General features: G+C 33.2%; 44 protein-coding genes and 5 pseudogenes (1 of these 49 running past the window's edge). 33 read left to right on the top strand and 16 right to left on the bottom strand.

Annotation, left to right across the window (positions count from 1 at the left end; all coding sequences use genetic code 11):
* Positions 1-191, bottom strand: a 191-nt coding sequence (locus B5E95_RS03125) for a helix-turn-helix domain-containing protein (protein ID WP_162606869.1), incomplete at its 3' end; no start/stop codon positions are given.
* Positions 192-289: 98 nt separating this feature from the next.
* On the opposite strand from B5E95_RS03125, the gene tnpA reads away from it, so the two are divergent.
* The 19 genes and pseudogenes from tnpA to B5E95_RS03035 all read left to right on the top strand — a co-directional run bounded on the left by tnpA (position 290) and on the right by B5E95_RS03035 (position 12,576).
* On the top strand, positions 290-754 hold the full coding sequence (tnpA, locus tag B5E95_RS03120) for an IS200/IS605 family transposase (RefSeq protein WP_087176332.1): 465 nt from the start codon (positions 290-292) through the stop codon (positions 752-754).
* Between the two features lie 154 nt (positions 755-908).
* Positions 909-1,124: a helix-turn-helix transcriptional regulator gene (locus tag B5E95_RS03115; protein ID WP_087176359.1), complete on the top strand. Its 216-nt coding sequence runs from the start codon at positions 909-911 to the stop codon at positions 1,122-1,124.
* Entirely contained in the window at positions 1,111-1,563 is a 453-nt protein-coding gene (locus B5E95_RS03110) for a hypothetical protein (RefSeq protein ID WP_087176333.1), read from the top strand. Before B5E95_RS03115 ends, B5E95_RS03110 begins: the two co-directional genes overlap by 14 nt.
* A gap of 14 nt (positions 1,564-1,577) precedes the next feature.
* The gene (locus B5E95_RS03105) at positions 1,578-2,441 is read left to right on the top strand and encodes an NAD(P)-dependent oxidoreductase (protein ID WP_087176334.1); all 864 of its coding nucleotides are present in this window, start codon (positions 1,578-1,580) and stop codon (positions 2,439-2,441) included.
* Entirely contained in the window at positions 2,441-3,703 is a 1,263-nt protein-coding gene (locus B5E95_RS03100; protein WP_087176335.1) for a replication-associated recombination protein A, read from the top strand. The genes B5E95_RS03105 and B5E95_RS03100 overlap by 1 nt, the downstream gene beginning before the upstream one ends.
* Positions 3,704-3,800: 97 nt before the next feature.
* The gene (locus tag B5E95_RS03095; protein ID WP_087176336.1) at positions 3,801-4,031 is read left to right on the top strand and encodes a hypothetical protein; all 231 of its coding nucleotides are present in this window, start codon (positions 3,801-3,803) and stop codon (positions 4,029-4,031) included.
* 80 nt (positions 4,032-4,111) lie between these two features.
* Positions 4,112-5,083 (top strand): annotated as a pseudogene (locus tag B5E95_RS03090) (Gfo/Idh/MocA family protein).
* A gap of 14 nt (positions 5,084-5,097) precedes the next feature.
* Positions 5,098-5,958 (top strand): annotated as a pseudogene (locus B5E95_RS03085) (HAD-IC family P-type ATPase); the annotation flags it as partial.
* Positions 5,959-6,034: 76 nt separating this feature from the next.
* A complete protein-coding gene (locus tag B5E95_RS03080) occupies positions 6,035-6,265 on the top strand; it encodes a heavy-metal-associated domain-containing protein (RefSeq protein WP_025006081.1) in 231 nt (76 codons plus the stop codon).
* 45 nt (positions 6,266-6,310) lie between these two features.
* The gene (locus B5E95_RS03075) at positions 6,311-6,817 is read left to right on the top strand and encodes a DNA-binding protein (RefSeq protein ID WP_239442307.1); all 507 of its coding nucleotides are present in this window, start codon (positions 6,311-6,313) and stop codon (positions 6,815-6,817) included.
* Positions 6,818-6,834: 17 nt separating this feature from the next.
* Positions 6,835-7,488, top strand: coding sequence for a Crp/Fnr family transcriptional regulator (locus B5E95_RS03070; protein WP_087176337.1), 654 nt, complete (start codon positions 6,835-6,837; stop codon positions 7,486-7,488).
* 257 nt (positions 7,489-7,745) lie between these two features.
* Complete coding sequence (locus B5E95_RS03065; RefSeq protein WP_087176338.1) at positions 7,746-8,405, top strand: amino acid ABC transporter permease; 660 nt, start codon at positions 7,746-7,748, stop codon at positions 8,403-8,405.
* Positions 8,386-9,060: an amino acid ABC transporter permease gene (locus B5E95_RS03060; protein WP_087176339.1), complete on the top strand. Its 675-nt coding sequence runs from the start codon at positions 8,386-8,388 to the stop codon at positions 9,058-9,060. The genes B5E95_RS03065 and B5E95_RS03060 overlap by 20 nt, the downstream gene beginning before the upstream one ends.
* A gap of 9 nt (positions 9,061-9,069) precedes the next feature.
* A complete protein-coding gene (locus B5E95_RS03055) occupies positions 9,070-9,810 on the top strand; it encodes an amino acid ABC transporter ATP-binding protein (RefSeq protein WP_056945624.1) in 741 nt (246 codons plus the stop codon).
* 11 nt (positions 9,811-9,821) lie between these two features.
* The gene (locus B5E95_RS03050) at positions 9,822-10,682 is read left to right on the top strand and encodes a transporter substrate-binding domain-containing protein (RefSeq protein WP_087176340.1); all 861 of its coding nucleotides are present in this window, start codon (positions 9,822-9,824) and stop codon (positions 10,680-10,682) included.
* A 93-nt stretch (positions 10,683-10,775) separates the two neighbouring features.
* Positions 10,776-10,964 carry a YSIRK-type signal peptide-containing protein gene (locus B5E95_RS03045; protein WP_087235548.1) on the top strand — a complete coding sequence of 63 codons (189 nt, stop codon included), beginning with the start codon at positions 10,776-10,778 and terminating at the stop codon, positions 10,962-10,964.
* Positions 10,945-11,243 (top strand): annotated as a pseudogene (locus B5E95_RS11115) (alpha/beta hydrolase); the annotation flags it as partial. The gene B5E95_RS03045 and the pseudogene B5E95_RS11115, both read left to right, overlap by 20 nt.
* Positions 11,244-11,510: 267 nt before the next feature.
* Positions 11,511-11,681: pseudogene (locus B5E95_RS10845) on the top strand (alpha/beta hydrolase); the annotation flags it as partial.
* A 142-nt stretch (positions 11,682-11,823) separates the two neighbouring features.
* A complete protein-coding gene (locus B5E95_RS03035; RefSeq protein ID WP_087176346.1) occupies positions 11,824-12,576 on the top strand; it encodes an NADPH-dependent oxidoreductase in 753 nt (250 codons plus the stop codon).
* Between the two features lie 230 nt (positions 12,577-12,806).
* On the opposite strand, the gene B5E95_RS03030 is transcribed toward B5E95_RS03035, so the two are convergent.
* The 3 genes from B5E95_RS03030 to B5E95_RS03020 form a co-directional block, all read right to left on the bottom strand.
* Entirely contained in the window at positions 12,807-13,406 is a 600-nt protein-coding gene (locus B5E95_RS03030; protein WP_087235546.1) for a TetR/AcrR family transcriptional regulator, read from the bottom strand.
* Positions 13,407-13,545: 139 nt separating this feature from the next.
* A complete protein-coding gene (locus B5E95_RS10840) occupies positions 13,546-13,830 on the bottom strand; it encodes a cupin domain-containing protein (RefSeq protein WP_233185801.1) in 285 nt (94 codons plus the stop codon).
* A 165-nt stretch (positions 13,831-13,995) separates the two neighbouring features.
* Positions 13,996-14,370, bottom strand: coding sequence for an SIR2 family NAD-dependent protein deacylase (locus B5E95_RS03020; RefSeq protein ID WP_239464567.1), 375 nt, complete (start codon positions 14,368-14,370; stop codon positions 13,996-13,998).
* Positions 14,371-14,594: 224 nt separating this feature from the next.
* On the opposite strand from B5E95_RS03020, the gene B5E95_RS03015 reads away from it, so the two are divergent.
* Complete coding sequence (locus tag B5E95_RS03015; RefSeq protein WP_087235545.1) at positions 14,595-15,113, top strand: GNAT family N-acetyltransferase; 519 nt, start codon at positions 14,595-14,597, stop codon at positions 15,111-15,113.
* Between the two features lie 86 nt (positions 15,114-15,199).
* A complete protein-coding gene (locus B5E95_RS03010) occupies positions 15,200-15,667 on the top strand; it encodes a Dps family protein (protein ID WP_087235544.1) in 468 nt (155 codons plus the stop codon).
* Between the two features lie 723 nt (positions 15,668-16,390).
* Here the strand turns inward: B5E95_RS03010 and B5E95_RS03005 are convergent.
* Complete coding sequence (locus B5E95_RS03005) at positions 16,391-16,681, bottom strand: hypothetical protein (protein WP_233185835.1); 291 nt, start codon at positions 16,679-16,681, stop codon at positions 16,391-16,393.
* Positions 16,682-16,804: 123 nt separating this feature from the next.
* Here B5E95_RS03005 and B5E95_RS03000 point away from each other — a divergent pair, with 123 nt between their 5' ends.
* Positions 16,805-20,332 carry a DEAD/DEAH box helicase gene (locus tag B5E95_RS03000; RefSeq protein WP_087235543.1) on the top strand — a complete coding sequence of 1,176 codons (3,528 nt, stop codon included), beginning with the start codon at positions 16,805-16,807 and terminating at the stop codon, positions 20,330-20,332.
* A gap of 96 nt (positions 20,333-20,428) precedes the next feature.
* Here the strand turns inward: B5E95_RS03000 and plsY are convergent, their stop codons facing one another.
* Positions 20,429-21,055, bottom strand: a complete 627-nt coding sequence (plsY, locus tag B5E95_RS02995; RefSeq protein WP_087235542.1) for a glycerol-3-phosphate 1-O-acyltransferase PlsY — start codon at positions 21,053-21,055, stop codon at positions 20,429-20,431.
* Positions 21,056-21,151: 96 nt separating this feature from the next.
* On the opposite strand from plsY, the gene parE reads away from it, so the two are divergent.
* The 5 genes from parE to B5E95_RS02970 all read left to right on the top strand — a co-directional run bounded on the left by parE (position 21,152) and on the right by B5E95_RS02970 (position 28,317).
* On the top strand, positions 21,152-23,098 hold the full coding sequence (gene parE, locus B5E95_RS02990; protein WP_087235541.1) for a DNA topoisomerase IV subunit B: 1,947 nt from the start codon (positions 21,152-21,154) through the stop codon (positions 23,096-23,098).
* Between the two features lie 16 nt (positions 23,099-23,114).
* On the top strand, positions 23,115-25,571 hold the full coding sequence (parC, locus tag B5E95_RS02985; protein ID WP_087235540.1) for a DNA topoisomerase IV subunit A: 2,457 nt from the start codon (positions 23,115-23,117) through the stop codon (positions 25,569-25,571).
* Between the two features lie 149 nt (positions 25,572-25,720).
* Positions 25,721-26,695, top strand: coding sequence for a LysR family transcriptional regulator (locus B5E95_RS02980; protein ID WP_087235539.1), 975 nt, complete (start codon positions 25,721-25,723; stop codon positions 26,693-26,695).
* 20 nt (positions 26,696-26,715) lie between these two features.
* Positions 26,716-27,651 (top strand): manganese-dependent inorganic pyrophosphatase, encoded by a 936-nt coding sequence (locus B5E95_RS02975; protein WP_087235538.1) that lies wholly within the window; start codon positions 26,716-26,718, stop codon positions 27,649-27,651.
* A gap of 81 nt (positions 27,652-27,732) precedes the next feature.
* Positions 27,733-28,317: a peptidylprolyl isomerase gene (locus B5E95_RS02970; RefSeq protein ID WP_087235537.1), complete on the top strand. Its 585-nt coding sequence runs from the start codon at positions 27,733-27,735 to the stop codon at positions 28,315-28,317.
* 28 nt (positions 28,318-28,345) lie between these two features.
* On the opposite strand, the gene B5E95_RS02965 is transcribed toward B5E95_RS02970, so the two are convergent.
* Entirely contained in the window at positions 28,346-28,699 is a 354-nt protein-coding gene (locus B5E95_RS02965) for a helix-turn-helix domain-containing protein (protein WP_025006107.1), read from the bottom strand.
* Between the two features lie 249 nt (positions 28,700-28,948).
* Here B5E95_RS02965 and B5E95_RS02960 point away from each other — a divergent pair, with 249 nt between their 5' ends.
* Positions 28,949-29,647, top strand: coding sequence for a YoaK family protein (locus tag B5E95_RS02960; RefSeq protein WP_025005685.1), 699 nt, complete (start codon positions 28,949-28,951; stop codon positions 29,645-29,647).
* Positions 29,648-30,810: 1,163 nt separating this feature from the next.
* Here B5E95_RS02960 and B5E95_RS02955 read toward each other — a convergent pair.
* A complete protein-coding gene (locus B5E95_RS02955; protein ID WP_025005684.1) occupies positions 30,811-31,065 on the bottom strand; it encodes a GlsB/YeaQ/YmgE family stress response membrane protein in 255 nt (84 codons plus the stop codon).
* Positions 31,066-31,628: 563 nt separating this feature from the next.
* Here B5E95_RS02955 and B5E95_RS02950 point away from each other — a divergent pair.
* The 3 genes and pseudogenes from B5E95_RS02950 to B5E95_RS02940 all read left to right on the top strand — a co-directional run bounded on the left by B5E95_RS02950 (position 31,629) and on the right by B5E95_RS02940 (position 34,041).
* Positions 31,629-32,786 carry a GH25 family lysozyme gene (locus tag B5E95_RS02950; RefSeq protein ID WP_087235535.1) on the top strand — a complete coding sequence of 386 codons (1,158 nt, stop codon included), beginning with the start codon at positions 31,629-31,631 and terminating at the stop codon, positions 32,784-32,786.
* Positions 32,787-32,923: 137 nt separating this feature from the next.
* Positions 32,924-33,246: pseudogene (locus tag B5E95_RS10835) on the top strand (hypothetical protein).
* A gap of 186 nt (positions 33,247-33,432) precedes the next feature.
* A complete protein-coding gene (locus B5E95_RS02940) occupies positions 33,433-34,041 on the top strand; it encodes a DUF5052 family protein (RefSeq protein ID WP_025005682.1) in 609 nt (202 codons plus the stop codon).
* A gap of 102 nt (positions 34,042-34,143) precedes the next feature.
* On the opposite strand, the gene B5E95_RS02935 is transcribed toward B5E95_RS02940, so the two are convergent.
* Positions 34,144-34,599 carry a hypothetical protein gene (locus B5E95_RS02935; RefSeq protein ID WP_087235534.1) on the bottom strand — a complete coding sequence of 152 codons (456 nt, stop codon included), beginning with the start codon at positions 34,597-34,599 and terminating at the stop codon, positions 34,144-34,146.
* A gap of 515 nt (positions 34,600-35,114) precedes the next feature.
* Between B5E95_RS02935 and xerS the strand changes: the two genes are divergently transcribed.
* A complete protein-coding gene (xerS, locus tag B5E95_RS02930; protein WP_087235533.1) occupies positions 35,115-36,197 on the top strand; it encodes a tyrosine recombinase XerS in 1,083 nt (360 codons plus the stop codon).
* A gap of 193 nt (positions 36,198-36,390) precedes the next feature.
* On the opposite strand, the gene B5E95_RS02920 is transcribed toward xerS, so the two are convergent.
* Together B5E95_RS02920 and B5E95_RS02915 are read right to left on the bottom strand one after the other, a co-directional pair.
* Positions 36,391-37,272: a DegV family protein gene (locus B5E95_RS02920; protein ID WP_087235531.1), complete on the bottom strand. Its 882-nt coding sequence runs from the start codon at positions 37,270-37,272 to the stop codon at positions 36,391-36,393.
* A 73-nt stretch (positions 37,273-37,345) separates the two neighbouring features.
* The gene (locus B5E95_RS02915) at positions 37,346-37,762 is read right to left on the bottom strand and encodes a MarR family winged helix-turn-helix transcriptional regulator (RefSeq protein WP_087235530.1); all 417 of its coding nucleotides are present in this window, start codon (positions 37,760-37,762) and stop codon (positions 37,346-37,348) included.
* A 294-nt stretch (positions 37,763-38,056) separates the two neighbouring features.
* Here B5E95_RS02915 and B5E95_RS02910 point away from each other — a divergent pair, with 294 nt between their 5' ends.
* Entirely contained in the window at positions 38,057-39,751 is a 1,695-nt protein-coding gene (locus B5E95_RS02910; RefSeq protein ID WP_025005678.1) for an Rqc2 family fibronectin-binding protein, read from the top strand.
* Between the two features lie 64 nt (positions 39,752-39,815).
* On the opposite strand, the gene B5E95_RS02905 is transcribed toward B5E95_RS02910, so the two are convergent.
* The 5 genes in view from B5E95_RS02905 to B5E95_RS02885 are tightly spaced (at most 6 nt apart) and all read right to left on the bottom strand, a layout consistent with a single transcriptional unit that may run on beyond the window.
* Positions 39,816-43,007 (bottom strand): carbamoyl phosphate synthase large subunit, encoded by a 3,192-nt coding sequence (locus B5E95_RS02905; protein WP_025005677.1) that lies wholly within the window; start codon positions 43,005-43,007, stop codon positions 39,816-39,818.
* Between the two features lie 3 nt (positions 43,008-43,010).
* On the bottom strand, positions 43,011-44,066 hold the full coding sequence (locus B5E95_RS02900; protein WP_025005676.1) for a carbamoyl phosphate synthase small subunit: 1,056 nt from the start codon (positions 44,064-44,066) through the stop codon (positions 43,011-43,013).
* A 2-nt stretch (positions 44,067-44,068) separates the two neighbouring features.
* A complete protein-coding gene (locus B5E95_RS02895) occupies positions 44,069-44,980 on the bottom strand; it encodes an RluA family pseudouridine synthase (RefSeq protein ID WP_025005675.1) in 912 nt (303 codons plus the stop codon).
* Positions 44,973-45,437, bottom strand: coding sequence for a signal peptidase II (lspA, locus tag B5E95_RS02890; RefSeq protein ID WP_025005674.1), 465 nt, complete (start codon positions 45,435-45,437; stop codon positions 44,973-44,975). The genes B5E95_RS02895 and lspA overlap by 8 nt, the downstream gene beginning before the upstream one ends.
* A 6-nt stretch (positions 45,438-45,443) precedes the next feature.
* Positions 45,444-45,973: the final stretch of a formate--tetrahydrofolate ligase gene (locus B5E95_RS02885; protein WP_025005673.1), read on the bottom strand. It continues 1,147 nt past the right edge of the window; 530 of the gene's 1,677 nt are visible here — the last part of the coding sequence; its start codon lies off the right edge, out of view; the stop codon is at positions 45,444-45,446.

The following is a 45,973-nucleotide window of genomic DNA, read 5'->3' as shown; positions in this document are numbered from 1 at the left end:
GGCATTGCTTGATATTGTCTAACAGCTAAGTAGTGCTTAGCATGATAATTGCTTCGATTGCGTCCTACATAAGAGTTGTAGACAAAGCGTTGCGCATCATAGTTCAACTTAATGATTTTATTTTGCTTAGAACTAGGATAAAAGCAAAGCTTAACACCAAAATGATAGGCTAAGCTGCTCATTCTTTTCATGATTTCACCTCCTCGTATTATTGTAATTTGATTATAGCCTATGTATATCTTATAATCCACAGTAAACAGATATGTAATAGATAAAAGGATATTGGACTATGAATTATAAAAGAGACAAAATAAAAGACGCAGGCTATGAAAAACACTACGTCTATAATGCACACTATCATCTAATTTGGTGTACTAAATACCGCAATCAAATCTTTACTAACCAAGACTTGGCTCAAGAAATGCGAGACTTGCTCAAGCAAATAGCTGAAGATAATCAAATCAAAATTGAAAAAATGGAAATAATGCCTGAACATATTTATTTGCTTATCAGCTTTAGACCATCAAAATCAGGTTCAAGCGTAGTCAAAGCACTCAAAGGAAGAAGTGCTTTTTTATTCTTCAAGAATCATCCTGAAATTAAGCAAAACAAGATGTGGGGCGGACATTTATGGTCACCCAGCTATTACTTTGGCACGGTAGGAAATATGTCTAAAGAAGTAGTAGAAAAATACATTAATGACCAGATCTACAATGCCATTTCTGGCGGCAAGCCCTATCCATCCCCGCATTAAAATACGGGGATTTTCGGGCGTTTTTCATTAAATTAATTTTTTTCATCATAAAACCTCATTTCGTTACTTCTATTTTATTGTAAATTGGGCAAAAATTGTTACAATATGAAGTAAACTACATGAAGTAGATTTCATGTTTTAGGGAGTGATCAAAATTCCAAATCTAGTTAAACAATATCGAAAAGAAAATAAAATGACACAACGGGAGGTTGCCGAAAAGGTGCGCGTGACAGAGCGCACAATTATTTCAGTGGAGAAAGGGAAATATAAGCCTTCCATTGTTTTAGCTTATAAACTGGCTAAATTATTTGGGACAGATATTGAAACTTTATTTTGCTTGAAGGAGTTTGGTGAAAATGAAGAAGAATGATAAAAAGAGAAAAACTAAATACACTATAAGTACAGTATTCTTTCTGATCATAACTATTATAGACATGGTTGATTTATATAATGATATTTTTAATGGGCGAGGTCACACTATCAAAGATTTAGTTTGGTTAGTAATTTTGATTTTGGTAACCTTGGGTAATTACTATCTAATGAAAGATATTGGTACTATTGACGATGATGATGAACGTGATGATTATGTCCAGATGAAGACAGATTCTACATCGTATCATATTCTTGAATGGATCATAATTATTGCTAGTGTGGCTTTTTCAGCTTGGGGAGTTATTCTATATTCCAAAAATGGAAATGAGCAATTGGCCTTTGTTTTAATTATTATTGGAGCAGTTCTATCATCAATTTGGATATTAACGATTATTATTAACTTCATTATTTGGTTAGTTAATTATTATAAAAATTAAAGGAAAATACAGTAATGAAAATTGGATTTATTGGTACTGGCGTAATGGGGACTGGCATTATTAATAATTTGCTAAAGAATAATTATGACGTCACAGTTTACAACAGAACTAAGGCTCACGCTCAACCTGTCTTGGATAATGGAGCCAAGTGGGCAGACAATCCTGCCGAATTAACTAATCAGGTAGATGTTTTATTCACGATGGTAGGCTTTCCACAAGATGTTGAGAACATTTATTTTGGAGAAAATGGGATTTTCGAAACAGCCCAAGCAGGGCAGTACATCATTGACATGACCACCAGTAAACCAAGCTTAGCCCAAAAGATTGGTCAAACTGGTGAAGATAAGAGGATTCATATTTTTGATGCACCTGTTTCTGGTGGTGATATTGGCGCCAAAAAGGGGACATTAACAGTCATGATTGGTGGACATGAAGAAGATCTTGATCAATTACGTGATATCTTCATGACCTTTTCAAGTAAATTGAAATACTTCGGTCCCTACGGTAGCGGTCAACATGCTAAGATGGCTAACCAAATTATGATTGCCGGAACTATGACTGGTATGACGGAGATGCTTGTTTATGCAAAAGCTGCTAGACTTAACTTGGAACAGGTTTGTCAAACACTACAATCTGGTGCTGCAGAAAACTTTAGTCTAGGATCTTATGGTCCACGTATACTAAAAGGTGACTATACCCCTGGCTTTTTTGCCAAACATTTTTTGAAAGACTTACGTATTGCTCTCGAAGAAGCAGAAAAGATGAACTTAGACTTACCTTCAACCAAAGAGGCAAAACATTTATATAAAGTTTTAGTTGATGACAAAAAACTAGGTAATGATGGCACACAAGCTTTAATTAAATTGTGGTGGAAATAATGTCTTTCAGAACACCTCTGGCAGATAAAATGCGACCGCAAACACTGAATGATATGGTAGGCCAACAAGATTTTCTTGGTAAAGGAAAACCTCTTCGTCGAATTATTGAACAAAAAGTCAATATTTCTCTAATTTTATGGGGACCACCAGGTACTGGAAAATCTAGTTTAGCCCAAATCATAGCTAAGCAATTTGATTATCCTTTAGCAAAATTTAATGCCTCAATCGACAATAAAGCTAAATTAGATCAATTTATCAAAACTTATCCTTATCAGCCCTTTGTTTTGCTTATTGACGAGATTCATCGAATGACTAAAAACCTACAGGATTTTCTTTTGCCATATTTAGAAAATGGTCATATTCTGCTTGTCGGCGCTACAACTGAAAATCCGATTATGTCAATAGTTCCAGCTGTACGTTCTCGTTGTCAGATTTTTGAATTTAAAGCATTAAGCGATCAAGATATTGAGATAGTTTTAAAACGTGCCACAACAGAAGTTCTCAAATTGAAAGATGAACAGATTGAAACGGATGCATTGAAATTAATAGCTATTGCAGCAGATGGTGATCTACGTGTTGCGTTAAATATATTAGAAACAGTTCATGCAATTAATCCTGAAGAATTAACTGTTCAAGATGTTAAAAACTTTGCTAAAGGACAGAATTTTAGCTATGACAAAAAGGCAACTAAACATTACGACTATTTAGCTGCCTATTCAGACTCTATGGCTGGTTCAGATACAGATGCTGCACTTTATTATTTAGCAGTTTTATTGAAAAATGGAGACTTGCCATCTGTTGTCCGCCGGTTAAGAGAAATTCCATATACTTATATTGGTTTGGCCAATCCGCAACAGGTTACTCAAATAGTTACGGCTGCTAATCAGGCGGAAAAGGTGGGGATGCCTAAAGCGAAGTATCCTTTGATATTTGCCACTATGTTGATGTGCATTTCACCAAAATCTGGTTCTTTTGATGAAGTTTGGGATAAGTTAGACAAAGACACTGAACATCCTAGTCAACACCCCATGCCTCGAGGGTTACGTGACATGCATTATAAGCATTCTGAAGAAATTACCGGTGGTGGTTTGATTAAAAGCCCATTTGCTGAACCACATCAGATTGCAAAGCAAAATTACATGCCTCAAGGTTTGGAAGGAAAAAGATATTACTATCCTAAAGATAACGCCAATGAAAAAAGACTAAGTGAGCAATATTTAAAATTGCATCGATATATCTATGGTGAAGATTACAAGAACTAATAATATTTAAAATTATGTAAACTAACTTTTAGTAAGCTTGTAAAAGCTAATTTCTTCAGCTAAAATAGCTTTAGTTAAATTATAGGAGTTGAAAGAAATGACAACTAACGAAAAAATCATTACTTTAGTGAAACCTGAATACTTGAAAAAAATTCCTGCTATTTTTCGTAAACATGCAACTAATAATACTTGTAAATTAATCGCTAAAGAATATCCTGATTTATATGCTGCTTTTGAAAAGGATCCTAGTGATGAACAAAAGCAAAAAATGACTAAACTTGTTAACGGCATTTTCGAGGAAAGAATGAAAAAACATAATATGCTTTAAAATAATAGAACTACAGACTTATGCAGATAGGTTCTGTAGTTTTTTGTTTGCTTAATTTTTGAATATTGATCATACTAAAAATGAAACTTTTAATTGCTGGTGCCGGCTTTATTGTACAAGATTGGCTTCAAATAACTAAGGATTTGTCAAAAGTGGAATTAACTGGAATTGCTGGTACAGAAAACGATTTAACTACTATGAAAGAATTAGCTAAACAATATAATATTCAAAATATTTATACTGATTATGCAACTGCTTTAAGGGAAACAAATGCTGATACAGTATATGTAGCCGTACCTAACTTCCTGCACTACTCATTTGTCAAACAAGCATTATTAGCTAATAAAAATGTGATTTGTGAAAAGCCATTCACTGTTAAATACGATGAATTTAAGAAATTAAAACAGTTGGCATTAGAAAAAGATCTAATTCTAGCTGAAGCAATTACCAATCAATATTTAACAAACTATCAAGGATTAAAAGATAGATTGCCTGATTCTAGGTCTAATTAGAATTGTGTCCATGAATTACTCACAATAATTTTCACCGTTACAATGCTTTTAAAGAGGGAAAAATTTTACCAGTATTTGACCCTAAAAAGGGTGGTGGTGCTCTGATGGATCTGAACATTTATAATATTCACTTTATAGTGGGACTTTTCGGGATGCCAAAATCAGTTGAATATTTAGCCAATATTCAACGTGATGTTGATACATCTGGTATTTTGCTACTGGATTATGGTGATTTTATCAATTGCAGCAAAAGATTCAGGAGCACCTGTAACTTCAACTATCGAAGGAGAAAATGAAACAATTGTAGTTAATGGACCAGCTAATGTCATGGATTCATTTGATATTTACCATAACAGTGAAAAACTACAACATATTGATAAGAAAGTATATCCTCATCGAATGTTTGAGGAGTTTAAAGAATTTAACCGGATGATAGAAAAACATGACATGTCCAAATGCAAAAAAATGCTCAACCATAGTGACGAAGTAATGCAAGTTTTACAAAAGGCCGTTGAAAGCGCTGGGCTTAAGCTGGAATAGGAGGAAAACATGAAATTCATATTCTAAATGGTGATAGAAGAGAAATTATTAATTTAGCTGTAAGTATTGAAGCTCGAAGTAACCACCCATTAGCAAAAGCAATTGCTAAATTAGCTGATGAAAAGATAGATCATATTACTACTAATACAATTAAAGGAAAAGGAATTTCTGCTACTTTAGAAAACGATAAATACTATTTAGGTAATTTAGCATTAATTGAAGAGCATACTTTTGTTAATGCAAAACTAACTAAAGTAGTTAATAAATTAAGCAATTTAGGTAACTCTATTGTCATTTTTTCTAACACTGATCAAAGTATGTTAGCAGTCTTTGGCATTAAGGACCGACTTCGACCAGAATCTAAAGCTGCATTGCTTAAATTAAAACAACTTGGGATTAAAAAACTAGTGATGCTCTTAGGCGATAATCAAGAAACAGCAAAACAAATTGCGGCAGAGTTGCCAATTGATGAAGTACATGGACAAATGTTACCTGCAGATAAAGCGCAATTTATTAAAAACGAACAAGCAAATGGTCATCATATAGCTTTTATTGGTGACGGAGTCAATGATAGTCCTGCCCTAGCTAATGCTGACGTTGCTATTGCTATCGGTAGTGGTACCGATGTAGCAATTGACGTGGCAGATATTGTTTTGGTGAAAAATGACTTACGTAAAATTGACTATGCCTTAGCAATTTCTAAGCGAACTGTCTTGAACATGAATGAAAACATTGCAATTGCATTATTAACCGTACTGCTATTGTTCGTTGGATTGTTTGCGGGTTATGTTGAAATGGCTAGTGGCATGTTTATCCATGAATTTAGTATTTTAGTCGTTATCTTAAATGGGATGCGCTTAATTAAAAATTATTAAAAACTTGATGACCGTCAAGTTTCTAAGAAGAAAAAAGATTTAGAATTTAATATGTAATGATGAAAGGAAGATATTTATGCAAAAAGTAATGATGAAGTTAGGTGGCATGACTTGTCCATCTTGTTTAACCAAAATTGAAAAAGCTGTTGAAAACGTTAATGGCACTGATCAAATTAAGGTTTTGTTCAACGCTGGCAAATTAAAGTTTGTAATGGATTCAAACAAGACCAACACAGATGATGTGAAGAATGCTATCGAAAAAATGGGTTATGAAGTTATGGACATTAAAGAAAAGGAGATTAATTAAATGAATTCAGAAGAAGCATACCAATCAGAACTAAAGCAAAGTTAAATAGACCATCACACTCCCACGGTCGGAGCAATGGTTGGTCATATCATTGCTAACTTATTAATTCACTCCTTAAAAATTAGCCAAGCTAAATTCTTTACCAAAGGTAATGCTAGTTTATTTTTATGTCAATATGCTCCTAAATGGATTGAATACGAACAAACAGAGTTCAACAAATTAAACCAAATTTTGGTAAATAATGGCGAAAGTATTCCTACAACCACCGACCAATTTAAAGAATATACTATGCTCGAAGAAAATGGAGCTACAAAATACGAAAAGGGTAACGATCAATTATTTACATTAGTAAAAGACTTTGATACGCAAATTCTTTTTATTACTAAGGCTATTACTCTAGCCCAAAATGAAAATTGGCCAGAATTAAGTGTGAACTTAATAGAATTATTATCATGGATTAAAGAACAAATTCGCCAATCACAAAACTTTTTGAATCACGATTTGCGTGAAGGATTGTATACTGAAGAAGACGATGATGATGACGATTTTTAAATAAAGGAAGTCTTTAAATGGCAGAGTTATGTGTTCAGTTAGTCCCACTATTTAATGCATTGCCTATAGATGAGCAAATGCAAATAGAAGAGCTAGTTCATCACCAAAATTATCGAAAAAATGAGTTAGTCTTGGATCCCACTTCAAATAGTAATTTAATAATTCTTGCTCATGGTAGCGCTCGTCTTTATACCTTGAACAAAGAGGGACATGAGAATGTTATTCAAGTCTTGAAAACTGGAGATTATGCTGGTGAAAATTGGTTATTTGGTGAGGCTAATACCAATACCTACGTTGAAGCCACAGAAGATAGTGAAATTTGTTTACTGAATCGCAATGAATTTTTAGCTTTGATGAAAAAACAACCGGAATTAAGCATAAAGCTCCTAGAACAAAACATCATTAAAGTACGTGCCTTGCAGAAACAAATACAATTATTAAGTCTTCCTAAAGTAGAGGATAGACTACTTAATTATTTGCAGACTTATGCCAAAAAAGTAGGACATAAATCATTTATACTACCATTAAAAATGAAAGATTTAGCACTTTATTTAGGAACTACACCAGAAACTTTATCCCGTAAATTTATTTTACTCGAAAAACGAGGAGTCTTAAAAAGAAAATTGAGACAAATCCAACTATTATTTAAAAAATCAATTGACAATAAATAAGCATGAGTTTACACTAATAGTCAATGGAAGTTACTAAAAGTAAGAAAGGAGTACCAACATGTTGAATTTACAAGCTATATGTCATAACTGTGTATGTTGTCCAAAAGACAATACTTTTTTGCATACGCTAATTCAGCATGACGTACTTCGATATATTTATAGTTAACTTGTTTTTTTAATTTAGCTATTTTAAGGATCTACGAACTGAATTGGTTCGTGGATCCTTTTTTGTTTGGTCTTTGGGAGGGTAAGATCTTATGAATTGGTCAATCATACAACAAGCGTTGCCAGTATTTGTCCATGCATTTGGACTCACAATTTGGCTATCGCTAATTGGAATAATAGGTTCAATTATTGTTGGAATAATTGCTAGCCTAACGCAATATTTTAAAGTACCAGTACTCAGTCAAGTCATGACAGCATATGTTGAACTAGCACGAAACACACCACTTTTAATTCAATTATTTTTCCTGTACTACGCTTTTCCAGTTATCGGAATAAAAATGTCCGCAGAAGTTTGCGGCATTATCGGTTTAATTTTCTTAGGTGGAGCATACATGGCTGAGGGATTTACCGGTGGCTTTAATGGAATTTCTACGAGTCAAATTAATAGCGGAAAAGCATTGGGGATGAGTCGTTTTCAATTAGCTCGCTATGTTGTTTTTCCGCAAGGCTTTGCCTTAAGCATGCCTGCCTTAACAGCTAATATTATCTTTTTAATTAAAGAAACATCAATTTTCTCAGTAATTGCGATTCCTGAATTAACCAACACGGCCTTAGATTTAATTGGAATGTATTACCGTTCTAATGAATATTTATTAATGCTGGTTATTGCATACGCAATTATCTTGATCCCAGTAATTCTTTTATTAACTTGGCTTGAAAGGAGAGTTCGTTATGGTGCATTCGGGAATTAATGTTTTATTTGAAGGAAGTAACTTTGCCCGTTTAATGGCTGGTCTTTGGACCTCAATTTGGATCGCAGCTATTTCATTAATAATCGGTTTAGCAATTGGTATTATTTTCGGTATTCTGCGAACTTTATCTAATAAATTCATTCGTTTTATTCTGCGAGTTTATCTAGAATTCTTCCGAATAGTACCTACGATCGTTTTACTTTACCTGGTTTACTATATTTTGCCGCGAACTTTTCATGTTAATTGGCCAGCAACCTGGATGGCAGTTTTAGCATTTTCACTATGGGTAGCTGCCGAATTTAGCGATATTGTTCGCGGAGCAATTGAATCAGTTCCTAAGAGTCAACGAGAATCTGGTTTAGCACTAGGTTTAAGTAAAATTCAGCTGTTTAGATATGTTCTGCTTCCTCAGGCAATTAAACTTGAACTACCCGCTACGATTAATTTAGCAACGAGAGTAATTAAGACAACTTCACTTTTACTGGTTATCAGCATTATGGAAGTAATCAATGTTGCCCAGCAAATTATCGAAGCAAATAACCAACAATATCCAACTGGTGTTTTCTGGGTTTACGGTTTGATCTTTATTTTATATTTCGTTCTCGATTACCCATTATCAGCTTGGGCTAAGAAATTAACTAATGAAAGAAAATAGGTGACTATTATGACTGAAGAAATTTTAAAAGTTGAGCATTTAAATAAGTTTTATGATGAACGACAAGTTTTACATAACATTAATTTTTCACTGAAAAAGGGTGAAGTATTAACATTACTTGGACCATCTGGTTCTGGTAAAAGTACCTTACTTAGAACTTTGAATGGATTAGAAGATTATAAAAATGGATCAATCTATTTCCACGAGAAGAAGATTGATCCTAGTCCTAAAGAATGGCAAATCTTGCGACAAAAAATCGGTATGGTTTTCCAAAGTTACGATCTCTTTCCAAATCTAACCGTGATAGAAAACGTCTTACTTGCTCCAGTAAAGGTACAAAAACGTGATGAAAATGAAGTTAAAGAAGAAGCAATTAAATTACTAAAGCAAGTTGGATTAGAGCAATATCTAAATGCTTATCCTAGAGAATTATCAGGTGGTCAAAAACAACGAGTAGCCATAGTTCGTGCATTGGCAATGAAACCTGAAATCATGCTTTTGGATGAAATCACCGCATCCCTCGATCCCGAAATGGTACGCGGAATTGAGGAAATCGTTGAGCTCCTTTCTAAACGTGATCACATGACAATGATTATCGTTACTCACCAAATGAATTTTGCTTCCCGAATTGCAGATGAAGTACTCTTTTTGGAAGATGGCCATATTTTAGAAGATACACCAGGAAAAGAATTCTTTAATCATCCTCAAACGCAAAGAGCAAAAGATTTCCTAGACAGTATGGATTATTAAGGATAAAGCCAATGAAAAAGAAAAATATTTTTAATATTATTATGGGCATCGTTGCTCTGATAGTGGTAGTGAGTGCTGCTTATTTTGGCTTCACACAACCTAATTTAAATAGCGGTACTGCTGGCAGCCGTTGGAGCAATGAAAACGGTATTTCAGAAATTAAACGCCGTGGCTATATCAGAGTTGCAGTTTTTGGAGACTTACCACCATACGGTTGGGTAAATGACCAAGGCAAAAGAGTAGGGTATGATGTTTACTTAGCGCGTAGAATAGCTAAAGATTTAAACGTTAAAATTCGTTTTATTCAAGTAAATGCCAATAATCGTGTAGATACTTTGAATTCAAACAAAGCGGATATAGTTTTAGCTAACTTTACAGTAACGCCTGAACGTAAGGATGTAGTTGATTTTGCCAAGCCTTATATGAAGGTGTCAGTGGGTGTAATTTCGCCTAAAAACGCGCCAATCAAAAGTGCCCAAGAATTAAAGGGTAAAAAATTGATTGTCACTAAGGGTACGACAGCCGAAAACTATTTTGCTAAACAATCTGGTGTTAACTTATTAAAATTTGACTCTAAGACGCAGCAGTTCAACGCGCTAAAAAATGGCCGTGGTGCAGCCTTAGCTGATGATAATTCATATCTTTATGCTTGGGTTAAGAAAAATCCGAAGTATGTAGTCGGCATTAAAAGTATTGGGTCACGCCAGTATGTGTCTCCAGCTGTAAAGAAGGGCAATCTCTCATTATTAAAATGGACCAATCAAGAAATAACTAAGTTAACTCAGGAAGGCTTCTTTGTAAAAGATTATCAAACAGAACTTGCACCATACTTTGGAAAGGATATTAAGCCAACCGACATTATTTTGAAATAAGTTAAAAGAGAACTTCGAAAACGAGGTTCTCTTTTTTAATACCATCATCAAAAAAATAAATGATGTTTTATTTGTATTAAGGGATTGATAACAATGAGACTGAAAAAGAAGAACTTACATTTAAACCAAGAAATTGAACAACACTACAGCTTTAGAAAATTAACATCAGGTGCGTTGGTTTCCGCAATTATTGGTGCGTTTTTCATAGGGATTAAAACTGAAACAGTTTCAGCTGCTGTAGACAATAATGCTACTCAAGTAACTGTTAAAGAAACAAGCTAGTGGTCTCTATGCCCAAACTTTAGCAGAACGAGGCTTTGTTACTGTTGCTTTTGACCAATCAACTACCGGTGAAAGTTCAGGTCGTGTACGTAACATGGCTTCGCCCGATATCTTTGTTGAAGACAGCTGCTGTTGACTTTTTGGGCAAGCAAAAGTTTGTCGATCGTGAAAGAATTGGTGCCATCGGCATTTGCGGTCTAGGCTCTCATGTATTAACTGCGGCTGCAATTGATGTTCGCATTAAGGTTGTTGCTACCAGTGTCATGTATGACATGTCCGATTCAATGTGGAAGGGTTTAAACAATACTAAGACTGAAGAACAACGCGAACTTGAAAAAGACTACCTAGCTAAAATGCGCTGGCAAGAAGTAGACGAAGGCCCAGTTGGTGGACCTCACGAATTAGCATTTGATGAAAATAACAAACCTAGCATTTCACCCACGTTCAGTTAACTCAAATGGTGCTTGGGATGCTCTTACTCCATGGGGCTACTACAACTTCCCACTACAGCAAAGAATTGAAACTATCAAGTAACCTAAGTTAATCGTAACTGGTGAAAAAGCCCACTCACGTTACATGGCTGAAGAAGCTTATAACCGATTAAAGGATACAAAAGAACTGGTCATTGTGCCTAATGCAACTCACGTTGACTTATATGACCAAATGGATAAAATCCCATTTGATAAATTTGATGAATTCTTTAAAGAAAATCTTTAATTAACCAACATATTATATAATTCCATAACTGCGAAAAAACGAGTAACGATAATCATTAATAATAATGAAAGTCGTTGCTCGTTTTTCTTTGTCTTCTGTTACAATATAGTAGACTTACAATTAGTTAGAAAGAAGCTTAATTATGATTCATAACTCCACCATTGATACTCAACTCAATCACAAGTCTATTCGAAAATTTAAGGATATCACCTTAAATCATGAACAACTAGAAACTTTATACACTGTCTTCAGCCGCACAGCTACTAGCATGTTCATGCAAAACGCATCCCTACTGCACATCACCGATGAAGCCAAAAAACAAAAGATCCAGGAACTTTGCGGTCAAAAATATGTTGGTGCTGAAGGAGACCTATTTATTTTTATTGTCGATCTTTACCGCAATCAGCAAATTAGAAAGCAACTAAACAAAGATGACGGTAGAGTACATACAACCGATATTTTCTTCCAAGCAATGGAAGATACATTGCTTGCTTTTCAAAATGTGGCTAATGCCGTTGAAAGCATGGATTTAGGTTATGTGCCTCTTGGTACAATCAATGATCATCCTTTGCAAATGCTAAAAACTCTTGATCTACCTAAGTTAACTTTTCCTGTTTTAGGGATGCAAGTTGGCGTGCCCGATCAAGAGCCACAATTAAAGCCACGTTTGCCACTTAAATTCATATGTTTTGAAGATTCATATCCAAAAGATTTTGATGTTAAAGATTTAAAGGACTACGATCAAGTCGTGACTACTTACTATGATTTACGTGATAGTAATCGCCGAATTGATTCATTTACTAAGCAAATTACGGGCGCTAAGCTCAATAATCATGAAACTGATCGTGATCAATTAGTAAAAGAATTACATCAACAAGAATTATGTCTTGATTGAATAGAGCTTGTGCCATATTTTTGGTAAAATCATTCATGAAGGAGTTCTTCTTTCTGTATGTGTTTTTTTGTTCAAACCAATCATACGAGAAAGGAACTCCTTTTTCTAATAGTTTAAGAAATTAATTTAAAGAATCATTCATCCTTACACAAACTATTTTACGGTCTCTTTTTTTGCTTAACATTAGGATACTGGTCTATTTTATTTAAGTCTTAATAAATATATTTGACTTAATCATTCTTAGCTAATTTCTCATATCCAGCCTTAGTAAAACGATTTAACATTTGCACATCATGGGCCCATTTTTCATTCTTTTGGAAATGATTGGCACGATTAACAGCGAAAGAGCCATGAATAATATACGTAAATAATGTTTCGGCATCTTCTTTACTTAACCCGGTTTTCTTAATAATTAAAGGCAAGACTTTACCTCGCTCATGAGCAACTATCCGACCAATAATGTATTCACTTAAATCAGGATCCATTAATAGACTTTGATATTTATCTGAATCTCCGATCCGTTGACAAGCAGGTACTAAGGATTCATCTTTATTAAGATAATCAAAAGAATAGTGGTCCTCTGTATCTAATCCTGTAGCTGATTCCTGAACTAAAAATAGGACATCATTGAGAACGGCATTTAACACATCAGTTATTGATGTGAAATGTAAATAGAAAGTAGAACGAGTAATATCAGCTTCACGACAAATTTGAGTAATAGTAACTTTAGAATATGATTTTTCTTTAACTAATTTAATAAAAGTATCTTTAATTACTCTAATTGTATAAAGTGTTCTACGATCTGTTTTTCTTCTTTTGATTTCTACCATAGCTTATTAACTCACAATCTTATTCTTTAATACTAAATCGTTCAATAATATCACCTTGATCAGGGAATAGCTGCAGCAATTTATCTTTTCTTGGCACATATATTGCGCCATCACTACCATCTGGTAGTTCGGTAGATATTTATGAAAATCCTACACCATTATTTTCAGCAGTTTCAATTGCAATAAAAGTTCCTGGATCAGCATAAAAACCACGAATTTCATTTTTGCTTTTATCAGGTCCTAATCTAACTTTATAATATTGTCCATTTTGAGTAAAGCAATGAATTACTGCAGCATCCCCAATAGAATACATCCAGGATTGACCATATTGAACTGTATGCAAAAGGGAAGGATGGTCTTTATCAATTTGACTACCTGGTCTAATGCCATTATCTACCATGTAATTAGGATAAAACAGCTGCATAACTTCATCCTGCTTTGCTTTTTGCTCAAGCGTTAATTGAGGTTCAGCTTTAGGAGTAGTAGGGCCTTGTGTTTTGGCGCCCTAACTTTTGCCAGTTGATAATTCCTAAAACTACACTAATCGAAGAGGAATATCCAATTGATTTTTCAGCAATTTTACTAGGTATCAACAATTCACCCTCGGAAAGAACTTTTTAAAAAGCGTATCTTGATTAGTAGTCACAAAATGCACTGGTTTATCGCCAATTAATTGTTTGAGATATTCATAAGTTAGTTTCTGCGGCGGAATTTTGAGAATCATTTTTAAAGATTCAAGCATAAAAGCCCGATGCTCTTCTTTGGAATTAAATTGAGTATAAAAGCCATTGAAGATACCTTCAAAATGATATTTATCATAAAAGTATTTCATATGCTTTATGAATAGAGGACTAGCAGAATACCAAAAATCCATTCCTGCCGCATTAGACATTCCACTTCCGGCTCCAACAATAATTGCATCTGCCTTTTTCACATGGTTTACTAATTCATCAATTTTATTCATATAATGTTTACCTCATTTTTTATTAGATTGTTTACTCTTATACATGCTGTATAGAACTTGATGTAAACATCATATGGTAAAGGGGTTAGGCAGTTAAGCACATTCACGGCAAAATGTCAGATTCAGATAATGGACAGATTTGAGATTATGTAGTGAATTTGCCTTTCATATTTTATTTTTGTATAGTTTGTTAAAAATATATGCAAAAAGGGGGAAGAAAAGATATGACACTTATTTACTCCAGAAAAGCTAATATAAATGATATTGATAGTATTATGCCAATCATCGATGACGCTAAGGCATTTTTAAAGAAAGCTGGTAGCACGCAGTGGCAAAGCGGATATCCTAATAAGCAAACTATCACTCAAGACATAGAAAATAATGTTGGGTGGGTTTTAGTTGTTGATCACCAGATAGCAGGTTATGCAGCTGTGATTGCTGGAATTGAACCCAATTATCAAGTAATAGATGGTCAATGGCATAATGATCAAGATGAATACGCAACCATCCACCGAATGGCTATTAGCAGCCAATATCGCGGGATGCATCTAGCAAATTACTTTTTCTCTAATTTAATTTCATTACAAGTGACAAACAATATATCTAACTTTAGGATTGATACTTTTAAGAAAAATGCAGTTATGCAGCATTTAGCTAAAAGTAACGGCTTTACTATCAGAGGAACGATAAAAGTAGATGATCCGATCGATCCCGAAAGAATTGCTTTTGAATTAAATTTATAAAACATATCAGTTTACTAATTTATCTGTATCCGCTATCATAGCAATATAAGCAACGTTGTATGTTTTAAATCCTAAGGAGGATTTTTATGAAATATCAAAAGACTAAAGAAATTTTAAATCAAGCAATTGCTGACCTTAGTCAATTACAAATGGTAGTACGTCAACAACACTGGTACATGCGTGGACTAGAATTTTTGAACTTACACCCATACTTAGATGAAGTAATGGAAGAATTAGACGACCAACGTGACTTAATCGCTGAAAGATTAATCACTATTGATGGTTCTCCATACTCAAGCTTGGCAGAAATGGTAGATCATTCTACAATTGAAGCTCACCCTGGCAAATGGGGCACACCTACTACAGAACGTTTTGCGACTATTGTTGATGGCTATCATCACTTGGAACACCTTTACGAAAAGGGAATTAAAGCCGCAGATGAAGAAGGAGACTACAGTTCAAGTGATATCTTAACTACTTGCCACAATGACCTCGAAAAGAGAATTTGGATGATGACAGCTGAGATTAATCAAGCTCCTGGAATTGATGAATAATTTAAAATAAATTCAAAACAAAAAAAGACAGTAAGCTAGAAACATGCTTACTGTCTTTTTGTCATCTAATATCTACTTGTTCTTTTTCAAATATCTCACTCAACTTTTTAACTAATACTATCTATTAGCATTCTCCCCACAATATAAAAGTCCAGAAAAAGGGTGATTCACTCTCTAACAAGAATTGTACCAAATTAAACAAAAAGTTGATACTATTTTTTAATTATCTAAATTTATATTTTGTTCATTTGAATCATCACCAAAAAATTCGACTAAGACATCCGCATCAGGATACAGTTCGGGGTACAGATTTAAATATTCTTTTATATTGTTACAATATTCTATATTTTCTCTTTCTTGACTATAATGATACAATTCCTCTAAACTTTTACGCAAAACGGGGTAAATAGTGTTTTTTACGGCAAAACCTACTGGATTAGTTGTACATTATTGAAGATATATGAAGTACCTAAATCGTTAATCATTTTTATTGTTGCGTTAATACGAGCAATTTCTGATCTTTAGCGTGGTTTCTAGGCAATAACAATAAATAGACTGCCGTAATATTCATTTCATATTGATCTCAAAAATTATGATACAATTCATCAAAATCTAAACTTGATTGCGATAATAACCACTCACGATAAATCGTTAAAATTCGAATTACTTTTTGCACATTAAAGATATACAGATAATTATAACCAAACCGCTTAGTTAAAGCTTTCAATGACTATTTTTATTAAGTTTTTTAACTAGGGATGCTGATTGTGTTGTAATCATTTTTATGTTTTTCTTTAGTTTGTCTGTAGCGATCTGTGTTGATGGTAATCTTTTATTAACTTTAATGTCATTTAGATCTTGCAACAATTTTATCTTAGTATGGTCATCCATATAATCAGCACTCAATATCTTTTTAACGGTATTTTTATGCTTTTGTTCACTAACGGTTTTACCTACCAATATACCTATGCCACAGAATACAGTAGATTTAATAATCTTTTTTACTAACATCATATTTATTCTCTTTACTTTATAAAACACTAGTAATTACATTATATTTGCTTATACCTAAAATATTACTTTAAACTATAATTATTACCAATCATTAAACTAATTATTACAAAAAGGAATGATTTAATGGCTAATTGGCGTACACTATTTCCAGCTCGAATTTTAAGTCGCGGCGAAATATACTATGACAATCTAATGATCAAGTCTTTTTATCTTGCACAAGATAACGAACATTTTGCTGCAACGATTCAAGGTGGAGTAGGCCAGTATTATAACGTTTCAGGTCGACTTCGTTTAGACGGTCGTGCTTCTGAATTAAAGTGCAATTGTCCATGGGCTAAGAAGGGCCATCGTTGTAAACATGAAGTAGCAGCACTTCTAGCAACAGAAAATGAACAAAAAACAAATAAAAAATATTCTACAACTCAAGGGACTCATTTTAGTGATTTACTTTCTGAAGACATAAAAGAAAGTATTATTAAAGCCCAGCCCGCAGTTAATCCACTAGACATTATTGGAGATAAACTCTGTAATAAGCAAGACTATCAAACTGCTATGCAACTAAAGCTGAATTTAACAGAAATTAGTTGTGATCATTTAGATAATAAAATGCGTTCTTATGAATATATTTGGCATTTAGAGCAGTACGATGGCAGCTGGGTAACATTGGATGTCCAATTTACACGTTGGCAAATCATTGCAATTGATTTTAATGCTTTTCATAAGCTTTCTGTAAATCAAGAGGTAATCAATGCTTTGACTTGGCTTAAATTTATTCCTGAATACCTTAAAGATGATCCTTTTGATATAACTAATGATGCTGCATTACAGCTTCTTTCACTATATTCCACTAAGCCTAAGGAAGATAATGATCCAATAGTTTTAAGGGCTCAAACCAACAATTATGGCTCTATGCTTAGTATTCAATTTAAATTGGGTAAAGGAAATCATCTTTATCAGCTTAAGGATCTGAATCATTTAATCGATATGGTTCATGATCAACAACCGATAAAATTGGGCAAATTTTTCAACGAAGTAATTGATTCCGAAAAAATGGATACTAGTAGCAAGCGGTGGCTAGATTTTATTAAGAAGATTGTCGATGCTCGCAACTTAAATAAATGGGGATATTCTACCGAGACTCTTGATCGCATCGATGTCAGCGATTCAATTGCTGATGAAGTAAATGATTTATTGTACCAAGGATCAAAGTTATATTCTGGGACTCGTCTTGTAGGTTATACTACCGATAAACTGACGGCTAATATCCAAATTGAAGAAGAAAATGGCAGTGCTCATATTCTAGTAGAAGATTTTCCGACCTCAACACTAATAACGGGAAATAACAATTTTTATGGTTATTACAAAGGCGTATGGATTAAATATGAGAGCCTCACTCCTAAGTATTTAGCTCAGTTAGGCTTGCATCCCGGTGAAGAATTACGTTTTAGCAAGAAAAACGTTACTGAATTTACACGAAAAGTTTTGCCTAAATTAGAGCAATCTGATTATCTAGAGATATCTGGCGCTAATAAATTACGAGCTATTTTGCCACCTGAAGCAAATTTTACATTTAAATTCGACTATCAAGATAATAATGCCCTGTGCCAAGCCCTTGTTCAATATGGCAAAAATACATACTTACTAAATCGCAATTTTTCTCAAACTGAGCGCCGTGAAGCTAAAAGAGAAAATGAAATTGAACAACTAGTTAAACAATATTTTTCTGATTTCAAGAATAATGAATATCTGTTGTCTAATGATGATTTAGATCGCTTAGGCGAATTTCTTGATCATGGAATTGCCAAATTTAAAGAAATTGGCGAGGTGCAAATTACGCCAACGTTTAGATCTCTCCTAAAAAGTACCAATACCAAGATGGAATTAGGTGTGAGCGTTAACTTGACCAATGAACTAATTGATGTAGATATCTCCAGTCAAAAAATGAGTTGGGAAGATATTCAAGCTGCACTTAAGGCATATCAAGAAAAGCGGCGCTATTTTGTTTTATCTAATGGTCTACTTCAGCATACCCAGCAACCAACTATTGAGCAATTAGCTCAAACACTGCATGATTTAGATATCAGCTTTACAGATTTTATCCATGGAAAATTACAATTACCTGCTTATCGTGCCTTTTACTTTGCCAAAGAAATGCAAAAAGCTAATTCTTTACATTTCTCCAGTAATGAAGCTTTTAATCAATTAATTAATGATTTAAGCAAAAACCAATTAAAACCAAGTAAGCTGCCTACTAAGCTAAAAAGTGTCTTACGTCCTTATCAAAAAGAAGGATTTAATTGGCTTAGTACATTAGTTAATTATAATTTTGGCGGAATTCTAGCCGATGAAATGGGCTTAGGTAAAACTCTACAGGTAATTGCTTTATTATTAGCTAGGAAAAAGAAAAATAGCACTAGTTTAGTAGTAGCACCAGCATCGGTTATCTATAACTGGCAGAATGAAGCACAAAAATTTGCGCCTGAATTAAAAACTGCTGTACTAGGCGGAACTAAAAAAGAGCGAGCATTAATTCTCTCTAACGCTAATAATTACGATTTATTGATTACCTCATATCAATCTTTAAATCGTGACTTGGAATCTTATCAGGGACTTATTTTCGATATCCAAATTCTTGACGAAGCACAAAATATCAAAAACCACCAATCAATTACAGCTCAATCAGCTAAAGTTATTAAGGCTCATCATAAGCTTGCCTTAACAGGTACACCAATCGAAAACAAATTAAGTGAATTATGGAGCATCTTTGATTATTTAATGCCTAATTTTTTAGGATCATATCTAAACTTTAAGAAGAAGTTTGAGATACCAATAATTAAAGAAGAAGACGAAAATGCCGAAAATCAATTAGTTGAAATGGTAACGCCATTTATTCTGCGCAGGCTAAAAAAGGATGTTTTAAACGATTTACCTGCAAAAGACGAAGAGATCGTTTACGTTACTATGGGTACTAAGCAAGCTGAACTTTATAAACTACAAACGCAAAAGTTAATAGCCGAATTAGCTCGTCAGGGGGATGCAGAATTCAAGCGTGCTCATTTTAAAATCTTTGCGCAAATTACTAAATTACGTGAAATTTGTTGTGATCCGCATTTATTGTATGAGAATTATCATGGTAACTCTGGCAAATTGATTATGACTATTAAGCTAATCAAAGCAAATATAGAAAATGGACATAAAATTCTCTTATTTTCACAGTTCACTTCAATGCTAGAGATAATTCAAAACAAGTTAGCTAAACTAAAGATTCCTATTTTTGTAATTACAGGAGTAACTGCTAAGAAAGAACGTCAGGAAAAAATTCGTCAGTTTAACACATTAGATAAACCTGGCATCTTTTTAATCTCTCTTAAAGCAGGGGGAACTGGCATTAATTTAACTAGTGCTGATGTAGTTATTCACTATGATCCGTGGTGGAATTTAGCTGCGGAAAATCAGGCAAGTGATCGTGCTCACCGTATGGGACAAAAACACACAGTTAAAATTTATAAAATGGTTACTCGTGACAGTATTGAAGAAAAAATTATTTTGTTACAACATAAAAAAGCAGACTTAGCCAAGATAATTTTAGATAATCATGATGTCGCACAAGCTACAATGAGTAAAGAAAATTTATTAAAGATTCTAAAATGATTTTGCACTTGCGAACTATTGTTTGCATAGGTATAATAAAAAACTAAATATAAAACCAACAAGTTATATACTTGCTGGTTTTATATTTAGTTTAATTTAGTGATGTTTTTTATAATACCAATAATATAATCCGAATGGCACCATATTTTCTTGGTGATGCTTTAGACGAATTATATTGCTTCGATGGCTCCAGTAGATTAAGACTACGAGCAGTCCACTGATAATGCTTAAGGCAAGATCGTGGAAGAACAATGAAGCTATAAAAATTAAAATTACTGAAATTAGGCTAGTTAATGAAACCATACTTGTAATAAACAAGATTGGGAAAAAGATGACTGCACAAATTAAAAAGAAGTGGACATTATAGCCTAATAAGAAACCGGCTGATGTAGCAACGGCTTTCCCACCTTTGAATTTTAAAAAGATTGGGAAGGCATGCCCTAAAATTGCAGCTAGGCCAAAAATCAGGCTAAGATAATGAGGTCCTAGATGAAATAGAACTGGTAATAATGTAGCTATGGTTCCCTTGAAAAAATCTACCAAGAAAACAATAATTCCAGCTAATGGACCTAATACTCTAAAAGTATTAGTAGTACCTATATTACCAGAGCCATATTTTCTTATATCTTTGTGAAAGAAGATTTTTCCCACTAATACACCCGTCGGAAAAGATCCGATCAAGTATGCTAAAATAAACAACGATGCAAATTTTAATGCAAACATATTCAACAACTCCTATTAATCTATCGCTATTTTAGCAAAGATTATTCCTTAAATATACGGTGTTGGTGAATTATTGAGTAAATGGGGGATTTTTTAGTGGCAAAAGCTAATACTTATGATGATTCTTCAATTCAAATATTACATGGACTAGAAGCTGTTCGTAAACGACCAGGTATGTATATTGGTTCAACAGATATACATGGTCTTAATCAACTAGTTTACGAAATAGTCGATAACTCTGTTGACGAAGCCATGGCCGGCTTTGGTAAAGAAATTGATGTAACTATCCATAAAGATAATAGTGTAACTGTAAGAGACTTTGGACGTGGGATGCCTACAGGAATGCATAAGTCAGGAAAGCCAACTATTGAAGTTATTCTGACTGTACTCCATGCAGGTGGTAAATTTACTGAACAAAACTATAAAACATCAGGTGGACTTCATGGTGTAGGTTCATCCGTAGTAAATGCACTTTCAAGTTATATGAAAGTACGTGTTGTTCGAGATGGAAAGGCATACGAAGAAGAGTTTGAAAAGGGTGGACATCCTATTGGAACTCTTAAGTGTTTAGGCAAAACTAAAGATCCTACTGGTACTACAATTACTTTTAAACCAGATGCTATGATCTTTTCAACAACTAAGTATAAGTATGAGACTATTCAGGAACGTATTCGTGAGTCTGCCTTTTTGCTTAAAGGTGTTAAGTTTGTTTTAACTGATGAGCGAGAACCTGAACATCATGATGTATTTCAATATGATGATGGAATTAAATCTTTTGTTTCTTATCTAAATGAAGGTAAGGGAACTATTAGTGATGTTTTCTATTTTGAAGGAAAACAAGATGGCATGGAAATTGAATTTTCCGGTCAATATAGTGATGGATATTCAGAAAATTTAGTGTCTTTTGTTAATAATGTTCGTACTGGTGATGGTGGTACTCATGAATCTGGTGCTCGCAGCGGATTTACACGTGCTTTCAACGATTATGCTAAAAAGCAGGGACTACTTGGTAAAAAAGATAAAAATATCGATGGTTCAGATTATCGAGAAGGTTTAAGCGCTGTTTTATCAGTGAAAATTCCAGAAGAATTACTTGAATTTGAAGGTCAAACTAAAGGTAAATTAGGTACCCCACAAGCACGTTCAGCAGTTGATTCACTCGTCTACGAAAAGATGTCTTACTATTTGATGGAAAATGGTGAATTAGCTCAAGAATTGGTGAAGAAGGCACAACGAGCTAGGGATGCACGTGAAGCTGCTAAAAAGGCTAGAGACGAAAGCAGAAACGGCAAGAAAAGACGCAAAAAAGAAGTTCTTTCTGGTAAGCTTACCCCTGCTCAATCACGTAATCCTAAAAAGAATGAATTATTCTTAGTCGAAGGTGACTCTGCCGGTGGTTCAGCAAAACAAGGCCGTGACAGACGCTTCCAAGCAATTTTGCCTTTACGTGGTAAAGTTTTAAATACTCAAAAAGCTAAATTACAAGATATCTTTAAAAACGAAGAAATCAACACTATGATTTATACCATTGGTGCAGGTGTAGGTGCTGAATTTGATGTTGATGATTCAAATTATGACAAAGTTATTATCATGACTGACGCCGATGACGACGGTGCTCATATTCAGATTTTGCTTTTAACCTTTTTCTACCGCTATATGCGTCCAATGATTGAAAAGGGAAAGGTATATATTGCTCTTCCACCTCTTTATCGTTTACAAAAGGGACGTGGCAAGAAAGCAGAAATTCAGTATGCCTGGACAGATGAAGAGCTTGCTAAAGATGAAAAGACTATGAAACGTGGCTATTCATTACAGCGTTTCAAAGGATTGGGTGAAATGAATGCTGAACAACTTTGGCAAACAACCATGAATCCTGAATCCAGAATGCTAATTCGAGTAAAAATTGATGATGCTGCTCTTGCTGAACGACGAGTAACTACCTTAATGGGTGATAAAGTCGCTGCTAGAAGAAAATGGATTGAAGAAAACGTTAAATTTAGAATGGGCGAAGATAGCTCAATCTTAGAATCAGAAGATGATTAAAGAAGGTTTTTAATTAATGACCACAAAAGAACGAATTCGTGAAATGCCGCTTGAACAAGTTATGGGCGAGCGTTTTGGGCGATATTCCAAATATATTATTCAAGAACGGGCTTTACCCGACATTCGTGATGGATTAAAGCCTGTTCAGCGACGCATTCTTTATGCAATGTATCAAGATGGAAATACCTATGATAAGCCATTTAAAAAGGCCGCAAAGGCTGTTGGTAACATTATGGGTAATTTCCACCCACATGGTGACAGTTCTATCTACGGTGCTTTAGTTCACTTATCTCAAGATTGGAAGATGCGTGAACCATTAGTAGAAATGCACGGAAATAACGGGTCAATGGACGGTGATGGTCCTGCGGCTATGCGTTATACTGAATCTCGCTTAAACAAAATATCAAACATGCTTTTGCAAGATATTGATAAGCAAACAGTTAAAATGGTTCTTAATTTCGACGATACTGAATATGAGCCAACTGTTTTGCCAGCCCGTTTTCCTAATTTATTAGTCAATGGGTCAACGGGTATTTCTGCGGGGTATGCTACTGAGATTCCTCCACATAACCTTGGTGAAGTAATTGATGCTACTATTTATTTGCTAAAACATCCTGATGCTTCATTAGAAGATCTAATGAATTTTGTGAAAGGTCCCGATTTTCCTACTGGTGCTATTGTTATGGGAACTAAAGGCATCAAGGAAGCATATAAAACTGGTAGAGGTCGTATTCAAGTTAGAGCTAAAACCAGTATTCAAGAAATTCGTGGACACCGTCAAGAAATTGTAGCAACAGAAATTCCATTTGATGTTAACAAGGCTCTTTTAGTCAAAAAGATTGACGAGATTCGATTAAATAAAGAAATTGATGGTATTGCTGAAGTACGTGATGAAACTGACCGTCATGGTCTGTCTATCGTTATCGAACTAAAAAAAGATGCAGATGCTCAAAACATTTTAAACTATTTATTTAAGAATACTGATTTACAGGTTTCTTATAACTTCAATATGGTTGCAATTGATCATATGACTCCTGTTCAAGTAGGCTTAAAGCGTATCTTATCATCCTACTTAGAACACGAAGAAGACGTTGTAACTAAGCGAACCAAATTTGATTTAAATAAAGCTGAAGCACGTCTAGAAATCATTCAAGGTTTGATTCATGCGATGGATATTCTTGATCAAGTTATTAAGACCATCCGTGCTTCAAAAAACAAGGCTGACGCTAAAAAGAACTTGGTTACCAAATATAAATTTACTGCCAATCAAGCCGAGGCAATTGTTTCTTTACAACTTTATAGATTAACTAATACTGATGTTAATGCATTGATTGCCGAACAAACTAAGCTCAATAAACTTGCAGAAAAATACCGTAAACTTTTGTCAGACCGAAAGACCTTAGAAAAAGAAATTATTAAAGAACTATCAGCTGTAAAAAAGGAATTTGCTAGTCCTCGTCGTACTGAGATTTCTGAAGAAAGTGCTAAAGTTAAAATTGATGAAAAAGCATTAGTTGCTGATGAACAAGTACGTGTATTAATCAGTCGTGATGGTTACTTAAAGCGTTCTTCACTTAGATCATACCAATCTACTGATGATGCCGATAATGGCTTACCAGATGGAGATAAAGTAATTTATGAAAATACGTTATCCACTTTATCTAATCTTTATCTATTTACTAATCATGGTAATGTTATCTACCGACCAGTTCATGAGTTAGTAGAAACTAAATGGAAAGAAACTGGGCAACACCTTTCTCAAGAAACTGGATTAGACAGTGATGAACAAATTATTCGTGTCTTTGTATTCGATAATTTAAACGTAACTAAAAACTTTGTTCTAGCTACCAATGATGGTTATATCAAACAACTTGAATTGACTAACTTGCAACCAACTAGAACTTATAAATCACGTGCTATGACAGCTATCAAATTAAAGAATAAAGATAGCTTATTGATTGGGGTAGATCTAATTAATCCTAATGATAAAAAGGAAATTACATTATTTACTCATCGAGCATATGCAATTAGATATGACATCAGTGAAATTCCAACGTCAGGTTCTAAAGCGGTAGGGGTTAAGTCAGCTAACCTTAAAGATGACGATTATATAGTCGGCTATGTTTTAGTTGACAGTCAGTATCTCGATTTAATGCATGTTGGTTTAATTACTCAACGGGGTGCATTTAAGCAATTTAAGCTTTCTTTAGTTAATAAGGTATCTCGTGCCAAACGTGGGGTATTAGTTTTACGCGAACTAAAGACTAAACCACATAGAATTGTAGCTTTAATGCCTTATGCTCAAGATCATATCCTACATGTTACTACCTCTAGTGACCGTCACATTGAAATTAAGACTAATGAATATCCATTAGGTGATCGTTATTCAAACGGTTCATTTGTTATCGATACAACGGTAGATGGTACACCAACAGATATTGAATTAGGTCGTCCAATTAGTAGTCAGAATTAATATCATGCTTATTATTTAATAACATTTTATAAAAAGAAAATAGTGCTGAGACATTTGTTTTGACACTATTTCTTTTTGGATAGATAATAAATTATGTTATGGGACATGACTTATCATAAAATAAAATTTCGAGAAAGAAGATAATTGTTATGCCTAAAACTGATACAATATTGTCGGCTAAATTATTACGTTATTTTTTACAACTAATTGATACAATGAACTACACCCAAGCAGCTCAAATTTTGGGAATTACCCAACCAGCATTAACTCAACAAGTTAAAAAGCTTGAGCATGCTATTGGTGCGCCCTTATTTGGTCAAATGGGTAAGAAGCTATATTTAACCGAAGCAGGGAAAGAAATGGAAACTGCTGCAGTTGAATTGCTTAATACTATCAATGGAGTTGTAAGTGATATTCAAGAATATACTCAAGCAGATAAAGGTCATATCTCTGTAGGGATCTTGGATTCACTTCAATCAGATCTTTTCTATAAATTCTTAGGTGAATTTAATAAGAAATATCCTGATGTAACCTTTACTATCAATTATTTTGATCGTAAAGAGCTATGGCGTAGGTTGGATACCAACCAAGTTGATATGGCGATTATGTATTTACCTGACAATACGAAGAAGGAAGATACTAATTTACGTCACCAGTATAATTACGAACACTTCTATGATGATCGATTAGTAGTTTTAACTCATAAAACAACTGTTGAAGCTGAAGAAACTTGTCCAGTTTCACGCTTTATAAATAGAAAATGGGTCGCATATCCTGACAATTTCTATTTGACACCTTTAATGCATGAATACTTCGGTAAAAAGAATAAGCCGATTATTCCTATTAAAATTGGATCTACAAAAGAATTAATCAAAATGGCTGAGAATTCAGATTACGATACCTTTATTACTCAATCCTATTATGACGCCCATCGTGATGAAATTGACTCAACTAATTTGACCCCAATTTATTTGAAGGAAGATCATGGATTTCATATTTCCTATGTTTATCGTAAAGGCAAGCTTGAAATACCTAGAATGCAAAATCTCTTAAAAGAATGGGAAAAGTTCTTGGACAAGCATCAGAATTTTAGTAAACTATTAGTAGATCAAATAAAAAGTTAGAAAAAGAGGCAATTTATTCAATGGAAAAAGAATTTGTTTTCGGACACCAAAATCCAGATACTGATGCTATTGGTACTGCCATTGCATTTTCATACTTACAAAATAAATTAGGCTATAACACTGAAGCTGTAGCTTTAGGTGAGCCTAATGATGAAACTGCATATGCCCTTAAGAAGTTTGGTTTTGAAGCTCCTCGTGTTATCAAGGAAGCTGCTCCAGAAGTTAAGGCTGTAATGTTAGTTGACCACAATGAACCTCAACAAAGTGTCTCAGATATCGATAAAGTTAAGGTTACTCATGTTGTTGATCACCACAGAATTATGAACTTCAATACTGCAGATCCTTTATACTATCGTGCTGAACCAATGGGTTGTACTTCAACCATCGTTTGGAAGATGTTTAACGAAAATGGTATTGAAATTCCTGAAAAACTTGCTGGATTAATGCTTTCAGCTATTATTTCAGATACTTTACTTCTTAAATCACCAACTACTACTGATGAAGATAAGGAAGCTGTTGAAGCATTAGCAAAAATTGCCAACGTTGACTACAAAGAATATGGTTTAGCAATGCTTAAAGCAGGTACTAACATTAGTAATAAATCAGAGGAAGAATTAATTGATTTAGATGCTAAGAGCTTTGCTTTAAACGGCCACAACGTACGTGTAGCACAAATCAATGTAGTTGACCTACCTGAAGCTTTGGAACGTAAGGATGCCTTTTTAAAGGCTATGGAATCAGCATCAAATGATAATGGTTATGACATGTTTATGCTCTTAATCACTAACATTCTTGATTCAGATTCTGAAGCTTTAGTAGTTGGTTCTAATGAAACTAAAGAATTGTTTGAAAAAGCTTTTGATAAGAAGCTTAATGATTCAGAAGTTAAGTTGCCTGGTGTTGTATCACGTAAGAAACAAGTAGTTCCACCATTAACAGAAGCTTTTGAAGGCTAATTTTTAGGTTCTACTAAAAATGGACTAGGGAACATATCCCTAGTCATTTTTTTATCTTAAATTTAAAGGAGATAATAATATATGTCATACCCACAACTAGATTTAGAAAATATTACAGGTCCTCGTGCTACTATTAAGACTAATCACGGTGATATTAAGATTCAATTATTCCCAGAACAAGCTCCAATGACCGTTGAAAATTTTGTTCGATTGGCAAAAAAGGGATACTACGATGGTACTATTTTTCATCGTGTAATTAGTGATTTCATGATTCAAGGTGGTGACCCTGAAGGAAATGGTACTGGAGGCACTAGTATTTGGGGCCATCCTTTTGAAGATGAATTCTCACGTGATTTATTCAATCTTCGTGGTGCATTATCAATGGCAAATTCAGGTCCTAATACCAATGGCAGTCAATTCTTTATCGTCCAGAATAAGAACATGCCTAAGCGTTACATCAAGCAAATGGAGCCAGCTGGTTATCCTAAAGAAATTATTCATGCTTATAAGCAAGGAGGAACCCCATGGTTAGATGGTCGTCATACCGTTTTTGGTCAAGTAATTGATGGCATGGATGTAGTCGATGAAATTGCCAAGGTAAAGAAAAATAAAATGGATAAGCCTCTAGAAGATGTAGTTATAAATAATATAGAAATTCAAGACTAAAAAAAGAAGTTGCGCTCGCAACTTCTTTTTAATTCATTTCTTTTAAAAGTACGATGAGTGACTTACATACTCGTTCAGCTTGATCGTCTGGTAATTTTCTTAGCTCATTAGTAACTTTTTGAATGAAAATTGGCGTATTGTTAACATGATTTTCTGGCTTAATATTTTTAGCAGAATAAGCATTATTAATAATATCTGGTGTACTAGTGTTCAAAGCCCGAGCTATTGAATCAAGCTTCTGAATACTAATGTTTTGATCTTTAGTTCTTTCTAAGCGTGAAATAAAATTAACTGAAAGATCGCTAAGCTCAGCTAAGTCCTCCTGTGTAAGTTTTTGTTCACGTCTTCTACGAGAAATTTCTTCTCCTAAATTAATATTCACAAAGCATTCGATCCTTTCAAGTTACTTATACTTTTATAGTTATAGACTATAAAAGTTTCAGGATAAAATGAATAAACTATTTTACAGTCTCTTATCCCGTGATTCCATTTAGGTAATTCTAACTCAAAAACCCTATAAAATTAAGTAATTTGACCTTTAATATAAGATATCTTAAGAAATTATATTTTTGTTCTATATAAAGTTTATAATGTAAACTGATTATAAATTAAGAGGGGAATTAATGAAGAAATGAATTTAAAAGAGATTTTTAATAAATATGAGCGTCCTGCAGAATCTAGACAATTAGCATGCGCTCTTACTTTTTGTGGAGGATTTGTGGATGCCTATACATATATTCAAAGGGGACATACATTATCTGCTGGACAAACTGGAAACATTATTTTCTTCAGTTCAGCTTTAGCTGACCATAATATAGCTGGCATGATTAACCGTGCAAGTACATTTATCGCTTTTTCTTTAGGATTGCTCGTAGTAGGTCTTTTCCATAAGTACGTTAAAGGATATTATTGGAGAGTATTTTGTTTGTTTCCAATTTTGGCTATTTGCTTAATTGTTGGTTTTTTGCCGCGTAGTGTTCCTAATTATTATATTGTGCCGGCAATTGCGTTTGGACTAGCCATTCAAAATGCATCATTCAGCAAAATTGAAGGAATGGGATATAATAATGCATTTACAACTGGAAATCTAAAGAAATCAGTTGTTGCTTGGAGCGCATTTTTCTTTGGTGAAGATAAAAGCCAACATACAGCTGCAGTAAATTATATGTTATTAGTAATTTCATTTGGAGTTGGTGCAATTGTTTCAGCAATTCTTCAAAAGTTTTTGGTTTTAAAAACAATATGGATAGCTGTAATCTTATTAGCACTTATAAACACGATGTATCTTAATGCTTTGAAAAATAATAAAAAAGTAGACATGCTAAAATAAGTAATTATATAGCAATAAAGAAGTATAAAAGAGAGCAATTAATTCTTACTTGCATCTGCGCATAATTAATATTATGTAAAGTTATAAGTAAGGATATCGTAAATACACAAACAGAAGACATTTTCGTGTATTTTAAAATTGGCAACTCTTTTTATACTTTTTATTTTTGCTTTTTTATTTGTTGCAAGTTAATTAAAGTTTTTTACTTTTATAAAGATGCTGAGATCGCAATTCTACGGTCAAGTTCATTATTTTTAATTAATAATCAATGGATCTATTGATTAATTTCTAACAAAATTTAAAGGCTTAAGTGAAATACCATATACATTCAATAACTAGCTAATCAAGCTAATACGCTGATATTTTTACCATAATAATAAATAGATTTAATACAGATTCTCAGACTAAAAATCGGTCTAATTTCATGCTGATTATAGGGATATTCATAGTAAAATGGCATGATCAGCTGATTTAATAATGATTTTAGGGATAGGCATTCGTCATATAAATTTTGCTGAATCATTATTAATGAAATAATCCCTTTAACGACCATATTCTTTATACTTGCTTTCTATAAATGGTAATTAATTAGATAAATTATATTTGCTATGCATTACTTAAAACAATAATTTTAATGATAGCAAGAACTAAGTTCCTATCAAAACAGCTATTTTTGCTGATTTATAAAGTTCGAACAAATTTTATATTTTGTTTTAATTTTCATTCATTCTTTCTTTATAAAAATCCTTATATTATAAAGAATCTCTACGTCTCATAGCTTTTCTAAGCTTTTTTCTTTTATTACTCCACAGTACACTTGCTAATCATCTTTCTATTTTTAATATTCAGCGTTTGATTTTTATTTGAACAATCATAAATTCTTTTAAAGTAAGTCATTATTAATCAACTGAAACCTAAACATAATTGGCTTCAGTTGACAATGAGAGCCCAAAATTCTATTCAAAACAGCCAGATTATCTTCAATTCATTGTTTCAAAATCTATTTATTTTTATCAATTTGTAGCATCACTGTCTTTAATGCTTTTATTTCTCTCCCCTCTCCCAAGAGAATAGGGCAACAAAAAAGGCTAAATCTAGGATAAAATCCTTATTTTAGCCTTTTCGTTTGTAGTACGTACTAAAAATTTTTACTCATATAAACGTTATGCAGTTCTAAATTTGCTGACAACGAAGGCAACAATGATTACCAAAATTACTGCACCTAAAATTGACGGTACAATTGCCATGCCAGCAACTTGTGGCCCCCAGGCACCCAATAAAGCTTGACCTAATGAGGAACCAATTAACCCTGCTAAGATATTAGCAATCCAGTTCATTGATCTGCCATGCCCTGTAAGAGCTCCAGCAATCAAACCAATAACTCCTCCAACAATTAATACCCAAATCCAATGTAGCATTTTGATCACCTTTGCTTTCATTAAAAAAACATCTATATACTTTATTTAGCTAATTAAGCGCTTTTCTTAACTATCTATATTTTATATAATTACAATATTTTTGTCATTAAAGTAATATACGAAATAGCCCTCCTTATACATTTCTTTAGGTTTTAAGTATTATTCTTGACATTTAAAAATTAAAAGTGTCTAAAAAGCATAATATTCTAATTGTAATATCAGTATCTATTTATTTTCATTCAAATTTCTTCACCACGTCTATTATCATACTTGGCTAAGTACTAGCACTTTTTTACTGTTTGCTAGGCCTTTTGAACGTGCATCCCTCTAAGGAAGCATAAACCAAAAAGAATGACATTTAATAATCATTCCATGCTCGACTCTCAATTATTATCCCAATTTTATTGCAATTATTTCTATCTGATTACTACAATATTAATATTTAATCTCAACTATTGCATTTTGGTACCTACCAATGTAATCTATAATATATAAGTTTTAAATATATTAAAAGTGAGAGATATAGATTATTAACTCTCTCCACCAATTATGGAGGAATTAATTTGTTAAAAAAGAAAACATTCGTAAAATTAGCTTGTGCAACTATGTTAGTAAACACTGGGATGAGTCTCCTACCTGCATCCCTCTCTCCTATTAATCCTTCCCATGTACAAGCTTCAGCAACTTCCGTAGCAGCAAAAGAACTAGGGATTGATGTTGCTAGTTATCAAAGTGCGGATTTAACAGCTCATGCCAAAGCCGGATCTCAATTTGCAATAGTCAAAGTTAGTGAAGGTACTAGCTATCGTAATCCAAAGGCTGCCGCTCAAATCAAATCTGCCATTGCTAACGACATGATGCCGATGGGTTATCACTTTGCTACATTTAGTTCTAATGCTTCTATAGCTAAAAGTGAAGCTAAATATGCTGTAGCATCTGCTAAAGCCCTTGGCCTTCCTAAAGGATCCTACTTAGCTTGTGATTATGAAACTGGCAGCGGCAATATAATTACTAACGGTAAGAACGTCACCGCTAAGGCAATCTTAGCCTTTATGGATGAAATTAAAGCAGCTGGCTATCAGCCACTACTTTACGCTAGTTCTTCTGTGTTACAAAATAACATTAATACACCATCTATTATCAAAAAATATCCTAATTCCTTATGGGTAGCAGCATATGCTATATCTGGACGAGTAGATAAGCCTAATTTTAAATACTTCCCTTCAATGGACGGCGTAGCTATCTGGCAATACACTGATAATTGGAAAGGAATGTCTACAGACGGTAATGTAACTATTCTCCCATTATCTATTTCAGGCTCTGCAGTTTCCCAAGCACCTTCTAACTCTAATGCCAAACATACTGGCACAATAATGTATAAGTCCTACGTATATGATGGCAATGGCAAGCGTACCGGCGAAGTTTATAAAGCTTATACATCAGTCAATTACTATGGTGGCAAGACAAAATTAAGCAATGGTAAATCAGCCGTTAAAATTGGCGATAATAAATACATCATGGCAAGCAATATCTTAGGTAACTCACGTATATTTAAGACTGATGCCGATGTTTACCAAAGCAATGGATCACTTAACACCGAGTGGAAAACATTAAAGCAAGGTTCACCTATTAAGACATATGGACCAAAACATTATATTAACAATGAAGCCTACTATAGAGTTGGTAAAAATGCATACGTAAAGGCTGAAAATTTTAAATAATTGAAAAAGGACTAGACGTAATAGTTTAGTCCTTTTTGTTATAAATCAATTATCAGATTTAAGCTTATGTTTCAAAATTAATTTAGTAAATTATTTTTGAATTTTTTAGCATCTTGCATAGATAATATATACAGATAATGATTGTTTTGTCAGTATGGCTATTTCTAGACGGACTGTTAGGTCAATTACTAGGCATATACGCAACTAAAAGTATAGTTGGTGGTATTCTTGAAATAATCATAGCTGGCCTGTTTATTGGCGTTGGAATTGTCTATATTTGCTTAGAAAAAGTCCTTACTTAGGTGGAGATATAACTGGCCTAATTTTGATGATTATCGCAGGCGTTCTAGGAATATTTGGTGGTTTTATATATGCCTGGATGTTTTTGTATGCGGCTATTGCATTAGTAATCGGATTTGGATTTTACATTTGGCATCGTATAATTGGTACTGATGATTAGAAAAAGATATTCAAAATATATAAGAGTGGATTGATTATTAGAAAAGATCAATTCACTTTTTTGTTTTTTTATTAACTATCAATAGCTTAATTTAATAATACTCCCCGCCTTTTTGCATCCCTTAAGTACAAATATGATAAAATTAAACCCATCACTATTAAGTATGAATTGAGGAATTTAAAACATATGCGTAAAAAGAAACTTATTTCATTGTTAAGCTTAAGTATTTTAAGCGTAGCTTTACTTTCTGGCTGTAGCAATTTTGAAAATTGGGAGCTGTCTATGCGCTCTAAAATCGGTGCTTTACCATTGACAGTTTCCACTTATGATTCAAATGGACAAAAGATCGATCAAATTAAGGCAAAATCTGTTAATATTCATACAGATAAAAAGATGTCTCAAAAAGACAGCAATGGTAACGAAAAATCTAGCGTAATTGACATTGATTACGGTCACAACAGAATGATTCACGTAGGCTCCACTCTTATTGCCTATGAAGGACTAAAGAATTACGAAGATGAATTTAATAAGCATGTTAATATCAATGATCAAAACAAGGCTGTTCCACTATTAAATACTATGTATCAAAATTTTAAAAATGACTGGAATGGTGATGCTAAAGTAGTTATGATTAGAAGCCAACTAGGGATGCCAATTGCTGTATTCACTGGTAAAAACGTTTCTATCCATAAAAGTGATATGAAGAATGCTACCCAGTTTGTAATTGATGGTCATCGTCTTGTTGCTTATAGAGCTGATTACACTATTTATCCAATAGCTAGTTTAAAGAAATAATATATTAAAAAAGCGCCTCACACATGAGACGCCTTTTTAATTGATCCATCTAAAGATTGTAAAGCCATTTTGCCTTTTATTAAATTGGATCTTCAAGCACTATTATTCCTTAATTAAAGTATTGAAAGCTTCATTAGTAGCTACAATATCACCCATAACCTGGTTAACCCAATCGTTGAGTTTATCGTTATCATAGTTTTCAAGACCACCTTCAGTATCTCCAATATCAGCAATACCATTATTAAAGTCTACCATTTCAGTGATTAATCTTTCTGCAAAATCTTTAGTTGTACCGGCAAAATTATCCGCAAAGGTATCAACGTTACCATAAGCATCTGTGATATCACTAAAAGTTTGTACCATCTTGCCAAAAGTATCGTTCAAATTATTAACGTCTTCTTGAGTTGGTACAGTTAATTCTTCATTTTCATTATTAAGCTGCTCATCCAAACGAACACCGATATCATTTAATACTAAATGACCATCATACAAACGATTTAATAATTTAATACCACTTGGATTTTTAGCTTGAAAATTTACATCAATTTCTTCTGTCATAATTTTTCCTCGTCTTATATAATCTTCGTCTTTATTGTACAATTTTTATACATGAAATTTCAAAAACAATATTTTAAACTAAATTAACATTAAATATAAATATTTTTTGAAAATTTGGCGTTTAAGACTTGATCATTAGATTTAATCATCTTAAAATAAATACTTGAAAGGTAAGTTGTACCATACAAACAACACTGTCTAATAATACAGATTGTTTAGCTTGATGTTAAATGCCTATATTATATAGATAAACATAATCAAAGTTACTATAACTGGAATGCTGAAGGGTTGCTACCGGCGTTGCTAGTATTCCAGTTATAGTGACGTGGTTTATTCCATTCTTTAAATATTTATGAACAATTTTTTACAATAATACTATAGATATTATCGTTTGAGTTGAGAAAAGTAATTAAAGCTGGGATTTTTAATATTCACCTATCTCCAAAGATAGGTGTTTTTTATTGCCTTTTTCTATGATACAATTATTTAAACATTTGTTCGAGTAAGGAGAAAATATGGAATCTACTAAGTATCTTAGCTTAATTAAAACTGAACTAGATAATATGCCAGACTTTGTTAAACAATATAATTTAGGTACTAATCACTCATTAACAACCACCTATCAATATTTAACCGAGATACGTCGTTTTTTTAATTGGTTACGTCAAGAAGGCATCTCTACTGCAAAAGATAATCAACATATCTTACCAGATACTTTAGCAAATTTACGGCGAAATGATATCATGTTGTACATTGATAACTTAGGCCACACTAAGAATAAGCAAGGACACTTGAACTCCCCCACTACTATTAATCGTTCTATTAATGCCCTACGCTCTTTATTTAAATTTTTGACCATTACATCAGATAATAATAATGGTGAGCCCTATTTTGAGCGCAACGTAATGCTCAAAATTGAGTCTTTAAATGATACTAAAACATTAAATTATCGTGCTCACGTTTTAGAATCACACATGTACACTGGAAACCTCAAATTCGAATTTCTTAAATTTATTAATCATGACTATGAAAATAAATGCAATAAGCAAGCTAAACCTGGTTTCAAGATGAATAAAGAAAGAGATATGGCCATTATTGCTTTAATTTTAGGGACAGGAATTCGAGTTTCTGAGTGTGCTGGCGTAGATATGCAAGATTTGAATATAAAGGACGCAGTTTTAGATGTCACGCGTAAAGGCGGACAAAAGGATAGTGTCCCTATTGCTGAATGGACTCTAAACTATATTAAAAATTATAAAAAAATCCGAACTGAGCGTTATATGGCCGATTCTAAGCAAACGGCTTTCTTTCTAACAAGATGGCACAATAAAACAAAACGCATGACTACTAATGCAATTGAAAAAATGGTTAGCAAATATTCAGCCAGCTTTGGTCATCCTCTTACCCCTCATAAATTGCGCCATACATTAGCTTCTGAATTGTATGCTGTTACTAAAGATCAAGTTTTAGTAGCACAGCAATTAGGTCAAAAAGGAACAACTGCCACAGATTTATATACTCACGTAGATCAAAAGAAGCAGCGAGCAGCATTAGATGCAATTTCTAATGATCATCAAAATTTAAATGAAACTAAATAATAAAACAGCACCAAACTATATAAAAATGGTGCTGTTTTTAATATGTTTAGCAATAACAAAAGTGTTATTGCTGATTGCTCCATAAATAATAGTAAATTTATTATTATATCCATAACTGCAACTATAACAATTTTACTATTAATATTAAATAATAAAAAAGACACTGTTTTTTAGTTTAACAGCGCCTCTTTTATTATTTAGTTAAATCTAATTTATCAATGTCTATCATCCATGCAATCGCAATAGATTTTTCACCTAAGTGTGTAGCAATTACAGGACTGAATTCAGCCACATCCACCGGCTTATCTGGGAAGTTAGTATTAATAAACTCTTTTATGTCTTCTGCTCGTTTGAGGTCATTAGAATGAAATACGAATAAACGTAATCTATCCTTATAAGGTAATTCTGCAGTTTTTTCTAAAGTAAGTTTCTTAACCTTGGCAACAGCACGCTTTAAAGATCTGATTTTATCAAAAGCAACAATTTTACCATCATCATTAAATGTTAATAATGGTTTTATTTGCAGCATAGTACCAATAAACGCACCTGCGTTGCTTAAACGACCGCCTCTGCTTAAATTCTTAAGATCATCAACTACAAAATATTCATCGATTGTCTTTCGAATTTCGTCCAGTTTCTTTAAAATAGCTTCTGGTTCCATGCCATTCTTAATCATTCTAGCAGCAGCTAATACCAAATAACCTTGTAATCTTACGGTCATTTTAGAATCATAAGGATATAGATTATATTCCGGATTATTATGAGCCATGTTTACCATGTTTTGATAAAATCCAGAAATACCACTCGATAAAGTAATAGCAATGATAGCCTCATAGCCTTCTCCATGAAGCTTATTGCATAATTCAATCATTTGACCCATGCTTGGTTGTGAAGTCTTAGGAAAAGCTGCGCCTTGCTTTTGTAGTTCAAAAAGTTGCGCAGAAGTAATATTAACTCCTTCTAAGTATTCCTTGTCGCCAACGATGACGGGAATCGGAACCACATTAATATTATTGTCCTTAACTTCTTGTTCAGTTAAGACACTAGTACTGTCAGTAACTAATGCGATTTTCAATTTATTTCCCCTTCCCAATTTCTTTAATTATATAATACAGAAGAATTATAGCATAAAACCATTAATTACACACCTATTGCAAGTCGTCTAATGAGGAAGAAGCTTGTGCAATTTCGTAAAGTTGCTTAACAAACAGACTAGAAGCATCAGAATCCAAAGATATAAAAAGAAGACTTTCAATTTTACTAAGTGTATTCTTTAGTTCTTCTGCTTTCTTTATACCTTCTGAACTTAATTTCACAATCTTACTTGAATCTTTTTCAGATCGTGTAATTTCTATAAGGCTCTTTGTCTTTTTTTGTTGAAGCTGACGACTTAAGGTAGATAAAGAAATATTAAGTGCTTCAGCTAATTTCCCCATGGCTAAAGCTTTATTATTTGTGTCATCAAAAAAAAGCAAAATTCTAGTTTGTGAAATATTCAGGCCACACTTGTGATTTATTTCTTTTTTTATTTGATCTGCAATAGTGCTAAAAAATAATACATCCATATACAAAGTCCTTTTTCTCCAAATTAGATTACTATAACTGTATTTTATCATTTAATAATCTATTTGATAATACCGTTTCCAAACTATATTAGATATATAGTGTTGTGTGAAACATTAAATATTAAAACTTTAATACTAATGTTAATTATAACTTTGATATGTCATTTTGTATTTATATTAGTTTTACCTAATTATTAATGTGTATTATTTTTAGCTTATAGTTGATAACTCTAATAATTTTAGAATATTGAATTTTATTGTTATAATATTAAACGTATTTTGAGGTGATGTATTATGGCATTTGATGGATCATTTATCCATAGTTTATTACAAGATTTAACCCCTACTCTAGTAGGAAGTCGTTTATCAAAAATTTACCAACCCTTTGATCAAGACTTAGTTTTAATCTTTAGAAAAAATCGAAAAAACTACCAATTTTTAATTTCAGCTAATGCACAATATCCAAGGATGTATTTAACTGAACAAACAATTAACAACCCTGATAAAGCTCCTATTTTTGTAATGGTATTACGTAAATACTTAGAGGGCTCTGTTTTACAATCTATTGATCAAGTAGGTTTAGATCGAATTACTAATTTCCATTTTAGTAATCGCAATGAATTGGGTGATGAAATCGAATTAGTTCTTTCCGTAGAATTAATGGGTCGTCACAGTAACGTGATTCTCTACAATCAAAAAGATAATCATATCATCGACTTATTAAAGAGAATTAATCCTGATGAAAATAGAGCTCGTATTTTATTACCAAAAGCGAAATATGAGTTACCTCCATTGAAGCCAGGAATAAATGGATTAACTTTGTCTGAAACTGAATTTAAACAACTTAGCAATGAAAATGATGCTAAAAGTTTAGCTAAGCAAATGGATGGTTTAGATAAAGATGATCGAAGTGAACTATTGGGGTACTTAGAAGATGAATACAGCTATTCTTCCTTTAAAACGTTTTTCAATCAGTTCGACAATCCACGCGCATTTGTTTTAAAGACTCCTAATAATAAGAGAAAAATCTTTTGTTATTTGCCTTATCATCTAGATCTTGAAAAGGAAAGCTCTAATCCTGACCTTAACAAAGGACTTGATGAATTTTATGAATATCAAGCTAATCGTGATTGGGTAAAACAACGCGCTAGTCAAGTAGAACGCGTGGTTAAGAATGAGCAAAAAAAGCTAAGCAAGAAAATCAAGAAATTAAAGAAACAACTCGATCTTGCTGAAAACTCAGAAGGATATCGTATTAAGGGTGAAATTTTAAACGCAAATTTAAATCAAGTGAAGCCAGGAATGACTACAGTTTCCCTGCCTAACTACTATGAAAACAATGCACCTATTGCAATAAAATTAGACCCTGCCCTTTCACCAGCACGCAATGCTCAAAAATATTTTACTCGATATAAAAAATTGCGCGATTCCATTAAACATGTTAATCAGCAAATCAAAATAGCCGAAGAAAATTTGCGCTATTTTGATTCTATTCAAACTGCTATCGATAATGCGGATCCGCAGGATATTGATCAAATTAATGATGAGTTAATCAATCAAGGATATATTCGAAAACAAAAGAAGAATAAACGAAAAAATAAAATTACAGAACGTAATCTGAATGAATTTAAACTTTCTTCTGGTAAACATGTTTTAGTTGGTAAAAACAATTATCAAAATGATTGGTTAACTTTAAAAAAGGCTAACAAATCTGATTACTGGTTCCATGTTAAAAATATGCCAGGATCTCACGTGATTTTACGAGATGATCAACCATCTGAAGACGATATTAAAGAAGCAGCTGAAATCGCAGCATTCTTTTCTAAGGGCAAAGACTCTGCCCATGTTCAAGTAGATTATGTACAAGACAAACGTGTTAAAAAGCCTAATGGTGCTAAACCCGGATTTGTAATTTATACTGGTCAAAACTCTATTGAAGTCACTCCAGTAGAGAAAGAAATTATGGCAATGAAAGTCAATAAAAAATAAGCATGCCTCTTAAACATGCTTATTGCGAAAGCTAAGTTATTTGAATAAACTTAGCTTTTTTATTTTAAATTGGTTGTGTAGTTAACGCTAGTGATTCTAATACATCTAAAATTAATTCAGCGGTTTCAATACTTGAAAATACCGGAATATGAGTATACAAAGCCTCATCTCTTATTCGTAATGCATCTTCACTAGCCGCATCAGAAAGATTAGTAATATTTACTACCATTACAATTTTATGTTGTCGGATTTTTTCTAGTAAATTGCGAGGATTATTATGGACTTTTTCTACAACTCCTGTAGTAATCCCAGCTTCCGCAAACATATTCGCAGTTCCTTCGGTTGCAATTAACTTAAAGCCCAATCTATCAAATCGACGAGCCAATTCTGTCACTCGATTTTTATCTTCATCTCTAACTGAAATAAAAATTGTCCCATAACTAGGGATGTGTAAATCACTAGCTTCGTATCCTTTGTATAATGCCTTAGCTAAATGAGTATCTCGCCCCATTACTGAACCAGATGATTTCATATTAGAATCAAATGTATTGCCACTACTATAATTAAGGAAAGAAAATACTGGCATTTTAATATGAATAAAGTTACTTGTATGCCATAGTCCATTGGGATAGCCCAAATCTTGAAGGTTATGACCTATCAAGACTTCCGTAGCGCAGGCAGTAATATCTTTATTCAAAGACTTAGACAAAAACGCTACGTTATGACCTGCATATGGCTTAATTTGTAATAAATATAATTCATCATTTACCAACAAATAATGTAAGTTAAAGATTCCTCTTGTTTGTAATACTTTTATCAATTTAATCGATTGTTGTTCAATCTTTTTTTGTTGTTCTAATGATAAATTTTGAGGTTTAATAACCGCTATTGAATCTGATGCATGTGAACCTGTTTGCTCTAAATGTTCAATAATACCAGGTAAAGTGACATTCTTACCATCCGAAATAGCTGTTACTTCATACTTATTCCCTTCAATAAACTGAGACACGGTGATTTGATCTACCTGATTTTCAGCTAAATATCTTTTAATTGCTGGAATATCATAAACTACAGCGGATTTTAATTTATTCTCTTTATTCATGCCCCCAATTAAAATTGGAAAATCATATTGATCAACAAATTCAAATACAGCATTAGGATTTGTAGTTTTCAGAGATGGTACTCGTTTTAAATCGGTCAGGGGATGATTTAATAATTCCGTAATCATATCACGAGGATCTTTAGTCTCCCATTGACCTATTATATGAAGACCATTTTCTTCCAATTGCTTACTTAATGCACTTACTCTTTTACCTGAAAATTGTAAAAGTACATCTTTAATATTTTCTCTTTTAGCAATAGTTAAAATATTTTCTAATGTAATTGATTCAAAATATACTCGATCGATATCCTTATATCTAGAAGAAACAGATTCATCATTATTTGAAAGCAAAACTGTAACATAGCCATTATTATGTAAAGTCTTTGCTGCATGAGCAATCATATAGTCAAATTCACTAGTCACAGATACTTGTAAAGGCAACATACCTAAAATTAATATCTTTTTATCTGCCGCTAAATCTTTAGCTTCATTTTGAACATCATATGCGCCATAGTAAGCACACACATTAGGCCGATAAACTCCAGCCGAACCGTCTATCTTTAAAAATGATGGTTCTAAATTATATTTACTAATTAATGATCGTACTTCCTCTACAGAAATATTTAATACCTTAGCAAGCAATGGATTAAAAAAGCCGTAATCTTTAGCTTCTCTTACTAAATCTAAAGTTAAATGCTCCTTATTTTGCACTAGTTTATTAATGATTGTGACAATATGAAGAAGCTTTTGATAATAAATTGGATGAAGGCCTGTAATTTCTTGTAATTCACTAAAAGGAATATTTTCTTTAATAGCTGCTAGTAATTTAATTAGATGTAATTCATCGGGATGCTTAAGATCTTCAATTATTTCTTCATATGTTTTCCGGCTCTCTTCTACAAAAGCAGCCCAGCCCAAGTCAAGATTAGTAGTTGCATCTAAACCTTTCAAAAACGCTGTTTCAAAATTACGTCCTACGCCCATTGCTTCGCCACTGGCTTGCATTCGATTATTCAACTGATAATGGTTATAACCTGAACCAGTAAATGACCAATAAGGTATTTTAATCGCTATTGCATCTAAAGTAGGTTCAATAGAAGCATTTAATCCTGATAATGGATCGGTTATTTCATTTAGTCGATAACCAATAGCTACTTTACTTACTACATAACCCACATCATACATGCCAATTCGTTGAGCCCAAACAGAACTACGAGTTAAACGAGGACGGATCGTCAATAATTTTGACTTAATTTGGGTGCCATGATGTTTAATAGCAAAATGAAAACTAGTAAAACCAACAATTTCCAAATTATCTACAATTCGTCTAACTGATTCTCTCAATTCTTGAATATGATCATTATTTAAAGTTAAAGACGGCATTACTATAGCTGAATCACCAGAATTTATTCCCACTGGCTCTATCGAACCAGCAAAATTAGTAAATACTAAATTGCCATCCTTATCACGTATTACATCAACAATAACTTCTTCCCAAGCTGAAAGATCCTCCGTTAATCGATAATTTTTCCATGTAAAATTATCAGTTTGTCTTTCTTCTTTAAAATAGGTCACTAAAGCTTCTTTAGTCTTAAATCGTAAATGTTCATTATGAACATAACGATTATACTTAGTAACTAATACTGGAAAAGTAACTTTGGAAAGTAAATTATCCATAGCACCATTCATATTGTCTTGAGCATTTTGATTTAATTCCCAAGACTCACTAGTATCAATTCCTAATTTATTTAAAAGCTCTGTTCTTTTTTGCTGATTACCCATCTGCAAGATACGAGAATTCAAAGTTAGCAACTGAATGCCCATTTGCTCTAAAATTCCATCTTGCAATAATTTATGAGCAACTTTTAATCCATTAGTTGAACCGTACGCAGTAATAATCGCATCTGGTTCTTCCATACGTAAAATTCGCTTAAGAAAATCTAATGTCATCGGCTCTAGATATACGGTAACATTGGACTTTTTATCCGTGGAGATAGTTGCTGGATTAGGATTAACCAATATAACTTGTATTCCTTCTTCGGTTAAGGCATCAATAGCTTCTGTAGCCATTAAGTCCATCTCAGCTACGCTACCAATCAAAGTAGGACCTGATCCGATAATTAATACTTTATCTAAATCATTTTCTAACGGCATAATTTACTCCATCATTTGTAAAAAATAATCGAAAATTTCATCTGCATCATGGGATCCTGGGGCTCCCTCTGGATTAAAAGCGGTTGCTACTATCTTGTCTTTGATATTCCAAAATCCTGCATTTAATTCACTATGAAGATCAAAATATTCACGATTCATATTCATTTTTACGCTGTCAGGTAATACTAATTGATCAATATTCATTGAAGTCTGCCAAATTGCATTAGTATTTTGCTCAATTACTGGATAATTAATTCCATTGAATTCCTGAGGTAACTGAACCAATTCAAAGTCTAAATAATCACTTAACACTAAGAAACCTAATCCAATTCCTAAGATTGGATATTTGCCATAAAAATGATCTAAAATCGGAGCAATTTTATCAACTATTTCCTCCGGTTTACCTGGTCCATTTGAAATAATGATTCCTTCAGGACGTAAGTTCTCAACATCCAGCGGACTAACATTATAAGGTAAAACGGTTGTGTTTACTTTTCTAAGAGACAAAGCTCTGAGCATAGAGTGCTTTAATCCTAAATCTAAAACTGCAACTGTTTTACCTACATTTGGGGATGCATAAGCATTTTTAGTTGAAACCATTGCCGATTTATTTTTAGGCAGAACTAATGCTTTAATTTGATCAAAAGCGTGTTCATCATTAGTATCCATGATTGAGGCCTTAATAGTTCCTTCTTCGATCAAACGATGAACAAGCGCACGGGTATCTACCTTAAAAATGGCAGGTATCTTTTTTTCTTTTAAAAACGAACTAAGATCTTCAAAATTTTCACTATCAGAAATATTCAAAGCAATATCATTAGCAATTATTCCCTTAACAGTAGGATCAATACTTTCATAGTCAATTGCATTGATCCCATTATTGCCGATCATTGGCGATGTGAAAACTAGAATTTTTCCAGCATTAGTAGGATCAGTTAATGCTTCTTGATAACCAAAATTAGTAGTTTGAATTGCTAATTCTCCGGTGGAAATAATACTTGCGCCAATACCTTCACCAGCAAAAGAGCTGCCATCTTCTAATATCAAATAACGTTTCATTTTTATTCACTTGCTTTTTCTAATTGGGCTAACATATCCTGAAATATCTTAGGTGGTTCAACAGTGAATTCTAGCCATTCTCCTGTCCGGGGATGCTTAAAGCCTAAAACTTTAGCATGCAAAAACTGGCCGTTCCCTTTTAAAGTTTTGCGTGGACCATATAATGGATCTCCCGCAACTGCATGTCCAATATAATCTAAATGTACTCTGATTTGATGAGTTCGTCCTGTCTCGAGTTGACATTGAATTAAACTATAGCCTTTGAATTGTTTGAGTACCTTAAAATGTGTAATAGCTTTTTTACCATTTTCTACCACTGCCATCTTCTTGCGATCATATGGATTGCGGCCAATTGGAGCATCAATGACACCATTTTCTTCACTAAAATTACCATGAACAATGGCCCAATATATTCTTTTGTTTGTCTTATGCGCTAACTGATCTTCAAGTAATTCTCTTGCTTGAGCATTCTTAGCAATCATCAACAAACCTGAAGTATCCTTATCAATTCGATGTACAATCCCAGGTCTAAAACCTTCGGGAGATTGTGCCAAATCTTTTGTGTGATAAAGAAGTGCATTCACCAAAGTATGATCAGGATGTCCTGGTGCGGGATGCACCACCATGCCCTGTGGTTTATTTACTACAATTACATCGTCATCTTCATAAACAATATCAAGTGGAATATTTTCTGGAACAACATCCATTGGTTTTACCGCTGGAACATTAATTTCAATTTTGTCGCCTGCTTGAATTTTATAAGATACTTTCTCTGCTTTTTGATTAACTAGGATTTCTTTTTCTTTAACTAATTCTTTTACTCTAGTTCTAGACAAATCAGGTACTTGCTCTGAGATAAATTTATCTAAACGTCCGTGCTCATCTTTAACTTGTAATAAATATTTTTTAGGCATTTTTATCATCCTTATCTGCAAAGAAAATTAAGTAAATAAATATAATGAGCACACCAGTGGTAATAGCAGAATCAGCAATATTAAAGATGTTAAAATTAATGAAATCAAGTTGAAGCATATCAACTACATACTTTAAATGAAGTCGATCAATGAAATTACCGATAATACCACCTAATACTAAGGCTAATCCCACGTCAAACAATGCATTTTTATACTTTTTATTGAACAAAAAATATAAACAAACTGCAATGGCAATAACGCTGATAGCGTAAAATAGCCACATTTGACCAGTTAAAATATTCCAAGCTGCACCATCATTTTGTAAATAATTAAATGATAAAATTCCTGGAATAATCTGATGAACTTCACCAACGGTATAATTGCTTACAATATAATTTTTTAATCCTTGATCTGCTAAAACTACAAATAATGAAATAAATAAATATAAAAATTGCATCTTTTATTAAAATAACCCACTAATCTTGCCATTATTATCAACATCGATATCCAAAGCTGCAGGATGCTTAGGCAAGCCTGGCATATCCAATACATGTCCCGTAGTTACAACAATAAAACGAGCACCATTTTTCAAACTGATTCCTTTCACATGCAACTTGAAGTCAGTTGGAGCACCTAATTGCTTCTTATCATCGCTAAACGAATATTGTGTCTTAGCAATAATTACTGGCAACTTTTCCTTGCCTAACTTGGTTAGCTCATTAATTTGTTTATCAGCCTTTTCTGTATATTCCACTCCGCTAGCATGATAAATTTTAGTAGCTACCTTTTCAATTTTGGTTTTGACATCGTCATCTTCATCATAAGTTGATACTACTTTAGCCTTACCAGAATCGGCTAAATCAATTACTGTTTGTGCAGCTTCAATTCCGCCTTTAGAGCCATCATCATGGTAAGTAACTACCTCAGCTGGAATATCTTGTTCTTCAACTAACTTTTTAAGCAAATCAAGTTCTGCCTCAGTATCTGTTGCAA

The sequence above is a fragment of the Lactobacillus gallinarum genome (assembly GCF_002160635.1).
In the GTDB taxonomy this organism is placed as follows: Bacteria; Bacillota; Bacilli; order Lactobacillales; family Lactobacillaceae; genus Lactobacillus; species Lactobacillus gallinarum.
The sequence above is the reverse complement of the archived record's forward strand: the minus strand, read 5'-3'. Positions and strand labels throughout refer to the sequence as shown.

Excerpts from the sequence above, each read along its gene's own strand:
- tnpA (WP_087176332.1), top strand. The coding sequence starts at position 290 with ATGAATTATAAAAGAGACAAAATAAAAGACGCAGGCTATGAAAAACAC.
- B5E95_RS03110 (WP_087176333.1), top strand. The coding sequence starts at position 1,111 with ATGAAGAAGAATGATAAAAAGAGAAAAACTAAATACACTATAAGTACA.
- B5E95_RS03105 (WP_087176334.1), top strand. The coding sequence starts at position 1,578 with ATGAAAATTGGATTTATTGGTACTGGCGTAATGGGGACTGGCATTATT.
- B5E95_RS03100 (WP_087176335.1), top strand. The coding sequence starts at position 2,441 with ATGTCTTTCAGAACACCTCTGGCAGATAAAATGCGACCGCAAACACTG.
- B5E95_RS03095 (WP_087176336.1), top strand. The coding sequence starts at position 3,801 with ATGACAACTAACGAAAAAATCATTACTTTAGTGAAACCTGAATACTTG.
- B5E95_RS03080 (WP_025006081.1), top strand. The coding sequence starts at position 6,035 with ATGCAAAAAGTAATGATGAAGTTAGGTGGCATGACTTGTCCATCTTGT.
- B5E95_RS03070 (WP_087176337.1), top strand. The coding sequence starts at position 6,835 with ATGGCAGAGTTATGTGTTCAGTTAGTCCCACTATTTAATGCATTGCCT.
- B5E95_RS03065 (WP_087176338.1), top strand. The coding sequence starts at position 7,746 with ATGAATTGGTCAATCATACAACAAGCGTTGCCAGTATTTGTCCATGCA.
- B5E95_RS03060 (WP_087176339.1), top strand. The coding sequence starts at position 8,386 with ATGGTGCATTCGGGAATTAATGTTTTATTTGAAGGAAGTAACTTTGCC.
- B5E95_RS03055 (WP_056945624.1), top strand. The coding sequence starts at position 9,070 with ATGACTGAAGAAATTTTAAAAGTTGAGCATTTAAATAAGTTTTATGAT.
- B5E95_RS03050 (WP_087176340.1), top strand. The coding sequence starts at position 9,822 with ATGAAAAAGAAAAATATTTTTAATATTATTATGGGCATCGTTGCTCTG.
- B5E95_RS03045 (WP_087235548.1), top strand. The coding sequence starts at position 10,776 with ATGAGACTGAAAAAGAAGAACTTACATTTAAACCAAGAAATTGAACAA.
- B5E95_RS03035 (WP_087176346.1), top strand. The coding sequence starts at position 11,824 with ATGATTCATAACTCCACCATTGATACTCAACTCAATCACAAGTCTATT.
- B5E95_RS03030 (WP_087235546.1), bottom strand. The coding sequence starts at position 13,406 with ATGGTAGAAATCAAAAGAAGAAAAACAGATCGTAGAACACTTTATACA.
- B5E95_RS10840 (WP_233185801.1), bottom strand. The coding sequence starts at position 13,830 with ATGCAGCTGTTTTATCCTAATTACATGGTAGATAATGGCATTAGACCA.
- B5E95_RS03020 (WP_239464567.1), bottom strand. The coding sequence starts at position 14,370 with ATGAATAAAATTGATGAATTAGTAAACCATGTGAAAAAGGCAGATGCA.
- B5E95_RS03015 (WP_087235545.1), top strand. The coding sequence starts at position 14,595 with ATGACACTTATTTACTCCAGAAAAGCTAATATAAATGATATTGATAGT.
- B5E95_RS03010 (WP_087235544.1), top strand. The coding sequence starts at position 15,200 with ATGAAATATCAAAAGACTAAAGAAATTTTAAATCAAGCAATTGCTGAC.
- B5E95_RS03005 (WP_233185835.1), bottom strand. The coding sequence starts at position 16,681 with ATGATGTTAGTAAAAAAGATTATTAAATCTACTGTATTCTGTGGCATA.
- B5E95_RS03000 (WP_087235543.1), top strand. The coding sequence starts at position 16,805 with ATGGCTAATTGGCGTACACTATTTCCAGCTCGAATTTTAAGTCGCGGC.
- plsY (WP_087235542.1), bottom strand. The coding sequence starts at position 21,055 with ATGTTTGCATTAAAATTTGCATCGTTGTTTATTTTAGCATACTTGATC.
- parC (WP_087235540.1), top strand. The coding sequence starts at position 23,115 with ATGACCACAAAAGAACGAATTCGTGAAATGCCGCTTGAACAAGTTATG.
- B5E95_RS02980 (WP_087235539.1), top strand. The coding sequence starts at position 25,721 with ATGCCTAAAACTGATACAATATTGTCGGCTAAATTATTACGTTATTTT.
- B5E95_RS02975 (WP_087235538.1), top strand. The coding sequence starts at position 26,716 with ATGGAAAAAGAATTTGTTTTCGGACACCAAAATCCAGATACTGATGCT.
- B5E95_RS02970 (WP_087235537.1), top strand. The coding sequence starts at position 27,733 with ATGTCATACCCACAACTAGATTTAGAAAATATTACAGGTCCTCGTGCT.
- B5E95_RS02960 (WP_025005685.1), top strand. The coding sequence starts at position 28,949 with ATGAATTTAAAAGAGATTTTTAATAAATATGAGCGTCCTGCAGAATCT.
- B5E95_RS02955 (WP_025005684.1), bottom strand. The coding sequence starts at position 31,065 with ATGCTACATTGGATTTGGGTATTAATTGTTGGAGGAGTTATTGGTTTG.
- B5E95_RS02940 (WP_025005682.1), top strand. The coding sequence starts at position 33,433 with ATGCGTAAAAAGAAACTTATTTCATTGTTAAGCTTAAGTATTTTAAGC.
- B5E95_RS02935 (WP_087235534.1), bottom strand. The coding sequence starts at position 34,599 with ATGACAGAAGAAATTGATGTAAATTTTCAAGCTAAAAATCCAAGTGGT.
- xerS (WP_087235533.1), top strand. The coding sequence starts at position 35,115 with ATGGAATCTACTAAGTATCTTAGCTTAATTAAAACTGAACTAGATAAT.
- B5E95_RS02915 (WP_087235530.1), bottom strand. The coding sequence starts at position 37,762 with ATGGATGTATTATTTTTTAGCACTATTGCAGATCAAATAAAAAAAGAA.
- B5E95_RS02910 (WP_025005678.1), top strand. The coding sequence starts at position 38,057 with ATGGCATTTGATGGATCATTTATCCATAGTTTATTACAAGATTTAACC.
- B5E95_RS02905 (WP_025005677.1), bottom strand. The coding sequence starts at position 43,007 with ATGCCGTTAGAAAATGATTTAGATAAAGTATTAATTATCGGATCAGGT.
- B5E95_RS02900 (WP_025005676.1), bottom strand. The coding sequence starts at position 44,066 with ATGAAACGTTATTTGATATTAGAAGATGGCAGCTCTTTTGCTGGTGAA.
- B5E95_RS02895 (WP_025005675.1), bottom strand. The coding sequence starts at position 44,980 with ATGCCTAAAAAATATTTATTACAAGTTAAAGATGAGCACGGACGTTTA.
- lspA (WP_025005674.1), bottom strand. The coding sequence starts at position 45,437 with ATGCAATTTTTATATTTATTTATTTCATTATTTGTAGTTTTAGCAGAT.